We start from the raw sequence: 57671 nt of genomic DNA, 5'->3' as shown, positions 1-57671 counted from the left end.
ACTCTTCACTGGAAGACGCTAAGATGATTGGCCAACGAATTCTTAGTCGTGTTAAGTCGACAGTCTATAAGATTGAAGCAGATCTCGAAATCAATACTCATGAGGATGAGGATGTCCAATTGAGTGTCTCAATTGGTGTTGCTAATTATCCAACTAACGCTTCTGGACGTAATGAAATCATCGGAATGGCCGATAGAATGATGTATGAAGCAAAAAAGTCTGGACGTGGCAAAGTCTGTGTAGCAGACTCATAAATATGAAGTATCTAATCTTATCTGATCTCCATTTAGGCAAAGGTAGTTACCTGCAAAACGGTGAATTTAACATCTTGGAAGATTTCTTCGAAGATAATCGTTTCTATGAATTCTGTGACTACTTCTCAACGAATGAATATTATTCAAAACCAGTCACAATCATTATGAATGGAGATATTCTCAATCTCATACAAATTGATTCTGACGGTGTCTTTACTCATGTTGTTGATGAGCAAATGACAATTAAGCAGATTGAGGATATTGCAAAAGGGCACCCTCGCTTCTTTGCAGGCCTTAAGAAGTTTCTAAGGGCACCTCATAAGCGCGTTGTCTATGTCGTGGGGAATCACGATGTTGGGATGCTTTTTAAAGGTGCACAAGAGAAGTTTTCTAAAATCTGTGGAGATAATATTTTCTTTACTGAGACATTCTTAGAAAATGGACTTCATGTGGAACACGGGCACCGCTTTGAGGCGGTAAATACAGTTCCAAAGGCCAAGCAATTCATTCGTGGACCTGGAGGTAAAGATATTCTTAACTTTCCATGGGGGTCTCTGTTTTGCATCAATGTCCTACCGAAGCTTAAAAAAGAGCGTCCTTATATTGATAAAGTTAGGCCCATGTCTTCATACGTAAAGTGGTGCCTTTTTAATGATACAAGATTCTTTTGGCGACTTTTTATGACTTGCATTAACTATGTCATTAAGACTCATTCAAATTATTACACACGTCAAAATTCAAATTTTAAAACAAATTTAAAAATTCTCCAACAAATCACGATCTATCCACGCTATGAGCGTATGGCAAGACGTATCCTAGATCGCGATAGTTCAATTCATACCGTTGTTATGGGGCATACACATCTACAAGAGTGGAGGCGTTTTCCAGAGGGGCGCTATTACTTCAATACTGGGACATGGAATAATATCCCGTCCATTGATGCTGGAAAACATCAAGATACGTTAAGCCTTACTTATTGTAGTGTTATCGTACATCCAGAGAGTAACTCATTAGTTAATGCATCAATGAATCAGTGGATGGGCCAGTGGAAGCCTTATATTGAAGAAATTAGAACAAGTTAAAAGGGTATTGAAGATAATCTGAGGAGAGTTGTGGTAAAAAAAAACGACGTTCCTAAAAAGTCCTTTCCCGAAACGCCGAAGTGTCTTTAATTTTTTGTCTCTGCTTATTAATAAGTTTATTCTATTTTACAGAAACCACAAGAGAATTTTTCTTACAGTAACTCGCACTAGAGATTAACTTAGTCCATTATTCTTATGCCCCTGCTATAGGGTATTTACACACTCTATAAAATATGTTTCTCTGTTTTCTGACATCATAAAATTTTATTACTTTTGATTTAATATTATGATGACTTCGTGAAGCGAATTTTTCATGCTCAAATGCTGGCTTGTGCTGACTTGTGCTGACTTTAAAGAAAAGTTTTGGTAGAAATATGTGATATTTAATTAGGTAGAAGAAGTGAAAAAATACGAATCAATCAGAATATTTAAAAATCCTATTCTTGAGTCATTTACCCATGTCCATCCAATTGTACCCTTAGTATTGTGGGCACCATTTATAGGCTTTCTAATTTATCGTTCATATTTTGAACTTGGTTATACTCATTTTCAGATGCTTCTCTGTGCAGTGAGTGGTCTAATCATCTGGACTCTTACAGAATACCTTCTACACCGCTTTGTTTTCCATCTAAGGCCTATTGGACCTCTTACTGAGAGATTTGTCTTCTTATTTCATGGACTTCATCATGACGATCCAAATGACCCGACAAGGCTTGTGATGCCACCTGTGCCAGCAATTCTTATTATGGCCTTGATATGGTTATTCTTTTCTCTTTTTATTCCGGCTTTTTATATGTCAGGCTTCATGGCCTTCTTCACTGTTGGCTATCTTTGTTATGACTATATCCACTATGCGACTCACCATTTTAAAATGACTGGAAGAATTGGACGTTACTTAAAGAAGTTTCACCTACAACATCACTTTAGACATGAGAAAGCGAAGTACGGAGTAAGTTCACCGCTGTGGGATTATGTATTTAGAACAGTGACAGGGCCTAAAGAAGATTAAAATTGTCTAGAGCCAGTTGCGCTCTTTGTAATCCTTTGCCGTCATCTCAATTGTATCTTTTAAGTTGTAATTAGGAATATATCCAAGTGCCTTAATCTTTGAATTGCTACAAAGCCAAGCATCTTGTTCTAATTCATTAATCTTGTCGCCTGTAAGAGGTAAGTGAATCGGTAGGGTATAAATCATTCCCGCAACAATCCTAAGAAACCATATTGGTAGCGCCATAAAAATGATCTTCTTGACTCCAAGAGCACTTGAGATTTCATTGATTAATTCTTCGAAAGTCACTTCATCAATTGATGTCACAAAGTAAGTTTCTTTCTTTGCTTGATCTTGTTCTTGAGATGCACAGAGGATAATCGCATCTACTAGATCAAAAACATTTACGACGCTATATCTCTTCTTTTTAAAATTAAGTCCAGGGCCAGTGACAATTCGACCTTTAACCATTTTAAAGACATCAAGAACTGCACTGTCACGAGGGCCAATAACCATCGGGGGACGAATTATAGTCGTATTCCAACTCTCTGGTGCAAGCTCATTTACTGCATACTCTGCTGCTAGTTTTGAATGGCCATAAGCTGAAACTGGAAGGCACTCATTACTCTCGTCAATTAGTTGTGATGAAGGTCCTGCGGCAGCTTGAGAAGAGATAAGAATAAAGTGAAGATTTTCATATTTATCTTTCAAAGCTGTAATTAAAATTTCAGTTGCGAGATGATTTGTCTTTGCAAAGGTTAGAGAATGTTTTGCAGAAACAACACCGGCCGTATGTATAACACAGTCGATGTCTTGTGGAAGTTTTCTTACCCAAGACCTAATTGATTCCTCTTCAAGATTCCCTTTAATATATTCACCAGGAAGTTCTAATGACTCTGCCTTTTGAGGGTTTCTTACAAGGGCAAAGACCTCATGACCTTGTTGAGTTAATTTATCACATAGATGTGAGCCTACAAAACCTGTTGCACCAGTAACCAAAACTTTCATTATAACTCTTTTTGAAAAATTCTATATGTGCGATATGGAACCGCGTTCATGCGAATAAGTGGTTTATTCATATTGAGATTATCTTCTAAAATCCAACTCATCTCTACATTCTTATATTTTTTATACTGTTTGATATTCTCATGACATCTGTAATAAAGAATTGATTCAAGTCCATATAGGCGAAACTTCTTCTTTACTCCCATTGTAATAACACGAACACCGTCTATTAACTTTGGAGCTCGAAGAACTTGAAAAATTCCTTTTGGAAATAACTTTCCATTTGGGATTTTGTGTAAGACTTGATTGAAGTCTGGAAGACAAACAATAAAGCCTGCTTCTTCTCCATTAACTAATGCAAAAAGGATCAGCTTCTCATCAGCAACAGTCTTAAGATCAGCTGCCATGGTATAGAATTCTTCCTTAGTCATTGGAACAAAGCCCCAATTCTGCTCCCAGGCATCATTGTAAATGCTATACATTAGATCAATTTCTTGCATCCACTTCTTTTTAGAAACAGTACGATAAGTTATGTTGGCCTTCTCTTCAGCTCGATGAGCAATCTTTTTGATTACCTCTGGCATCTCAAATTCTGCCGGCATATGGTAGGCCAAAAGATCTTTTGCTTTTGTGAATCCGAGCTCACTCAAATATTGATGATAGTATTCATAGTTATACATCATCATTAGAACAGGAATCTCATTATGGCCTTTAATCAGTGTTCCACACTCATAATTTGTCGACGGATTAAATGGGCCAACAAACTTTGCTAGGCCTAGTGACTTTGTCCATTCCATTGCTGAATTAAAGAGGGCCTTAAAGACTTCAATATCTTCAATGGCCTCAAAAAAGCCCCAGTGGCCTTCTTGAGTATTATGGAATTCATTATAATTGTAATTATTGATGGCCATAATTCGGCCAACATCTTTTCCATCTTTTATTGCAATATAGAAAGCACATTGTGCTGTTTGATAGAATGGATGCTTATAAGTAAAGAGCTTATTGAGCTCCATGCGAAGCTGTGGAACCCAATATTTATCGTCTTTGTAGATATTAAATTGGACATCAATAAATCTTTTGCGGGCCTTTTTATCGTTTAAGATATCAACTTTTTCGATATAAATGGCCATAGACTTATCTCCTTAAAATTTAACTATTGTCCCATTGTTGAAGGGATATCAAACTCTTTCTTTGCTCTTGCAAATACTTCTAGAACTTTTGTTAGCTCGCTCTTGTTATGAGTGGCCATATAGCTTGTTCTAATTAATGCTTCACCTTTAGGTACTGCAGGTGGAACAACTGGAGTTGCAAAGACACCATTTTCACTTAAGAATTTAGTAACAAGCATTGATTTTACATCATCACCAATAAAGATTGGAATAATTGGAGTTTGTGAGTTGTATGTATAGAAACCAATTTCTTGGAAACCGTTTCTCATAAATTTTACATTATCCCAAAGGCGCTCATGGATTGTGTCATCTGAGTTGATAACGTCAATACATGCCGAAACTGTTGCAACTGCAGAAGGTGCCATTGAAGCAGAGAACATAAATGATCTTGCAAGGTGCTTCACATAGTTAATTGTTTCAGCATCACCTGAAAGAACACCACCAATTGATGCGAATGACTTTGAGAAAGTTCCCATATTTAAGTGAACCTTATCTGTTACCCCAAAGTGGTTCATTGTTCCTGCACCTTTATCTCCCATAACACCGATACCGTGGGCATCGTCGACGTAGATATAAGCACCATATTTTTCAGCAAGTCTAACCATTTCTGGAAGGTTTGCGATATCACCAGTCATTGAGAAGACACCATCAGCTACGATAATAACTTTTTGAAAGCGGTCGATATTTGCTTCTAGTTGTTCTTCTAGGGACTCCATGTCGTTGTGACGATACTTGAAAGTCGTTCCCATTGCTAAGCGAGAAGCATCGATGATTGATGCGTGGTTTTCAGAGTCAAAAAGCATGCAGTCTCTAGGTCCACAAACTGCCGAAAGAGCACCAAGGTTTGTTTGCATACCTGTCGAGAAGATAAGGGCCTTCTCATGTCCAAGGTAGCGCGCAAGCTTCTCTTCAAGTTCCTCGTGAATTGTTAGGTTCCCATTTAAAAAACGAGACCCAGTACAACCTGTTCCATATTTTTCAATGGCCTTAATGGCAGCTTCTTTTACATGTGGGTGATGCGTAAGCCCTAAGTAGTTATTTGAGCCGATCATGATTTGATCTTTTCCATCAATCTTGACTATTGTTCCTTCTGAATCACCAATTTGGCGGAAAAAAGGGTAAAGATCTTTTGACTTTAGCATTGCCGCTTTGTCCATTAGACGGTCAGCTGCGCTAGAGAATTTAAGTGCCATATTTCACATCTCATTCGAATTGTATTAATAATAGAGGTAGGGTTGAATTTAGCCAGTATAGATTGACAAGTCAACAAATTATGCGCACAGTGACAGCACCTATGGTACTTAAATTATTCACTTTGAAAACATGCATCATGTTCATTCTGTTAACCATTAATACTTCGTGTCAAAGCGAGGTTGATCAGAATGAAAGAACTCAAGTCGAAGTTTCTGACTGGAAACCTCCATGTGATTTGAATTCGCTCTGTGACCGAAAAGAAATTTTAAGTTCACTAAATGGACCTATTGAATATCGACAATCTCTTGTAAGTATCTTAAATCGTTCAAAAGACAACTTTAAAAAATATCAGTCTCACTATGCAGATGATATCTTCTATATATGTGGCAAGTTAATTTCGGTAGGTGGCTGCTCGTATCTTTCGCTAAAAGAAGAGGATGTGAATACGACTCAAATTGAGCTCTATCTGAGTGCCATGGCCAATTGTCATCACTATAAGTGCTATGACTACTTTCAAAATCAAAGAGGTAATTTTCTAAAATTAGCTAATGCCTCCCACTCAGATAAGGCAAAAAAGTCTTTTTATTTAATGGCCATTAAACTTCCTAGGCCATGGTTTGAAAAGTCTGGTGATTTGAGAATGTATATTCATCTACTTGAAAAGGGTGGAGAGAGTATTGCTTATAAAGACCTTGGGGCCCTAATCAGCGCAATTCCTAATCATGAAGACTTAAAGGAATTTGTTTCAAAGAACTTCTTCAAAATTGATTCACATAAGTCTGGCGTTTCGGTCTATCTCGCACGCTATCAGGAAGGATGGCATGATCGAAATTACAAACGATTTTTGAGTAAAGATGTGAAAGTACAAGATATCAATGCATTTATTCTTAGCATGCCAATTGGTTGCCCAAAGCTTGAAACGATCCTAGCTTTTAAGGATTATTTCACCAAGGGGAATGAGAGGGTCTTAAAGGATATCCTTAAGCAGGATGAGCTTAATACTTACTTTAAAGAATTGAAGCTTAAAGAGAATGAAAGCTCTAAGTGCTTTTCTTCATCGCCGCCTGCTTCCTAAGCTCTTCGCCGCGTGCCTCTGAATTAATCGAAAGAACAAGATCTTCTTCAACTTCTTTATCCATATTCATAAAGGCGATACCAATGCCCATTGGCGTCTCTTCGTTGTTTTCAATTGGCCAAGTTGCTGCAATTTTTACTTGTGGAATTTCAAATCTCTTTGAAGCGAGCCTAACTGTTGCATTGTCAAAAATTGCTTCTTTGTTGAACTTTTGTGCAAAGTCTTTAGGACAGTTAAAACTGATACCACCAGCTGAAATATCGTTACAATCAAATACATCTTCTTCGATTTTAATCTGAATAGGGATGTAAGCATTCGCATGGAGGCGATAGTTAGATCTTTGTTGACTCTTATAAACTGGACGGTCAATTTTAAGTTTATAGACCTCTTCAGCTGGAAGAAAGCTTAAGTATGAACTAGAAAATAAAATAACTGACTTAAACTTAATTTTTAGAAGAACTTCACTGTCCTTATTTTTAGATCCGGCCAGCTTAGCAATGAGGCTTGCGTCAAAGTCGAGTGTGAATTCGAGTTCACTTTCATCAAAAGATTTAATTTTGAAGCTTTCAACTTTGTCTTTTTCTTGTCCCTTGCGCCAGATTTCAATGATTAATTCATCGCTTAGGGCCCTTTTTAGAAAACTTATCTTCTCTTCAAAAGGTATTTCTGAGAAATAAAATTTCTTATTCGCATCCATCAAGTTCTCACTTTACTAATATATAAATTAATTTAAGTGTTTAATATTAAATATATTCTAATCAAAGTTTTCATTCAGTTCAAATTGTGGCAAATTCTACAAATAAATACTCAAAATTATAGGAAATAACGAGGTATATATGAAAAGCGAAACTCCTGTGGTCAAGTATTTGGCGGACTATAAAGCGCCAACTCACAAAATCGAGACTGTGGAATTAGAATTCCACTTAGACGATACAAAAACTCAAGTATATTCAAAGATGGAAGTTGTACCAGTAAATGGTCAAACTCTTGAACTTAATGGTGAAGAATTAGTTCTTAAATCAGTAAAAGTTAACGGTGAAGAATTTAAAAACTTCAATGAAGAAAAAGAGATCTTAACTCTTAGTGCACTTCCAACTGAAAAGTTTACTCTTGAGATTCACAATGAAATTAACCCTAAGGCCAACACTGCCCTTGATGGTTTATATAAATCTGGTGGAATGTTTTGTACGCAAAATGAGCCAGAAGGATTTAGAAGAATTACTTACTTTATCGATCGTCCAGATAATTTGAGTATCTTCACGACTAAGATCGTTGCCGATAAGAAAGAATATCCATTCCTTCTTTCAAACGGAAATCTAATCGAAAAAGGTGACCTTGATGATGGAAAGCATTTTGCAATTTGGAATGACCCATTTGCAAAACCTGCTTATCTTTATGCTTTAGTAGCGGGTGACCTTGCTCTAATTGAAGATACATTTACAACAAAGTCAGGACGCGATGTTAAGCTTCAGGTATTTGTTGATAAAGGAAATGAAGATAAGTCTCACCACGCAATGGAGTCTCTTAAGAAGTCAATGAAGTGGGATGAAGATAGATTTAGACTTGAGTATGATCTTGATATCTACATGATCGTTGCTGTTGATTCATTCAATATGGGGGCAATGGAGAATAAAGGTTTAAATATCTTTAACTCTGCTTACGTTCTTGCTTCGAAAGAGACGGCAGAAGATCATAACTTCTTTGGCATCGAATCTGTTGTCGGGCACGAATACTTCCACAACTGGACAGGAAACCGTGTTACTTGTCGTGACTGGTTCCAGCTTACTCTTAAAGAAGGGCTAACAGTATTTAGAGATCAGGAATTTTCTGCGGATCTAAACTCAAGATCAGTATGTCGTATTAACGATGTTATTAATCTTAGGGCCGCTCAGTTCCCAGAAGATGCAGGACCTCAATCACACCCAATTCAACCAAAGTCATATATTGAAATGAATAACTTCTATACAATGACAATTTATGAAAAAGGTTCTGAAGTCATTCGTATGTACCATACACTACTTGGAGAAGAAGGTTTTCAACGCGGTATGGATAAGTACTTTGAGCTATATGATGGTCAGGCCGTGACAACTGCAGACTTCACAAATGCTATGAGTGTTGCAAACGACAATTATGACTTCTCACAATTTAGAAGATGGTACGATCAAGCAGGAACTCCTGTTCTTGATGTAACAACTAACTATGACGAAGAAGCTAAAGAGTTTACTTTAACAGTAAATCAATCGACTCCTGCTACTCCTGGACAGCCAACAAAAGAGCCATTCCATATGCCATTTGTTATCGGACTTCTTGATAGCAAAGGTGTTGATATGAAGCTTGCTCTAAAAAATAGAGACGATCAAGCTGATCTTGGTAGAGGACTTTTACATATCAAAGCAGATACTGAAGTATTTGTATTTGAAAATATTATGGAGAGACCTGTTGCTTCATTAAATAGAAACTTTAGTGCACCAGTTGTTCTACGTTCAGACCTAACTGACAATGATTTTATTTTCTTAATGGCAAATGATAATGATGACTTTAATCGCTACGAAGCCGGTCAAGCTCTAGCACTTAAAAATATCCACGCTCTTCTTAAAGATGAGAATTTCCAAATTGACGATAAATTTGTTCAGGCTTGGGGAGCTATCCTTAAGGATCAAAGTATTGATGAAGAATTTAAGGCCGTATGTCTTGGACTTCCATCGATGACAGATGTTGCTTCAACTATTGATATTCCAAATTATCGTGCAATTGATGAAGTAAAAGAGAAGTTATATAAGCTTCTTGCAAGTACTTTTGAACAAGAGCTTGTTGCTATTTATAATGATCTAAGCACTGAAAGAGATTTTAAAGTTGATGCAAAGGCAATGGGAGAGAGAAGACTTAGAGGTTTTACTCTTAGTTGTCTTGCAAAAATTGATGGCCATCAAGAACTTGCTCGTAAGTGTTTTGAGTCTGCGACAAATATGACAGATATGATGAACTCACTTTCAGTAATCGTTCACGAAAAGCTTCCTGGTGCAGATGAATCACTAAAAGAATTCTATGCACGTTTTAAGGATCAAACTCTTGTTATGCAAAAGTGGCTAAGTGTACAAGCAAGCTCATGTGATGATTCTACTTTTGATCGTGTACAAGAACTCATGAAAGATGAAGTCTTTGATATGAATGTTCCTAATCTTGTGTCTTCACTAATTGGAACATTTGCACGCAATAAAGTCCAATTTAATCACGAAAGTGGGCGTGGGCTTAAGTTCATTGCTGAAATGATTAGAAAGGTTGATGCAATTAACCCTCAATCAGGGTCGAGGCTTGCTGGGGCATTCAATGACTACCGCAAGATGCCAGCAGATTTAAAAGAAATTGCTCGTGTCGAACTAGAAGCAATCGTTAATGACGAGAAGACTTCTAAGAACGTTTTTGAAAAACTTTCTAAAACATTAAACTCATAAAATACGGAGATAGGCGTGAGTGATAATATTTTTACAGAAGAACTTGAATTAAATTATACGGAAGTTGCTCCGGAAATTGATTTTAAGGAGTTCGAAAAAGTTGTCACTTCACGTCGTTCTGTTCGTGTCTTTGGAGACGAAGAAGTACCTGATGAAGTTGTCCAAAAAGCAATCGAACATGGGCTTTTAGCACCTAATTCTTCAAATCTTCAGCCTTGGGAATTTCATTGGGTAAAGTCTGACGATAAGAGAAGTGCTCTTGCTAAAATGTGCTTTGGCCAAAATGGTGCAAAGACAGCAAAGCACTTAATTGTTTGTGTGGCAAAGACTGGAACTTGGAAGAGGAATTGTGAGCGCATGCTTGCTTCTCTTGAAGCCGCTTCAAAGAAAGACGGTATCGAAGTTCCAAAGGCCGTAAAAGCATATTATGGAAAAATCGCGCCAATGGCCTATGGTTATATGGGGCCGTTTGGAATTCTTTCTCCTCTTAAGTGGGCCTTCTATAATACAATCGGCCTTTTTCAAGTCATCTTCCGTGAACCAATGTTTCCATCACAGCTTAAAACTTGGGCCCATAAGACAACGGCCCTTGCCTGTGAAAATATTATGCTCTCTATTCGTGCTCAGGGTTATGATACTCTTCCAATGGAAGGCTTTGATGCTAAAAGAGTTAAGAAGCTTCTAGGGCTTGGTTGTAAGGATCACGTTACAATGATTCTTGGAGTTGGGAAGAGATCAAGTAAGGGCGTGTATGGCCCGCAATTTCGTTTTCCAAAAGAAGAATTTATTATTAAGCACTAAATTCACTAAGCAATCATGTAGCGTGGAATAAACGGAAAGTAGTACAAACTTCTTCTTGTATGAAGTCGAAGACGAGAGATTGAGTATGTCTGTTCTTTATTGTGCTTAATTTGAGTTTCTTTGAGTTTCAGTGTTCCATTGTCAATATTGATCATAGATAAAACTAGAGCAACACTTAGAATTGAAAAAAATTTCATATACACATCCTTTGTATGCATTCATTCTATCGAGACCGAATCTGAACGAGGTCAGGGCCTTGTAAATTTTCTGTTATTTATTGCCTTAAATAATTGGGGTTAGATTTATTGTTACCTCCGTATCGAGACACTTATTGCCACAAATTCCATCCTCAAGTTTAAATGTTAGATTATCGCCATTAAAAATTTCTAGGGCCAGGTTCGGCGCTAGATTTGTATCAAGACTTGAGCTACAAGAGTTTATAAGATCTGTCGTTGAGTGAACTAAGTTATAAGTTAATGATATTTTATTCTTCTTCTCTGAAGCCCCCATATAACAGTAGCGAATATTATCGATATCTAGTAGTAGCCAACCTTGTCCGGCATTTCCAACTGATGCCGTGAGGATTGAGGGAATCGTATAAGTGGCCTGCTCATTCACAAGATAGCTCTCTCCAGTAATGATATTTGGTTTATAATTGATTGAAGATGTCAAAATGATCTCTGGCGGAATACTTGGAGTTGGCGGTGGCGGTGGCGGTGGTGGCGGATCTGGTGGATCTTCAGTACTAGGTGGTGTATTTGTCGACTGTGCCGTGAGGAAATCAGGAGCCAGCGTCTTCTGGTTACAAGAGGAGAAGGCAATCACTAATAGAGAAAGAATTGTCAACTTAAGCATAGTTGTATTTTAGTAGAGAAGAGTAGTCTTATGTTTATAATTAATTCTTAATTTTGTTAGTGTAAGTTTTGCTTATTTGATCATAATTTAATTGTCACATAAAATGGTGATTAAGTTACAAAAATGAAAAGGATTTTCTCATGAAGTACATACTAAGTTTACTTATCACTGCAAATCTATTTGCCATTACACCACAGGATCTTTACGGGTGTTTTGAAACAATTGAACATAATCAGCAGTCCGTTCCTCATGGACCAGATTACGAGAGAAATCTTTCAACATATGAAGACTATAGTTTTTCTCGAACTTATAAGAATGTTGATACCAATCGCATCGAGCCAATAAATGTTTTCAACTTCTTTACTGGTGTAAGAGATGATGTTTACTACTCATATTCTCCAATCATTCTTTTTCAAGACCTAGGTGAGTATAAGTGGGACGAGAATTCTCTAAGCTATGAAGTCGATGAAGATATTTATATGTATCGCTCTCAAAAAGAGATGTATGAGAAAGTTGATCACCGTCTAAAACTTTCTATTGAAAAAGTTGGGCCATATTTTGAGGGAAGCGTAGAGCTAAAGTCATACGCTCGACGTATTAATCGCGCTTTTACTTTCAAGCTTAAGAAAGTTTCTTGTCCTACATCGTACTAATATCGTAAATAGACTTAAATAAAAGGCCCACAAGAACAACATTAAATGCTGTTGTGACTGTGGCCTTATTTCCATTGATAACCTGACTTGATCCAAGATAATTTCCAAGAAGCCCTGCAGGTAGTGCTATCGCAACAATCTTCCACATAATTGCACCCTTTATTAGGAAAGTAATAAAGGCAGCAATATTACTGACATAATTCATAAAGGCCGCATGAGGTGAGGCATCAAGAATATCAAAATGAAGAAAGAACATCATTGAGATAATTAGAAATGTTCCCGTTCCTGGGCCGAAGAAGCCATCATATCCACCAATAACAAGTCCAATAAGAACAGAGCGAAAAAGAATCTGCATTTTTTCAAGTGGAGTATGGTCCATTAGCTCTCTTTTCTTCTTTAGGTGATTCATAAAGAAGATGATTGGTATGATGAGAATAAGAATATAGACCATATGCTTTGATTCAAGAATGGTACTAAGTTGAGCACCAATCAATGAAGCGCTAAATGTTGCTATCGTTGGTGGCAGTATAAATTTAAAATCGATTTTACCTCGCTTTACATAGCGAATGATCGAAAGTGACTTAGAAATGCAAGAAACACACTTATTTGTTCCAAGTAGTAGATGAGCAGGAACTCCTGTTGCAATATATGTCGGGATCGTAATTAGTCCACCTCCTCCGGCCATGGAGTCGATAAAACCTGCAAATGTAATGAGGGTGAATATAGTGACAGCTTGAACTAATGTGAAATCTTCCATGAAGAGATTATCACTCTTTTTGAAATAGAAAGATAGTAGAGGATGAAATTTATTCGCTATGGTTTTTTAAAGTGTCTCTAAGGGCCGCCTCAAGAAAATTAAATGAGTACTCAAAGCCACATGCCTTAGTTTCTTCACAAGAGACCTTTTGACTTGCTAGCATGATTTGAGACATCTCACCAAAAATTGTTTTTGCTGCAAACTCAGGTAGTGGAATAAAAGTAGGGCGGTGTAGGACTCTACCAAGTGTTTGCGTGAAATCAATATTTTCGATTGGATTTGGTGCTACACCATTGATGACTTGTTTTTCGGTATCATGTTCAATGAGAAAGCGGTAGAGATCACATAGATCTCTTATGTGAATCCAACTCATGTACTGGTGACCTGTACCAATACGTCCTGCAAGCCCAAGGTTAAAGGCCGGTAACATTTTTGCAAGTGCACCTCCTTCACTTGAGAGAACGATTCCTACACGAAGAATTTTTACATCAATTTCTAAGTTCTGAATTCTAAGGGCACTTGATTCCCAGTGCTGACATACCTCGGCCAAAAAGTCGCCACTAATACTACTGTCACATGTAAGCTCTTCATCAGAGCGATCACCGTAAATACCAATTGCAGAAGTACTGACAAATTTCTTTGGAAGAGGAAGTCCTCTTGTTCTAAGTTCTTTTAATTTATCGTGAAGTAAGTTAGTTGCATTAATGCGTGAATTATAGATTTTATCTTTTTTCTCTTCGCTCCAGCGAGCGTCTGAGATATTTTCTCCCGCGAGGTTAATAACAGCATCCACGCCCATTAGGGCGGCCATATCCATTTCGCCATTTTCCACATCCCACCTGAAGTACTTAACTTGCTCGTTGCCTTGCTTGTTAGAAGTATCGCGAGTGAGAATGCGCACTTCCTCGTGGCCGTGTTCAAGCAAAGATTGTGTTAAATTTGTTCCAATAAAGCCTGAACCACCACTAATTAATACTTTCATAGTTTAAGTATATGGATGAATTGTGAAGAATTTATTTATGAAATATGAGTAGGCACCACGAATTTTGTGATACCCACTCTTTAGAAGTCTTTAGTTAAAGATTGATCGATTTCCCATCTGATTTAAGATCGCGACAAGCTTGTGCAATACGTTCAGTCATTGCGTTCTCAGCTTTCTTCATCCATGCTCTTGGATCGTATTGCTTCTTATTTCCAACCTCTCCCTCGATCTTAAGCATTTCATCGTAGTGCTTAAACATATGATCAACAACTGGGCGAGAATAAGCATACTGAGTATCAGTATCGATATTCATTTTGATAACACCGTAGTTAAGTGTTTCATGAATTTCTGAAAGCTCACTTCCTGAACCACCGTGGAAGACTAACCAGTTTTCAGCATCTGCACCAAGCTCTGCTGTAACAGCGGCTTGACCATCCTTAAGAACTTGTGGACGTAACTTTACGTTACCTGGTTTGTAGACTCCATGTACATTTCCAAAAGTTGCAGCATACATGAATTTTCCAAGTGGACGAAGTGCTTTTGTTACCTTAACCATTTCTTCTGGAGTTGTATAAAGTTTGTCAGCTGGTGCATCTTCGTTATTAACACCATCTTCTTCACCACCAACAACACCTGTTTCAATTTCAAGAATGATTTCACTCTTAGCACATCTCTCTAAAAGTTTCTTACTCATTTCAATATTTTCTTTCGTTGGGAGAACTGAACCATCAAACATGTGAGAATGGAATAAGTTCGGCTGACCTGCAGCTCTTCTTTTTTCTGTTTCTTCAATTAGTGGAATTAAGAAGCTATCAACTTTTTCAGGGTGACAGTGATCAGTGTGCAGAGCAATTAGGACATCATATTTTGCAGCAACAAGGTGAACGTGTTGAGCAAGTGAGATGGCACCAAGAACTTCATCTTTTAGTGCTTGTCCTGAAGCAAATGAACCACCACCAGTTGAAACTTGGATAATCCCATCTGACTTCATATCAGCAAAGGCCTTAATTGCCGCATTTGCAGTTGATGTTGATGTTACATTGATTGCTGGGTAGGCATACCCACCTTTTTTAGCGCTATCTAACATATCGCAGTATTGTTCATAAGTAGCTATTGGCATCCAGTGCTCCTTTTAGTTATAGTAGACTTAAGATTCCACAACATTATAGAGGTCAAAGATGTCACTTGCAAATAAGGAAACACAAAAATTATCACCAGAAGAATTAAGGGAAGTTTTAAAGACTGCTCGCGGTGACGGTGAAATTGATTTACTTATTAAGAATGTAAAGATCCTTGATCTTGTGAATGGGGAAGTGGTTGATAGCTCAATAGCGATTTCTGGTAAAACAATTGCCGGCATAGGTAAGGAATACGACGACCAACCGGCCAAGCGTACTTACGATGCTCAGGGAGCGACTGCTGTACCGGGCTTTATTGATGGCCACCTACATGTTGAATCTTCGATGATGCATCCATTTGAGTTTGAAAGATTAACTCTACCTCTTGGAACAACGACAGCAATTTGTGACCCACACGAAATTACAAATGTAATGGGTGATCGTGGATTCTCATGGTTTCTAAGATGTAGTGAGCTTATGGATCAAAACCTCTTTGTTCAGGTGAGCTCTTGTATTCCTGCACTTCCTGGCTTTGAAACAAATGGCGGTCAATTCGATATTATCGATATGAAAAAATATAAAGAACACCCGCGTGTTCTAGGCCTTGCTGAAATGATGAATTTCCCAGGCGTTATTAATGGTGTGGAAGGTGTTCTTGAGAAAGTTGAAGAATTTGCGGAGCTTAATCTTGATGGCCACTCACCAATGCTACGTGGAAAACAACTGAATGCCTATATCGCAGCAGGAATCCAAAATTGTCATGAAACAATCTTTGCGGATGAAGCAAAGGAAAAACTTCAAAAGGGAATGGGACTTATTATTCGTGAAGGTTCAGTTGCTAAGAATTTAAAGACCCTTGCTCCTGTTGTTAATGAATTTAACTCTTGTCAGTGCCTGCTTTGTACGGATGACAGAAACCCATATGAAATATTCAATGAGGGTCATATCAATTACATGATTAGAAAAATGATCAATGAGTTAGGAACACCTGCTCATATCGCTTATAGGCTATCTAGCTTCTCGGCCGCAAAGCACTTTGGGCTAAAGAAGCTGGGACTAATCGCTCCAGGCAAGCAAGCTGATATCGTACTTGTTGGTAAACTTGAAGATGTTGATGTGAAAGAAGTTTTCAAAAAAGGGAAGCTTGTTAGTGAATTAGACTTACCTTCAAAGGTTTCTGAAAAGTTAGATAAGTCTCGGCCACCAAAAGAAAATACAATCAAAAGAAACTTCTTAGCGCCAACTGATTTTAATTATGACTTGAGCGCTGGGACATATAATGTGATGGAAATCGTAAAAGATGAAATCATCACAAATCATCTCAAAGTAAAATTTAATGGTGAAGATTTTGAACAAGACGATATTTCATATATCACTGTTATCGAAAGATACGGTCAAAATCGCAAACCAAGTTTAGGACTTGTTAAGGGAATGGGCCTTACTCGAGGAGCAATCGCTTCAAGTGTTGCACACGATTCACACAATATTGTAGTCATTGGAAAAACACCTCAAGATATTGCAACTGCTGCAAATGAGATCATTGAAAATGCTGGTGGCTTTTGTGTTGTGGACAAGGGGAGAGTGACAGCATCTTTATCTCTGCCTATAGCAGGACTTCTAAGCTTAGAGTCTGCTGAAACAATCAATGAGGGGATAATTCAGTTAAAAGCTGCTTGTAAAGAAATTGAAGTGGCCGTAAGTGAACCTTTTATTCAAATGGCATTTCTAGCTCTTCCCGTAATTCCTACTCTTAAAATTACAGATATGGGCCTAGTTGATGTCACTAAGTTTGAATTCGTAAATTTAAAGTGTGAAGAAGCTTAGTCTATTCATTGACGCTATACCAGGTTGGCTATTTCTAACAATTCTTGTTGGAGTTGTGGCCGTCTTTCTTGATCCAATTATGCTGCTTCTACAAAATAGAGTCGCTCAAGTTGAACAAGATAAGATAAGAGGCGATGCTCATACCCTATGTTTTCGTGACGATTTTCCTCGTGGACGTCAACTTCAAGCATGCCTTGACGGTAGAAAACTTGCCAATATAGACAATAAAAAACAGCTAGAGCTGAAATATTTGGAGAGGCTTTGTGCTATAGAAGATGCTTCATCTTGCTATGAGTTAAGTCAGATCAAGAAAAAATTATTGTCTCAAAATGAGTACAAAAGCCTTTTAAATCTAGCCTGCAGGCAGGGGCGCGGTGGAGATATGCTGGCCTGTGGAAAGCTTGGAGAGTTGATAAAAACTGAATCCCCTGATCTTTCAAAACAATACCAAGAATACGCTTGTGCAAATGGTCATAAAAAGTATTGTCTTTAGTTACAACAGCGCCACTATTTCTTTCCAATTCCGTTAAATTATGGTTAAATTCCGATTCACTTAAGATTTATAACTAGATGAAAATACGAGGTTGATAATGGCAACTGTTCTTAAGCCTAAGAAAAAGTACACTTGGAAAAACACAGATAAAGCAACACTTAAGCAGTGGTATGAACTACTGACTCTTGGACGTATGTTAGATGATCGTGCGCCAAACTACCTTAAGCAAGCTATTGGTTGGTCTTACCACGCTCCATACGCTGGACACGATGGTATCCAACTAGCAATCGGTCAAACTTTCGAACTTGGAAAAGACCACTTATTCCCATACTACCGTGATATGTTAACGGCATTCTCAGCGGGACTTTCTGCAGAAGAGATCCTTCTTAATGGTATCTCTAAAGCAACTGACCTTGCTTCTGGGGGACGTCACATGTCTAACCACTTTGCAAAGCCAGAGTGGAATATTCATAACGTATCTTCTTGTACTGGTAACCACACGCTACATGCTGTAGGGACTGCAAGAGCGTTTAATCGTTATAAGCACGATGGTGTTGTTTACTCTTCACAGGGTGAGTCTTCAGTTTCTGAAGGTTACTGTTATGAAGCAATTAACGGTGCTTCTCGTGAGAAGCTTCCAGTTGTATTCGTATTCCAAGATAATGGTTACGGTATTTCTGTTCCTAAATGTGATCAAACAGCTAACGAGTATGTTGCTGATAACTTCACAGGTTTCCTAAACCTTCACATCATTCACTGTGATGGAAAAGATATCTTTGATTCAATGAATGCTATGGCAACAGCTAGAGAGATTGCAGCAACTCAACAAGAGCCAGTAATCGTTCACGCTCGTTGTGTACGTATTCACTCTCACTCTAACTCTGATAAGCATGAGCTTTATCGTTCAGAAGAAGAAAGAGCAGAGGCAGCAGCACAAGACCCATTAGTAGCGTTTAGAAAAGAACTTGTTAAGAACAAGATCTTCACTGAAGCAGAGCTTGATGAAATGGATGCTGTTGCAAAAGCTGAGCTTCTAGAAGCGCACAAGAAAGCGATGAAAGCACCAAACCCAACTCCAGAGTCTATCTTTGACTTCGTACTTCCTGAGCCACATAAGCCAGAGAAGTATGTTGATGGGACTCACAACGAGTCTGGTGAAGAGATGAAATTCATCGATGCAATCAATGGACAACTTAAGAAAGAATTCAGACATAACCCAAATACTTTCATTTGGGGACAAGATATGGCCAATAAAGACAAGGGTGGTATCTTTAACGTTTCTAAAGGTATGCAACAAGAATTCGGAAAAGATCGTGTATTTAACGGTCCAATCGCTGAAGACTATATCCTTGGTACGGCAAATGGTTTCTCACGTTTCAACAAAGACATCAGAGTTGTTGTTGAAGGTGCAGAATTCGCTGATTACTTCTGGCCAGCAATGGAGCAATACGTAGAGTGTTCTCACGATTACTGGAGATCAAATGGTGCATTCGCTCCAAATATCCTAATCAGACTTGCTTCTGGTGGATATATTGGTGGAGGTCTTTACCACTCTCAAAACCTTGAAGGTAACCTTGCTGGTATCCCTGGTGTACGTATTGTATGCCCAGCTTTCGCTGACGATGCTGCTGGTCTTCTAAGAACGGCAATGAGAAGTGAAGGGCCAACTCTATACTTAGAGCCAAAATCTCTATATAACGCTAAACAAGCAATGACTGTTGTACCAGAGGACTTTGAAGTTCCATTTGGTAAGTGTCGTGTAAGACGTGAAGGGACTGATCTTTCAATTATTACTTACGGAAATACTGTTCACCACTCACTTGAAGCAGCTGAAAAGCTTGCAGCTCAAGGTTATAGTGTAGAGGTTGTTGACTTAAGATCAATTGCTCCACTAGATGAAGAAGGTGTTCTTGCTTCAATCAAGAAGACAAATAGAGCACTAGTTGTTCACGAAGATAAGGTATTTGGTGGATTTGGTGGTGAAGTAGCTGCCATGATCAACGATAAAGGATTTGAGCTTCTTGATGCTCCTGTTCAACGTGTTGGTTCAACTTTCACTCCTGTTGGTTTCAACAGAATCCTTGAAAAAGCTGTTCTTCCAAACACTGAGCGTGTTGTCGAAGCTGCTCTTAAAGTTCTTAACTACTAAATTTTCTTAAATTTATAGATGAAAGGCCTGCTTTATGCGGGCCTTTTTTGTAAGAAATACAGACCTATTGTTTCAAAAGTGAAATTTCACCATCTCAGTTTGGGATGAAATTTAAAATTCTCCATTTCTATTAGAAAAAGCCACATATCAAAAAAATTGAAAACTTTTGACATGGAGAGATATATGAAAAAGATTTTACCTCTAACTATTTATACATTACTTGCTTCTTGCGGTGGCCAAGGGGGAGCAGAAGTAGCTTCACAAGTTATAAAGGCACCTAAAAGAGTCGTAACAGAAGAAGTTAGTAATAATTATTCAGAGTCCCTAACTCAAACATCACCATTTACTTATAATAAGAAGACTAGCGAATTATTTGTTCGTCGTACAAAGATTGATGACATAACGAATGAAAAGTATATCAATATCTCTATTCGTCGCGACGCAAATGAAACAAGACTTAATCATAGAGACTTTGAAAAGGGACTTCGTCATATAAAGATTTCTGGTATTAAAATTGTCATCACCCGTGACTCTCGAATTGGAAAACTTTTACAAAATTCTTATGATCTTAAGTCTCTCGAACTGAATGCTCAAGAAATTGTTATCGATATGACTTTAAATCTACCTTCAACAAATGTCGCTATTAATGCAAAGAAGCTTAAATTCAATTATCTAAGTAAAATTATTACAACTCCTAGCTTTATGACTGATAGTGCACCTCAGTTTGGAGATGGCCTACATGGGGCCACGGCCGGCACTATTTCTCTAAATATCGAAGAGTTTGAATATGAAAAGAATTATATAGGTCCATTTGTTATGATAGGTGGAGAAGGTCAAGCCGCAGGTGTTGGGCAAGATGGTGTTGATGGCCTTAAAGTTGATGATCTTGGTGGCGGTGTGACTTATCTTGAAAGAGGTATCAATATTCCACTGATGCGATCAGGGCCTTCTCGAATTGGACCTTCAGCAATGGGTTCTGTGTACAAAAAACAAAGCTTAAGTGGAACAAAGGTGTGGCCAACTAATGGCGGTGACGCGAAAGCTGGTGGAAGACCTGGTGAAGGAGGACGAGGTGGAAATCTTATTTCTACAATTGTTATCTCTGAAGAACTTATTAATAACAGGGGAGGCCAATCTGGAAAGCCTGCTGGTGAATATAGGGGCGGTAAAGCAGGGTCTCCAAGTCCTGCATATCAGCGTTACTACGTTCATAATAAACTTCATAAAAATACGAGAAAAGATTTTATAGCAGGGAAGGATGTAAAGTCACCTGTGGCCATCAATGAATTAGGGGAAGCAGGTGAAACTCTATCAATGGAATATAAGACTTGGCTTACTGGAGAATTCTTAGAGCAATCTCTTAAGTATGGAAATGATCTTTTTATTGGAAATCATTTCAAAAAAGCTTATTCTCACTTTTCTAATCTTGAAGATCTTTGTCAGAACTCATCTGAGTTAGACTCTCTAGCTACTTTAAAATGCCTTAAAGTTAGAACTCAATTTCAAAAGTTGAGCTCAAACCTTAACTTTTTTGGTGAAAAAATTAATCAACTGCCACTTTTTTCTTTAGAAGCAAATTCAAAACTGTATCGTAAAGATATTGAAAGTTCACTTAAACTTATCTTTCTTTCAAAGATGAATTCACTGAATAAATTTAAACTTGAAGATAAATTAAATCTAATGGGTGCGACACAAGATGAGTTATATACTAAGGCATCAAATGATAACTTTTCATTATCATTACTTAATCGTGATATTTCTAAAGCAAATAAAGTCGTTGCAGAGCTAAATCACTACGAGGATGAGTTTAAAGCTGAGCTTGCTAATGTTGAGGCCCAGATTAGAAATCAAGCGAAAAGAAATATTATTGCAAAGGAGAAAAAGGCCAAGCTATTTAAAGTTCTAAGTTCAATTGCTTCTGTAGGTAGTGTTATTCCAATTGGACAACCAGCTATCGGTATCGCTACTCAATCTCTAGCATCCTTTATGCAAGTATCACATGATGGCGATTTTAAGGATACTCTTAAAGGATTTAGAAAACTTTATAAGAGTGTAAAAGAGATTGATATGGATGAATCATCGAAGAATTGGAACGAAGGGTTTTCAAAAATTAAATATAGTACTCTTAGAAGTGATCTTGAAGAGGCAAAGAATACTAAAGAAAGAGATGAGATTTATGATAGATATTTAAATGATGTCGAAGAAGTTGTCTCTCCAATTGTAAAGTCTCTTACTAAAGAAATTAATTCTTATAAGAGAATCAGTTTCCCAAGAAACGCTGTTGAAAAGGAAATTGCTCGTCTTAAAAATAGTGATGATATGTTTAAGACACTAACGACGAAGTTATCTGCGCTTGTAAGTAAGAGAAAAGAAGCAGTTGATGCGCTCTCAACAGTACAAACGAGTATCCTTAGCACTGTTCTTGGAATTCAAGATAGTTTCGATCAGATTGCAAGAATATCTTATGCTAAACAAAATCTTCTCTTGAATGAAAAGTATATTCTAACAACTGACTTCGATTCTATTATTGATAATGCTGTGAACCGACTGTTGTCATATAATTATGATCTTTATAACTCTATTCAGTATACTTATTTAGGAGAGGCAAATGAATATAGCTTTTATGAGTCACTAGATCAGATCTTAAATAGAATGGATATTGATCTTAGACTAAGAGATGAGAATGATTTAGATAATGATATTTCAAACTATATTACAATGTTTGAAGATAATTTTAGGCATGTTGCATATCGTATTGTTGAAAGGCTTGAAAAGAATAACTTAAAATATGAAAAAGATTTTATTCTACATCTCAATAAAGAAGAGATTGATCGATTAAATAACGGAAATGACATCTACATTGATATGTTTAAGTATCAAGATATCTTAAATAATGAAGAAGGGTTAAAAGTAAAGAATATCAAAGTTGTTGCTGATTATGATGCCTCTGTTTATAGAAGTGGAATTAATATGATTGAAGTTCTTGTAACTCATGGAGAGTCACACTTTATTAGATCTAATGAAAACCTATTTGAATTAACTTCATCAGTAGAGCATAAGTGGGGAACTTCAATTGATATTATAAGTGGAAGACAAACAGAGATTGCCCCTTCTAAGGTCAATTTTAGTTCGTTTGGTGCAATTGCTGATATCGATGTAAAGGGACTTGATGTATTTAATAGGGCCTCGTTATTAGGGCAGTATAAAGTTGAATTTATTAATAAAACTGAAGAAGATGTGAAGTTAACGAATCTTTCTCTCGTTGTTGAATATGAATATCAGTAGTTTCGATTCAATAAAAAAGGCCTGCATCATTGCAGGCCTTTTTGTTTTTACTTACTTGTTAATGTATAAACACCATCCCATTCTGGTGGCGGTGGAACGATCTTGTAGTCTTCACAGCGTTTAATATAAATTTCAGAAGGGTTTGTTTTTACACCCTTTAAATCAGGAAAACGCATATACTCAAGCTCAAGTGTTACTTTGAATAATTCGATGGCCTCATCCCATTTTTGATTCTTGTATAAGAGAATGGCCTTCGAAAACTTATCTGAGAGTTCTTTTAAGTAATCTGGAGCTGTTGCCTTTAGTCCAAGAAGGTCATAACTTGTTACGGGAATTGATTTTCCAACAACACGAATTGTATCAAGCTCACGCCATAAGAATTCATCTCCTGCAAGCTCAACTGTCTCTTTTGCAACTTGTGTAAAGATTCCATATTGTTTGGCCGACTCTTCGAGACGAGCTGCAAGGTTTACAGAATCACCCATCATTGTGTAATTCATACGAGATGCAGAACCCATATTCCCCGTTACGATGTCTCCCGAGTTGATTCCAATTCTCATTCTCATGTCATGAACGATCGTAGGCCATTTATCTCCTTCAGAAACCCATTTCTTACGAAGCTTTAAAAGAGATTCCTGCATCTTATGAGCAACCATACAAGCACGTTTGGCATGGTCTGGAAGCTCCATTGGTGCACCAAAGAAGGCGATGATAGCATCACCCTCGTACTTATCGAGAGTCCCTTTTTCTTCTAAGAGAATATCTGTCATCGCTGTTAGATATTCATTTAGAAGTTCAACAAGTTGTGTTGCTGAAAGCTTTTCTGAGAAGCTTGAGAATCCTTGGATATCTGTAAAATATGCGGTTCTAATCCCTGAAGTCCCACCTAGAGTTGGTGCAGATCCTGCTTCATACATTTCATCAATAAGCTCAGGAGAGATGTAACTACCAAAAGCATTCTTTAGGAAGGCCTTGTCTTGATTGGCCATATAGAAGTTTACGATTGTATTCCATGAGTAGCAGAGGACTAAGGCAAAGAAACACCAAAATAGCTTTGTCTCAAAACCCTGTGGAATAAAATAGTATGTATCAGTGTAGTAAAGACTAGAAACTAATAGAACAAGTGTGAAAAGGTCAAAAATAGGGTTTTCTTTTAATTGTATTAAGAGAAGTAAAATTACAGAACCAACAAGTAGTGCCCAAGATAGTTTTGCTGAATCAATAAACTTTTTAAAGAAGTGCCCATCGATTAACATTTGCACAAAGTTCATGTGAAAGAGAACCCCTGGTAACATCGAATCAATTGGAGTATTTCTTAGATCGTGAGCTCCAAAGGCCGTTGCACCAACAAAGACAAGAGATCCCTCAAATAATTTTTTAAACTCAGGATCATTTTGATCTTTCTCGATAATCTGATAGATAGGAATTCGAGTGTAGGCATCAGCTCCACCAATCCAGCGTACCTTCGTTTCTCCTCGTAAGTTTAGTTCAACATCACCTTTCTTTGTCTTAAGGATTGGAACACCTCCTTGAGTACTTAGGTCGAGCTCCGTTTTAAATATATTCTTATTTTCGCCTTCTTCATTTTCATCAAATTCACCAATCCAATGCATATAAGAAGATAGCCCATATGAAGGAACATGAATTTCACGATATGGAAATGCAAGTGCTTTGTAGTGTCTAATAACTCCATCATTATCAGCACTGGCCTCAATGAATCCCAGTGATGCCTCAGCATCAATGATACCTTGTAGGGGATAGACTGAATTGGAAATTATCGTTGGCTCCATATCGTAATTTACTCCACCTGCTTTCGTGTTGAGGGCAAAAAGATATAAATCTTCGGGTAAAGTAGGGTAATGGTCTGTCCCATATACTTCGAGGTTATATGGCATGATAATTCGGTTATTTGGTATTTCTTGAAAATATTCAATAGCTGAAATTAATTCATTATCAGGATTGACCCCATTACAAGTCATGGACTCCTCTGAAAAGAAAACGTCAAAGGCCACGACTTTTGCTCCATAACCACGAAGCTTTCTAATCATTGTTCCCCAGTGGGAGCGAGTGATTGGCCATGAACCTAATCTTTTAATTGAGTCATCATCAATATCGGCAAGGATTAGTTTTGAATTTGGGGTGTTTTGATCCATTGTTTGCATCATTCTAAAGTCATAGAAACGATTTTCAAAAAATGAAGCATAAGAAGTGAGGTTTCTAAAACCTACGTCATAGGTTCTCGAATAAAGAGAGAAGAACACACTGGCGCATGAAAATAAAATGATAAAAAACAGTCCCGTGTATTTAATAATATTTTTCATAGCAATCCGTCGTTCTTAGTAATAATAAGAGAAATCAATGGCCGTTTGGTGGGCCGTATAATTACTCGTCTCTTCATCAGAGCTATTATTTGTATAAATATACTCAAATCCAAATGAAAAGTTACGATTGATAACTCGTGTAAGCTTCGCATTGAGTGATGTCGTCATTTCAAGACCACGTGTTGCATCTGTTGCTGCGTCTTCATAACTTATAAAATTTGTCGAAAGACCTGCATTGAAACTTGTGTTTGGAAAAAGGCCTGGAACAATATAGTCAACACGCAATAGGTGAGATGTTGTGTTTAAGTTTGGAGAGTTTGCATAATCACTACTATCAAATTGGTAGAGTAGGACAAAGATACCGTATGTCTTTTTCAAAACTTGATCTGCAGAAAAAACTATTGAACTACGGTCTAGGCTATCAACATAGTACGAATAAGTCTGATACTTAAAAGTTAAAGTTGTGTTACCTATTTCAAAGAAAGGCATTTCACTACCAAGTTCAAACTGCTGAGAGCGGTAGTTAAATTGCTTACTCTTTTGTGCATTTACATCCTTTGCCTGGTAGTCATAAACTAGGTTTGTAAATAAGCGAGCAGGTTTTTTGTTAAGGCGATAAGCAAAATCGATATCCAACTCAGGTGTGATATTATAACTATCATTTGAATAGATTTCCGAATCAACACGATCTGTATAGATTGTATTCTTAAGCTCTAGAGAAGGAGTAATAGTGTATCTTCTCTTAAAGTTATAGGCTTTTTCAATATTAAGACGAGTTTGTGAAAAGAATGAATCCTTATTCGTTCCTGTTGAACTAGGAAGGTCATCTGATAAGGTAACGTTATTATCATATGTTATCTTTTCTTCAACATTTAGGCTTAGTCTTTCACTAGGTAAGGGATCGCCATTAATTAGTTTATCTTCTTCTAGGAAAAATTCTTTTTTTATTTCTTTTATTCGATTATCGATATCATCTGCAGTTGAGCTATTAGGGTCAATATCAATGGCCTTGTAATAATCAGGCAGTATATACTTTTCAACAATCTCTCTGGTACGACTAGTTTCTCTTGCAATTTCCAAATTCATATTTGCAATTTGAAAGTAGGCGATCTGCTTCATCTCTTTAGAAGTCTTTTTGTCCTTTAAGAGCTTTCTAAAATAAGTCTTCGCACTCTTCGGTTCTTCCTTAAGTTGATAAATATAGGCGATATAGTAATTTGACTGCTCGATTTTGTACTTCAATTTTACTGACTTCTTAAAACTGTCAATGGCAGCATCTAAGTTGTTAATTGCAAAGTTGGCCTGTCCTAATTCGTAGTGGATCTCGCTGGCCTTGTTTCCTTTTTTAATGGCCGAATGAAAGGCATCAATCGCCTTATTATATTCTTGAATACGAGAGTATGAAATACCAAGAAGATAATCTCTTACCCCCGGCGATTTCGTACTTTTAAAGTTTTTATAATTCGGCGAGTTAAGTAACTCAATAACCTTATCATAGTCAGAGCTCTCAAATGCGCGGTAAACAGGAGTCATGCTCTGGGCAAGTCCTATTGAAGTGATACTAGCGAATGCCAGTGCGATAAAAATCTTTTTCAAAGTCAGTCCTTTAACTTTTTATTAAAATCTAGGTATTTATAAATAATTTTACTGATAAATCGGACAATTGAATAGGGGGAATTTGGCCACAGAGCTTTTAAGCTGTGGCCATATTTGAATATTAAACTCGGTTATTTACTGACGATCGAGAATGACTTTTACACGTGCTCGATTTGTTGAAGTCGTATTTGTTTGATCAAGCATTTGGTCACGGTCATCCATTGTTGTTTCCATGATATCTGGGCCACCAAGTGGCTTTATATCGTCATCATTGATAGGTGGAAGCATTGGGTCCCCAAGTGGTTCTTCTCCATCTTGATTGAAGACGTTGATTGGTTCAGTCGGTACTAGCTCTGGTTGAGTTCCATCTGAAGCCGGTATACGATTTACAGTGATTATTGGATCTTTTGGAATCATATCTCCATTTTCATTTACCACGTAGAAGTCATTTTTATACTCACCAGTATCCTTATCAAAACTTCCCATTTGAACTGGTACAATTACTTCATTAGTCATTGGGTCAACTGGAGCGTTCTTTGGCGGTGGAATATAGAGAGCATTATTCGTATCAACAAAGCCTCCTTCGGCCATTGTACCCTTTGCTTGTACTCTTGTTGACGCAAATGTTGTAGCTGCTTGTGTTGTAGTAGGTACTTTAATACTAGAATCGGCCTTTGCCATTTGCCCCATAATTTCTTGTCCTCCAGCGCCACTAAATTTCGAGCTATCCATTCCTGGAGGGATAATATTTCGACTCATTTGTTTCTTTTCTGATTTATTCTTATCATCATTTGATGATGTCTTTGAGCCATCATTTGCTTCAAGGGCCTTTAACTGCTGCTTATTGATTTTAACTGGAACCATTGGTTTTGAATCAACCTTCGGCATAACTCCTGAAAGTTGTCCTTGGCGAACCATAACTGAAGTAGGTGATGAAACGACTTTTTCTAGTCGGTCTTGTAGAAAGCGACTCTTTTTAAAGTTAGAAAGCGAGCCCATGGCAACGGCACCTTCAAATGTAATCAGTGTCGTATTATTATTTGCCGGGTTAAAGTTTACTTGGAAGTCTGTCCCGCGAACACCCATGGCCGCAGTCTTTGTCTTAATGAAGAGTTTCGATTTCTTCTTATCAATCTGTAGGTAGTTCTTAGATACCTTTGAGCGAAGCTGACCATTAATAAGATTGATGATTCCAGCTTTCTTTTTCGGGAATTGCTCAACTTCAACTTCTGAATTTGCACCGAGTGTTAGATTTGATTTATCGATAAAGAGAAGTTTCACAAAACTTCTGGCCTTTGTTGTGATCTTGGCCCCTTCTGGAACCCAATCTCCTTTGGCCAATGGTTTCTTTGTTTGGGAGTAAAAGACTTTTCCTCTTACTTTCATAACCTTGGCAACACCTTTTTCGGAATTTGCATTCAAGGCCGAAATATTCGCTAAAATTGCTACAGATAAAATAATAAGTCTTAGTACCTTCATAATGAGTCCCCACAAAATCAATCTCATTTATACTTATCGTAGATCAAAGTAATTTCTTAAGCTGAAACTTGTGTAAATGTCTAAAAACAAAGGGAGTTTGAATTGGGGTAACTTTCTGATATGACAAGAACTTGTGGCAGGGAGAACTGCCACAATACGTAATTATGGCTAGTTAGAGAATTGTGTCGAAATTCTCAGTTGGCCTACCAATGGCAGCTTTTTTATCGTCATTAACGAGAATTGGACGTTCTAAAAGCTTTGGATTCTCATGAACGATCTTGGCCCACTCAATATTTGATAACTCTTTTCCTGCAAGACCTAGATCTTTAAATAGGGCCTCTTTCGTACGAATTAAGCCTTCAAGTGGCGCAAGTCCCGTATACTTTACGAGATCGATAAATTCTTTTTCTTCAATGCCATCTTTCAGATATTCCTTAACTCTAAAGCCAATACCTTCTTGAACACCTTTTTGTTCTAAATATTCTAGACCTTGGCGGCTCTTAGAGCATCTTGGATTGTGATAATAAAGCATTTATTCTACTCCTGATAATTATCATATCAGTTCTTTTCTGATATATTGGGTTTTTAAAAAATAACTAACTAGGATTTTAGCCATGTCTTACGATATTGAAAATATCAAATCAGAATTTGCCGAACATGTTAAAACTTTACAGAATCAGATTAGTGACGAACTTAAGAGAATAGATACTAAAATTAACTTGAATGAAGATATATGGGAAAGAAAAGATCACGCCGGAAATCCTGGTGGTGGCGGGATCACACGTGCCTTTGAAGGCGAGATCTTTGAGAACGCTGGTGTTAATACATCACTTGTATTTGGAGAAGTTGATCCAAAATTTGCGGCCAATATTGGTGGTGATAATAACCAGATGTGGGCAACAGGAATTTCTCTTATCATTCACCCGACAAATCCAAAAGTTCCAACAACTCATGCAAATTTTCGCATGATTCAGGCCGGATCAAAGATTTGGTTTGGAGGTGGCGCCGACCTAACTCCTTACTTTCCACATGAAGAAGATTTTGAGTACTTTCACAGGGTTTGGAAAGATGCTTGTGAACCATATGGATATTGGGACGACTGGAAAAATCGTTGTGATAAGTACTTTGTAAATAAACACCGTGCAGATGAAATGCGTGGAGTAGGTGGCTTCTTCTACGACCACTTCTTCTCAGGTGATCCAGTAAAAGACCTGGCCATGTTTAAAGAGATTTCTTCGAGTTTTATCAAGTCTTACTTCCCACTAGTTGAGAAGAGAATGAATGAAGCCTTTGATGATGAAGATGTGGACTTCCAACTACATCGCCGCGGGCGCTACGTCGAATTTAATCTTCTTCACGATAGAGGAACTCACTTTGGACTTAAGTCTAATGGCCGTACCGATTCAATATTAATTTCACTTCCAAAGAGAGTGAAGTTTACTTATCGTTATGAGCCGACAAAGCCAGAACACAAGAAGATGATGGAATATTACTATCCAAAGGACTGGGCCTAGCTATTAGCTGGCCTGTGCCTTAATTAGATCCTCTAGGATCTCATTGGCATCAATTTCAACTCCATGGGACTGGGCCACTGCTTGAATCTCTTCAAGTTTTTTCTCTAGTTTCGTGATTTCACAAAGTAGACGGTAGCAGTTGTTAATCATCATAAATTACCCCTTTGTTAGAGTTGTTAAATATAAGTTTGGCACATCAAACTATCGGTGTCTATAAGAAAATACTTAATGGTCATAGTTTTATTTGATTTGATCAACACAATTTATTTTAATTTTACACAGTTTAGGAATTTATGTAATGTGCGAGAATCCTGATTCGGATGCATTGCAAGAATAGTATGAGGTAGAAAATGTCTAAGAGACTACAAGAATTATTAGAAGAAATGAAAGAGTACTCACCAAAACAAATGAGAACTCTAAGAAATAACCTTAATAATAGATTACAAAGTTTTAAGAACGACTTTAAAGAGCCAAAAGATCTTCAGCCTTCACATAAGTTATATGGCCTAGAAGAAGGTGAGTGTCGTGAGCTTCTTGGTGTTGTAAAAAAAGAATTAATCAAAATGAAATTTTCTGATTTATAGAACTTGCTCGACAATATATTGTAGCTTTGTAATATAAATGTAAAATCTTGGGCCTTGGCTTTAATTGAACGCTTATGGGAGGTATGCTTCCTATATGCAAAAAGCCAAGCAAAAGCCTATTCTTAGGGGTTGGTCTCATCAGGCCATGTTTTTCATTTCTCTAGGGGCCTGTTCATTTCTGATTGCCAAAAGTATTAATACCACTCAGTATATTTCGACCATAGTCTATTCTCTTGGCCTTTTAATGATGCTTGGGGTGAGTGCTTTTTATCATTGTATACACTGGGAGCCTAGGGCCCGAGACCTCTTAGGGAGACTTGATCATAGTGCTATCTATGTGATGATTGCAGGAACTTGTACACCGATAACTCTACTTGTTTTAAATGGAGAGTCTGGTTCAACCTTACTAATTAGCATTTGGACAGTTGCCGCAATAGGTATCTTAAAATCAATTTTCTTTCCAAATCTCCCGGAAAAGCTAAGTGCTGTTATTTATCTCATTCCTGGTTATATGGTACTTCCTTATGTTTCAGAACTTATTCCAAAGCTTGGGATGACAAATATAACGCTCTTAATTACTGGAGGTGTTCTTTACACTATTGGGGCCGTCTTTTATGGCCTAAAGAAGCCTGGACGATATGCTAAGTGGTTTGGTTATCACGAGTTATTTCATCTATTCGTTTGTGTGGCAGCGACGTTGCACTTTTTGATTATTTATTCGATTGTGGGGTAGGTTATTTATTATTGCTGATAGGGTGGTATTTTATCGAACCGCGAGGGCTTGAACCCTCGCTCTCGACTTCTATGTCATTTCAAAAGACGGTTTGCGCGAAGCGACCAATGGCCCGCCTTAGGGCGGCCAATGTCGCATGCGCTACCAATCAGGGGCAATATAAACATCTATCGCTGGATTGTACTCTGCTCTTAGAGTTGACTTGATGGCCTCAAGTGTTCCTGTCGTTGATGATGGGCAAGTTCCACATGCTCCTTGATAGCGAACGAGTAGGATATTGTCCTCGTAAGAAACAGTTTGGATATCTCCACCATCTGCCTGAAGGTATTGTCTAACAGTGCGATCAAGTACGGCCTCAATATCTTTTAGCTCTTGAGGAAGGTTTTCACGACGCTCTTTTTCTGGATCGAATTCTTCGTATTCTGGATTATGATTTGGCAGATCATGCTTGATTGTTTCAAGGATTTTTGGCTCAATATCATCCCAGTCTTCATAGTTGAATTTTGTTACCGTAATAACATTTTCAAAAAAGTGTAGTTGGTCAATTCCACGAATAGTAAAAAGGTTTACGCCTAGGTTTACCTCTCCACATTCCATTGGTGTTCTAAAAGTAGAAGAACCAGATGCTTTTACATTTTGATTTAAAATGAATTTTAAAGCATTTGGATTTGGTGTTGGTTGAATGTCGATTGTTACTTCACTCATATACTTTACCTTTGTTGCCCTAGCTTCCTATAGGAAGTTAATGGCCTTATGTAGTGCTTTTATAAAATTATCAATTTCTTCTTTTGTATTATACAACGAGAATGAGGCCCTTGCAGTAGCTGTGATTTCGAACCTTTTCATTAAAGGTTGAGTACAGTGGTGACCCGTTCTAATTGCAACACCTTGGCGATCTAAAAGTGTTCCAAGGTCATGAGGGTGAGCGCCTTCAACAACAAATGATAATACTGAAGCCTTCTCTTTTGCCGTACCTATTAGGCGAACCTTTTCAACTTCAAGAATTTGTTGTGTTGCATAGTCGAGAAGTTCTTTTTCATAGTTTTTAATAACATCAAGATCACAATTTACAATGAAGTCAATTGCCGGCTTAAGCCCGATACCTCCTGCGATATGAGGAGTACCTGCTTCAAACTTATGTGGAAGATCGTTATATGTTGTCTTTTCAATTGTTACAATATCGATCATATCTCCACCACCTTGATAAGGAGGCATTGATTCAAGAAGCTTCTCTTTTCCATAAAGAGCACCGATCCCTGTTGGGCCAAACATCTTGTGAGAAGAGAAGGCAAGGAAGTCACAGTTTAGGTCTTGAACATCAATTTTCTCATGAGCAATTGATTGGGCAGCATCAACGCAGAAGTAAGCTCCATTGTCGTGTGCTAACTTAATATACTTTTTGATATTGTTAACTGTTCCAAGGCTATTTGAAATATGGGCCATGGAAACAAGTTTTACATTACCTTCTTCGAGAAGCTTAATATAGGCTTCTTCATTGATGTCACCTTCATCCGTAATAGGGATCTCTCTTACTTTTGCACCAATCTTTTCGGCCTGAATTTGCCAAGGAACAATATTTGAGTGATGCTCCATTGTTGAGATAAGGATGACATCATCCTTTTTCAAGTAGTAAGGAATAAAAGAGCTTGCAACTAAGTTTAAGCTGTCTGTTGTTCCTTTTGTAAAGATGATCTCACATCTCGAGTTTGCGTTAATCAGAGACTGTATTGCATCGCGAGTTTCTTCATACTTAATTGTTCCAAATTCGCTTAGGTAGTGAACACCTCTGTGAATATTGGCAACATCATGTGTGTAGTGCTCATTTATAGCATTGATCACATTGATATGCTTAAGAGTTGAAGCAGCATTATCTAAGTAGATAAGCGGCTTATCATGTACTCTTCTTTCTAATTGTGGAAATTGCGCTCTAATAGCGTTAATTTCAAAGGCCATTAAGATTCCTTTTCCATTTCATCAAAAGCATTTTTTTCAAATGATTCAAATAGAATATCACTTAAGAATTTTTCAATTTTCTCATCTTCAATCTTTGTGATTGCATCTGAACAGAATGCGTGAATAAGTAGCTTTTGCACGCGCTCTTTTGATAGGCCACGTGATTGAAGGTAGAAAGCTTCTTCGTCACTCATTTGTCCTACGGTTGCACCGTGGGCACATTTTACATCGTCAGCATAAACTTCAAGCTGTGGACGAGTGTCAACGTGTGCACCTTTAGATAGAAGGAGGTTCTTATTTAACTGCTCCGAGTTTACAAGTTGAGCGTCACGACAAACAAGAACTTTACCAGTAAAAACACCACGGGCCTTGTTGTCTAGAACACCCTTGAAAAGCTGAGAGCTATCAGTTCTTTCTTTAATATGTGAAATTAGAGAGAAGTTGTCAGTGTGCTGGTCACCTCTAAGAGCGTATAGGCCATCAACACTTGCTGTCGCTCCGATTCCATTTAGTCGAACTCTCATCTCGTTACGTGATTTCTTTGCACCTGTTGTGAAAGTAAACGATTTAAAATGTGCATCTTTTGCAATGTCAGCATTTACACTACTTACGTGAAATGCATTTACACCATCAGTTTGTACTTTAACGTGGCCAACATTTGCACCTTCTGCAATTTTGAAATTAGAGACAGCATTGATATTATATGCCTTATCGCTTCCAGTGAAAATTTCAACAAAGCTTACTTTAGAGAATTGATCAACGTTTACATGAATACGTGGTAGAGCAAATTCACCGTCGAAGTCCGAGATGTGAACAATTGAAATCACATCATCAACACTTATATTCTTAGGTACATTGATTTCAATAATGTTTTCAACTGCTGAAGCATTAAGCATGGCAAAAATATCTGTTTGATCACAATTTGCTTCATTTGCGACAAGTGCCTTTTGGTCTACTGTTACTTCTTCTGGAAAGAATGAATCAGCCTTCGAGTATTGCCCATTAAGCAGAACAATCTGGTACTTACCAGCTACCTTAACATTCTTAAGCATTGCTTTTTCTGTCGTTACAGTAAACTTTTCAGGTAATACATCTGTAAGCTTAGTATAGATCCAGTCTTCCATTTTTGTATGTGGAAGTCCGCGGGCCTTAAAATTTCCTAAGGCTTCTTTATTTGAATCTGACTTTGCGTATCCCGCTAGGTCATTTAAATATTGGTCTGTTAATTCTTGGATATTCATTATTAATCCTAGTCCTTATTTTGTTAACCAGTCGTAACCTTTTTCTTCAAGTTCAAGAGCTAACTCTTTTCCACCTGACTTGATAATTTTCCCGCCACTTAGTACGTGAACATAATCAGGAACGATATAGTCTAGTAGTCTTTGGTAGTGAGTTACAAGAACGATACCATTGTACTTTGACTTGATAGCATTAACACCTTTTGCAACAATTTTAAGAGCGTCGATATCTAGACCAGAGTCTGTCTCATCAAGAAGAGCAATCTTTGGATTTAGAACGGCCATTTGAAGAATTTCATTCTTCTTCTTTTCACCACCAGAAAAACCAGTGTTAACAGGACGGTCTAGGAATTCTTCTCTCATTTCAAGAAGCTCTAGCTTTGGTTTTAGAAATTCTCTGAATTCTTCTTTTTTCATTTCGGCAGCACCTTGAGATTTTGATACTTCGTTAAATGACTCAAGAAGAAAATCAATATTTGATACACCTGGAACTTCAATAGGGTATTGAAAACCTAGAAAGATACCATTCTTCGCTCTTTCATCTGGTTCAAGTTCTAGTAGGTTTGTTTGTTTCCCATTGATATTGTAATCAATTGATCCGCTTGTTACTTCAAATGATGGGTGACCAGCGATTACTTTTGATAGAGTACTCTTTCCTGAACCATTAGGTCCCATGATTGCGTGAACTTCACCTGGTTTAACTTCAATAGAAATTCCCTTTAGGATTTCTTTTTCTTCAACTCTTGCGTGAACATCTTTAACTGTAAGTAAGCTCATTTTTTTCCCTTTATATATAAATCTAAATTTTATCCGATTGAATTTTCTAATTTCATCTCAATTAACTTTACTGCTTCAACAGAGAACTCTAGTGGAAGCTCTTTAAAAACTTCACTACAGAATCCATTTACGATCATTGAGATACATTTTTCCATATCCATTCCACGTTGCTGTAAGTAGAAAAGCTGATCTTCAGAAATCTTTGAAGTCGAAGCCTCGTGCTCCACAGTTGCCGTATTATTCTTTACGTCAATATATGGGAATGTATTTGCAGAACACTTAGAACCAACAAGCATTGAGTCACATTGAGAGTAGTTCTTTGCACCAATTGCTGAAGGCATAACCTTAACGAGTCCACGGTAATTATTCTCAGAAGCTTCTGCTGAGATACCTTTTGAAATAATTGTCGATTTTGTGTTCTTACCGATGTGAATCATCTTTGTTCCAGTATCGGCCTGCATTTTGTTATTAGTTAGTGCAACTGAGTAGAAAGCACCCTGTGAGTTATCACCAATTAAGTTACAAGAAGGATACTTCCAAGTGATCGCTGATCCTGCCTCAACTTGTGTCCAAGAGATCTTAGAGTTCTTTCCAAGGCAATTACCACGCTTCGTTACGAAATTATAAATACCACCTTTACCTTGCTCATCTCCGGCATACCAGTTTTGAACAGTTGAGTACTTAATTTCTGCATCATCAAGAGCGATTAGCTCAACGATGGCCGCGTGAAGTTGGTTTTCATCTCTTTGAGGAGCTGTACAGCCTTCAAGGTAATTTACGTAACTTCCTTTATCGGCAACAACAAGAGTTCTTTCGAATTGTCCTGTCTCTTTTGCATTAATTCTAAAGTATGTTGAAAGATCCATTGGACAAGTTACACCCTCTGGAATGTAAACGAATGATCCATCTGAGAATACTGCTGCATTTAGTGCTGCATAGAAATTATCTGCAGGCGGAACAACAGTTCCTAGATACTTCTTAACTAGTTCTGGGTGCTCTTGTACTGCTTCTGAAATTGAGCAGAAGATAACGCCAACTTTTTCTAGTTCTTCTTTATATGTTGTTCCAACTGAAACAGAGTCAAAAACTGCATCTACGGCAACACCTGAAATTCTTTTTTGTTCTGATAGAGGAATTCCTAGCTTTTCAAAAGTCGCTAAAAGCTCTGGGTCAAGATCATCAAGACTCTTAGGAGCACTTTCTGTCGACTTTGGGGCCGCATAATAATACAGGTCTTCAAAATCAATCTCTGGGATTTCTAGTTTTGCCCAATTTGGCATTGGCATCTGTTTCCAAAGACGAAATGCCTTCAGACGATATTCAAGTAACCATTCTGGCTCATTCTTCTTTGCCGAAATCATCCTTACGATGTCTTCATTTAAACCCTTCGGGAACTCTTGAGTTTCAATGTCTGTAAAGAAGCCATACTTATATTCTGACTTTGTTAATTGTGTATCACTCATGTGTGAATCCTGCCTTATTTATTAATAACTCTTCAAGCGACAAGTTAATCAGCTGGTGATTAACGTGAGAGTTAAGCTTTTCTATTGGTGTAATTAATTCGCAATTTAAGTATTTCGTACATTTGCCCTTAAGAGCATCACAATCAGAATCAGTAATCTTTCCTTCGATTGAGTTACTTACTTCAAAGAGATTGATTTCAGATAGGGGACGGCTAAGATAGTAGCCTCCTTTTATACCTTTGATTGATGAGAGTACTCCGTATCCATTTAGCTTTTGCATAACTTTAGATACTGGGTCAAAAGGCATCTTGTGTATGTCACAGATTTCTCTGGCCGAAGTGAGATTTGCGGCGCATGTGTGTCCATGCTCTTGCATATGCTTTAGAGCTGTCAGGGCATATTCTGTTTTTTTACTAACTTTAAACATGCTTAACACACCTATATTGTGACGAGTTAAATACCTTAGGTATCGCCTTTTATTAATAATTTACGTTATGTCTTTTAAATAACGTAAAATAAGTCAAAAAACAACTTATTTAACTCTATCTTAGCAAATATATAGGTCGAATCACACCTCAATTCCATAATATTTATGTAAGATCGACTTTTATCAAGCTTTGTAGGAAAATGGTCTTATGAGTGAACATGATTCGGAAATTAACTTAAAACGCCTCAAGTATATTGGTTCTTTACGTGATGAGTCGATCGTTGCCCAAATTGAAGCACAACTAATTCGTCAAGGTATCCATATTACAAAAGAATATGAGAACGACTTCTATCATTTATTTGTAGTGGACCTAAATCAATTACAAGAGGCCCGTGATGTTTACCGCGTCTACATTGGAGGGGTCAAACCAACAAAGGTAGATAAAAACTGGCAATATGTTCAATCATTAAGTATGGGACCTACGACAATTATAATCTTGGCCTTATGTGTAATCGTTTTCATCTTTGGTTGGATTCTAAAAAATGAAAACCTCTATTATCTCTTTCTCTTTTCGACTTCTAAAGTTGATGCCTTTGCGGATATTAATAAAGGTGAGTACTGGAGACTTCTTTCTCCTGCCTTTATCCACTTTGGCTACATCCATATCTTCTTCAATATGTTGTGGTGGAAAGAATTGGGTAAGCTCATTGAAGTAACAAAGGGGAGTGTGTTTTTATTTATACTTTTACTGTTTACTGCAATTTCTTCAAATATCCTACAGGCCGTAATGTCGCCTGGAATGTTTGGAGGGTTATCTGGTGTGGTTTACGGCCTACTGGGTTTCCTATGGCCATACTCAAGATTGAATCCAGATTTTAAGTTTAAGCTTCCAACATCTGATATTGTTCTCATGGTGGGATGGCTCTTTTTAGGTTTTTTTGATGTTTTTAACTTTAAGATGGCCAATTGGGCCCACGGTGGCGGACTTGTGAGTGGTGCTATTTTAGGTGTTATTTTTGCTTTGATGGATCGAAATCAGAATACTCACCAACCTTAAGATCGCCTAATTTCACGTCACCTATAGCGATTCGAATTAACCTAAGGGTAGGGAAGTTAACCGCCGCACACATTCTACGAATCTGACGATTTCGTCCTTCAGAAATACGTACTTCAATCCAAGATGTTGGAATCGTCTTGCGTACACGCACTGGTGGGACACGATCTTCAATTTGAAAGTCTATTAACTTTTTAACTTTTGCTGGCTTAGTTTTGTAATTACCTTTAATCACAACACCATGCTTTAGCTCTTTAATTGCTTCTGGCGTGATATCGCCGTCAACTTGAACAATATAAGTTTTTTCAACCTTACTATCAGCATTGGCCATTTGGTTCTTATACTTCCCATCATTAGTGAGAATTAATAAACCTTCACTGTCTTTGTCTAAGCGGCCAACAGGGTAAACTTCCTTTGGTAGCTTGTAGTCAATAAGACTTAGCTGGTCTCTGTGGTCTTTGCCAAATTGACAGAGGACATCGTATGGTTTGTTAAAGATAATATATTGGTGTTCACCACTATTTACTGCTTCTTTGAAGCTATGGAGGTCAAACGAAGGAGTGATTTCTAAGTTGATTTCTTTTTGCAAAAACTTATCATGGAAGCTGAGTTTATAAGCACAGAGTCTTTGTCCACTTTGGTCTTTCGAGTTTGAATATATTGGGTCGCCGTAAATTGGATGTCCAATTTCTTTTGCATGGGCCCTAATTTGATGTTTTCGACCAGTTAGAATCGTAAACTCGACTAATGAGTACTGCTTATCAGTTTCGATAACTTTATAGTCTGTAATGGCCTTTTTTCCACCAGAGTTAACGACAACCATCTTCTCGATTCGACCTACTCGGTTTGCTTTTAGGAAATTTTCAATTCTTCCTTCTGGCCTTTTAAAGACCCCGCTACAGATAGCTAAGTAACTCTTTCTTATCCTTTGCGGATCATGAGAGCTAAAGAGTTCTTGAAGATATTTATTGGCCTCTTTATTTTTGGCAAATAAAAGAATCCCAGACGTTTCGACATCAAGTCGATGAGCTAGAACGAGGTACTGATCATTTCCATCACTTCGGTTCTTTAAAAAACTAGCTAGTGCGTCTGTGCAATTATCTCGAAAACGATCGAGAGTTTTATGTACAGGCCAGCCCGCCTTTTTATTTAAGGCAATATAGTTATCATCTTCAAAGACGATATCATTGGCAGATAGACGGATTTTTATTCTTTTTTTCACTGAAAGTATTGTATCATGTTTACTATGAACGATTTACCAAATTCTGAAGCATGTGAAAGAAATAAAGGCCCTATTCTTGAGGTTATTACACCTTATTTAAGCAGTAGCGATAAAGGAGAGTTTCTTGAGATTGGATCTCTGACTTGTCAGCATAGTGTACACTTTGCTAAAGCATTCCCACAAATTGATTTTATTACATCTGAAATTAGAGACAATCAAAATATTTTAAAGACATGTTTATCTCATTACCAAAAGAGTTTACCAAACCTTAAAGGCCCTCTTGTTTATGAAGCTGGTTTTAATAAGCTGGAGACGGGAAAGAAATTCTATTACACAGCTAATACACTCCATATCATGCCTTGGAAGGCCGCAAAGACCTTTATTAAGGATTTGGCCACAGCAATGGATGAGAATAGCACTTTGTTTGTTTACGGGCCATTCAAGTATCACGGAAGTTTTACAAGTCCGTCTAATGAACAATTTGATGCTTTTTTAAAAGAGCGAGATGCTCAAAGTGGAATTCGTAATTTTGAAGATATTTGCAATAACTTCTTAAAGAAAGGTGTCTTTCTAAAAGAAGATATTGCAATGCCAGCTAATAATCAGCTTTTAATATTTACTAAATGATGGATTACATTCTTTCCGGTACTTGAATTCCTAGAATCCCAAGACCTGTTTTAATTATTTCACTTGTTGCATAAGCAAGTTCAAGGCGAGCTTTCTTAAGTGAATCTTCACTTGAAGCAATCGGGCAAGCTGCATAGAAACTATTAAATAATTTACCAAGCTCAAATAGGTAAGTTGTCAGTAGACTTGTTTTATTTTGCTCATGAGACTTAATTGCAACATCATTAAATAGTGATAGCTTTTGCATTAGTTCAAATTCTTTTGTTTCAACAAGTGAACTTGCATTTGAAAGCTCAAGAGTTTCGGATTTATCAAAGCCCTGTTTCTTAAGTAGTGAATTAATACGTGCATAGACATATTGAAGGTATGGCCCAGTATCTCCATCAAGCTTTAACCATTCATTCATATCAAAAACGATCTTACGATTATTATCAATCTTGATCATTCCATACTTAATTGCACCATTGGCAATCTTTGTTGCTGTTTCATTGATCTCTGACTGATCCCATTCTCCAGCATACTTATTAAGGTAATCTTCCTTAATTTTATTTTCCATATTATTGATAAGATCAGTAAGGGCAACAATATTTCCTTTACGTGAGCTCATGGCACCATCTGTCAGCTCAACCATTTCATATGGTAGGTGATAGCAGTCTTTGGCCTGTTCAAAACCAATATGCTCAAGAACTTTAAAGACTTGTTTAAAGTGGAAGGCCTGACGTGAGTCAACGATGTAGATATTATTCTTAACACCATATTCTTCAAATTTCTTAATTGCTAAAGCAACGTCCTTCGTTGAATAAAGGCCCGTTCCATCTGATTTGATCAGAATACAGAAGCCAAGCTTGTCGTCACTAAGGTCCATTCCAATAGCACCATCATCTTTGATAAATATACCTTTCTCATAGTATTCATTACAGATTTTTAGTGATGGAGCATCCATTTCTGATTCAAAGAACCAACGATCAAATTCAACATCTGCCCAAGCATATGTTTTCTTCATGAGATCAATTGACCACTGACGAGTCTCTTGCCATAGATCAAAGAATTCTCCCTCTTCTGCGTGAAGTTGCTTTAGGATCTCTGTAAGCTTAGTGCGGTTATCATCTTCTTTATCGCTTCCAAGCTCATTTTCAAGTTTGGTATTAGCTAGAGTGTAAATTCGTCCAAGCCATTCACCCTTATTCGTTTCAGGGATTGTGTCTTGATTATGATATTTTAAATACCAAAGACATTTTGCTACGTGAGTTCCAGAGTCTCCTGGATACGTCACTGGGTGAACATCAACGCTACAGTATTGTTTAATTCGAACAAGAGCATTACCAAGACATAGATTTCTCATATGCCCCACGTGAAGTTCCTTATGAGTATTCGGTTGCGAGTACTCAATCATTGTTTTCCCTTCACCCTTTGTTAGTTCTTTCTTAAAGAATTCACCTGTGCGAATTTCTCCGATTAGACTTTCAAAGTACGCATCTGCTGTAAGGGTAAAGTTAAGATATGGGCCTTGTGCTTTAAGATCTTTTATAATTGAAGAGTTTGTTTCTAGGTCTACTTTTTCTAGAATTGCAGCTGCTATCTGAGGTGGGCCTTGTCTAAGGGCCTTGGCAAAACGAAATACAGGAAAAGCATAGTGGGCCATTTCAATATTTGGGGCCTGTCCAATTGATGAGTAAATCTCTTCTCTCTTGAACTCTGCATCTGGATAAGCAGATGAGAATGCATTTTCTAGGATATCTGTAAGTCTTGCTAAAATCGTATTCGTTTCCATTAAATAATCACCGTATTTTGCTGCGCTGCAGTCTAGTCTATGTATGTTATCATCATATTATAATAAATAATTTACTAATTGTTTAGGAAAAGTAATTTCATATGTTCATTTCTACTAGACTTCTAATGATTATATTTAGCTCAATATATTTTGCTATAGGCACAGGTCTGCCTGTGTTGGCGGATGATGCTATGACACCGATTGAAGAGTTTCAAAAAAAGCAGCTAAGAGAGCAAAAAGAAGCGGAGGAATATCGAAAGTACAATACTGAATCAAGTATTGGTAATGGCCTTTTTAAGGGCCCAAACCTTATCTACTTATGTGGTAAAAGACGAAAGCACTTTGCCTGTGTTAATGATCTTTCCTTGAGAAATTGCGATATTCGAGAAGATATGAATTGTATGGTGATTCAAAAGTATAGTGGTCAAAAAGAATGCTTTAAAGGCCAGACTAAGTTAATGCATAAGTCGAGGATTGATTCGTATTGTAAGGATTAATTGATTTCACGAGACATTAAGATATGACGTCCAATTCCTTCAATATCAAACTCATCTCCAAATACTTCAAAACCAAGCTTTTCATAAAATGGCCTAGCTTCAATGCGGGCATTACACCATACTAAATTACAAAAGTTTTGCTTAATGATAGGGAAGGCAACATTTAGTAGCTCCCTTGAAAAACCTTGTTTACGGTGATTCTCAAGAGTTGCCATACCTTGTAGTTGATACTGATTATCAATATTAAAGTTTGGGTTTGGGTTAAAGAAAAAAGAAGCAACTGATACAAGGTTATTGTCGACAAATGCACCTAAGTGAAATGTATCTGATTCATTATCTCCAGTGAAATTATAGCTGGACTCGTTGCCTTCAATGCCTAACACTGCGCGACGAATTTTAAATGTATCTTTCAAATGGATTCTTTTTACGATCATAGAGGGACTTTATACCAAACAAATGAATTTTTGTCACAATAAAGAAGCTTACCCCGTATTACCTGATCGTCTAAGTTTAGATTTTAGTTTTTTTTACTCTTTCAATAATAATAGTTGTGGGAAAATGATCAGCTAACTCTATAATAGAAATATGAAATTTAGTATTATAAAGATTCAAAAGGCCGTGGCCGAAGCTTTTCACTTTTTAAATCAAGAACTCACTGGTGTTATAGCAACTATCGATAACTTTATTCTTGCTTGGCCCATGCGCTCATTCTTTTTATTTCTTGCCGTTATTATTGTCGTTCGTATAATTTTCTTTCTGATAAGAACTATTATGTTAAGAGGTGGAGAGAATAAAGTTGATGCACGAAAATATGTTTTCAGATTTTTTGACTTCAATTTGTATTACTTATTTGCTTTTAGTGCTTTAGATATTTTTAATCTCTACTTACTAAAATTCGAAAGAGAAGACTTTCAACTCTTCTTGCATGTTTTTAGAAATATCTTGGCCCTTTATGTTCTCTATATAAATATTGGCTACTTTCATAGCTTCCTTCGTTATAACTTTCAGGTCTACTTTAAAAAAGTGAATAAGGACTTCATTAAGGATAGCAAGAAGCTTCGCTACATTATCACGATTACAACTTTTTTCTTTATCTTACTCTATAATCTATTTTCAGGATTTCTTGGACACAATATTATAACAATTATTTTCTTTGTTATTTATACAATCATCTTACTTCGGTATGACAACTACGCAGAGTTAATCCTCCCAAAGATTGTTCCACCATCAATGCTGTTAACAAAGAAGCATATTTCTAAACATGTTATTCGCTACCTTCTCCCAGTATTTCTTTATCTCTATACTTTACTCTACTCATTCTACCTAATGTTCTTTCTTGCCAATAATGACAAGGAATGGGCAAAGAATCTGCTGTCTGGAATTTTAGAGCAACATCTGGAAAGTCTTAGAGATGAAGTTTTTACTGATTATGAAGTCCCAAGTGACTATATTGAAATTTTTAAAAGAGAAAATGGTACGGAGATAACAAGAAAGCCTGATCCTGCTGTTTTGGCCTATGAGCGTATCGATAGTTGGCTTAATGGTACAAGTAGTTCCTATCATCTCGCGTTTTCTGGTGAGTCGGGAAGTGGTAAGAATCACGTTCTTGATAAGATCTTAAAACGCTACTCTTCTGTAACATCTTTTAAACTAGATATAAGTGAAAAAATTGTTGAAGAGTCAGTCCTTTTAAAAAGGTTAGAAAATTTTGTCGACAAAGGCAGTGAAGAAGAGAAGAAATTTGTTATTGTTAAAAATGCGCACAACCTCTTCTTATCAAAGTTTCATGGTTTTAAGGCCTTCGACGCTTTTTTTAAAGTTATCAATAGCTCATCAAAGAATGTGTTTTGGTTTACGGTTTGGAATAGTAATTCTTTAAATCTTATTAAGCATATTTATAATAAGTATGAGCTGTCTTCGGATACGATCTATATCAGGCCATGGAATAAAGAAGAACTAAAAGAACTTATTCTTAAGAGGCATGAGCCAACTGGTTTAGGTATTCGCTTTAACGAAGAGCTGTTTGAAATTATGTCCCACTTTGGTGCCGAAAGATCTCTTGAAAATGCTCAGGATATTTATTTTAGAATCTTAGCAAAGCAAACAGGTGGGAATCCTCAGGCCGCTGTGAATACATGGCTTAAGTCAATTTCTCATGTAAATGATAAAACAATTGAGCTACATCTTCCACAACGTAGGTCAATACACGAGGTTGAAGCCTTAACAGACGAATCACTCTTTGTTTATTCAAGTATCTTATCTCATGAGCATCTAAGTTTTACTGAAATTATGGCCACTACCGACCTAAGTGAAAAAATTGTAAATTACGCACTTAAAACCGGTCTTGGTAAAGGAATCCTTAGTCGTGATGGAGAGTTTTATCATATTAGAAAAGATTGGCTAGTGGATATTAAGACAATTTTATTAAAGAGGAATTTTATCTATGAATGATGCAGTGACTGATACAATTGCAAAGACGCAGAAGATGGCAAGTATCTTTGACTCTTTAAACCCTGAAATGATTTTAAGCTTATTAGTGGGCTTTTTAACTCTCTTTATCATTGTTAGAATTGTCTCTTGGTCTTTACAGTATCTTGCAATCAAAATCCCATTCTATCGCTTATCGATACTTCAAGTTAATACAATCATAACCCATATGATTTATATCTTTGGTACCTTTTGGTTATTATATGTGACTCTAAACCCTAGTCAGGAGATGATCTATGCATTTCTTGGTTCAGGTGCAGTGGCCATTGGCTTTTCTCTTAAGGATCTTATTTCATCAATCATTGCAGGTATCATCTTAATTTTTGATAAGCCATTCCAAGTAGGGGATCGCATTCTATTTAGAGATAACTATGGTGACATTATCCAAATTGGTCTTCGCTCTGTCCGAATACAAACACTAGAAGATTCGACTGTAACAATCCCTAATAATCTGTTCCTGAGTGAGAATGTTGCTTCAGCAAACTCCGGGCAACGAGATATGATGGTTTGTAGCTATTTTTACTTCAAGAATAACTGCGATATTGCTCGCATGATTTCATTACTAGAGGAAGTTACTTCAACTTCTCGCTATGCTTACTTGAAAAAACCTTTGAAAGTTGTGGTTTCAACAGAAAAATTTGAACATGGTATAGGTATAAAGGCGACAGTTAAAGCATATGTTCTTGAAACAATTTACGAGAAGGCCTTTGTGACGGATATTACGAAGAGATTCTATGAAGCTTTAAAAGAAGAGGAACTTGCCGATCAACTACTTTCTGAGTCATAATTTCTTATTCTTAAGAAAAGTAAGGAGTTGATATGGAAATGGAAATCTTTTTTCGCTATTGCGGTGTACTTGGACTGCTTTATGTAATTGTTACGTTAAACGTTATTCGCAACCGTTGGAAACATCGTGTAGGCCTTGGACACGGGAAAGTGGCCGATATGAATAAGGCCATTAGAATTCATGGGAATTTCTCTGAGTATGTTCCATTCATTCTTTTGTTAACTTATTTTGCAATTGAAAAAGAGGCGATCTCTCTAGTTGGGATTCATATTCTTTTATCAGCATTAATTATATCGAGAGTATCTCACTTTATTGGACTTACAAAGAGTGCTGGTACTTCATTCTATCGATTCTTCGGTACCAGCATTATTCTTTTATCTTTAATTGGAATCAGTATTACTTTATTACGTTAATACAAATATCGAGATCGCCTAGGCTGTTTCTTACATCCTGGGCAGTCATTGAGAAAAAAAGATCTTTTAGTCTCTTATGGATAGCTCCACTTGTTTCAAATCTCTCATCATCAGTTGAATCAAACTTAAAGGCTTCTTTAAACGATTGCCAAAACTTCTCTTCAACACATGCCATAACAACAAATTCATGATCTTTAGTCTGATAAATATTGTAGCAAGGGTATAGTCCGTTATGGAGAAACTTGTGATCTGTCTCTCTAATAGATTTAGGCCAGAAAGCATCAAAAACTTCTTGAGTTGATTCGTATAAGTAAGACTCAATGATTTGTACATCCTTAGTCTCTTGTGCCTTAAACATTGCACCTAGGAGATCAAAGGCCATTTTTTGTCCAAAGTTAATACCTGCAAGAGGCAAAAACGGAGGAGCGACATCTTCAATTGAGTTGATATTTCTTAGATGAAGACTTAGAAGACCTGTCATTGCTAGGGCATTTAAGTCATGCATATGGCTCATATGCTCTTTTGATGCCTTCGGAATAACGATTCCGTAACTGTGTTTTACTGTTTCTTCAATTGTTTTAACAGAGATCCCAAGCTTGTCTTGAATCTTACCTGGAATTCCCATAATGATTCCATCTGCTTCAAAAACAAGTTTTTGAATCTCTTTAATATCTTCTTCACTTTTAAAATCGAAGCGCTTTACTGTTTTACATTCATTTAACTCTTCGTACCATTTTGGAAATGAGTTATCCATTTCAGCAAAGAGGCCATAGATAAAAGGATCTTTAAATTTTGCATCTTCGATCTTAATGACATTTGCGCCAAGGCCTGCAAGAAGTTTTCCTGCAAGAGGCCCTGGTAGGCGATGTGAAAAATCAATGATTGTTTTGCCTGTAAGTGGACTTCCCTGAGTATTACTCATTCGCTTGGCCCTGTGCCTGATTTGGCTTTAGAGTTTCAATAAAGCTGTCTAAGCCTTCTCCAGTCATCTCACATTCATTTGTTCCACAAATTTCCCATCTCTGTCCCTTGTCTTCATGGAAGTCAAAAACAAATCTTGGTAGGAAGTAGCAAATAAATCCTGCGAACTCTTGGTTTTGAAGCCATTCTTTAGGACACTTAATTACCTTGTATGCATTTGCTGGATAGCTAAGTGCTCTAAGGCCTTCACCAGAACCTGCTGGGTTTTTCAGAACATCTTGAGTCGTATTTTCCATTAGTGGCTTAATCTCTTCAAGCATATCGATATCACTAAATAGAACACTAGCTCGTCTAATCAGTTTTATAAGAGTAGAGACTGGAGACTTAAATGACTGATCAAAACTTGTAAAATTTTGATTTGGATATAGCTCCATATCATTATCTCTTAGAGCACGTGTTTTAAGACGGCCATCTACTAAGAACTCTTTTAAGATAAACCCTAGTGTGTCTTTTAGGTTTGCCTTAAAGACTGGGTTACCACTAAGTTCATAAATTCTAAGTTGGGCCTCAGCAAAGAGAACATAATCTTCTAATAGAGAAGCACCAACTGGACGAGTTGTCGTGTGACGTAGACGCATTCCGTTTGGAGTTGTTTCTAAGAATTTCTTATAAGTACCTTCCACAACACGGTTAAATAACATACTTGCCGCATTTCTAATGGCCGGAACTTGAGTGTATTGCATAACATCTGATAGTGCTGTGATCATATGGAAGTTCCAACTAGCAATTCCTTTATTATCAGTCATTGGAGGAATTCGAAGCTTTCTTTCATTAAGAAGTGCTTTCTTTGCATTTCTAATTAGATCCCATGACTCGCTTGTGAAGATCTCTTGTGCTTTTTCATGATTAATTGTTAATACATTGAGTCCTGAATCAAAATTACCTTTTTGAGTAACTCCAAACCAATCTTTAAGTTTATCAAGATTCTTTGTTAGTGACTCATCTTCTGTATCAAATCTTCCTAAAGCATCTTCAAACTCTTGTTCTGTGTAAGTGAAGTAAAGTCCTTCAACACCTTCACTGTCAGCATCCTGTGCAGAGAAGAAGAAGTTTTCTTCTTCATTAAGCATTTCAGTTTTTAGATACTCAAGTGTGTTAAAGATTCCATCGAACACAAGTGGTGAAGGGTAGAGCATGCTTGCTTTTGCAAGAAGCTTTAGAAGACCAGCTTGATCATAAAGCATCTTTTCAAAATGTGGAACAGTCCACTTATTGTCAGTACTGTAGCGATGTAGACCACCACGTACTTGATCGTAAACACCACCCATTAACATTCTTTCTAATGATTTTACAATGTGCTCACCATGCTCTTTCTTTACAACGCCTTCAAGCATTTGCTCTATGGCCCACTCATAGAAAGCAAGTTGAGGAAACTTTGGAGCTTCACCAAAACCACCATTCTCCTCATCTTTAAATTTTTCAAGAACATCGAGAACTGAGTTTGGATGTGGAAAGTGACCTTGGAAGTCAACATTCTCTGGTGAGATAAAGCCTTTTTCAATTGCATCAAATGCTTTATTAGCATTCTCTGTAACTGTAGCGTTATCATCTTTATATGCTCTAATTAGCTCAGATAAAACTTCCATAAATGGAGTTGCTTTCCCCTTGGCCTCTTTTGGAAAATATGTTCCAACAAAGAAAGGTCTAAGGTTTGGAAGTAGGAAGGCACTTAGAGGCCAGCCGCCACCATTTGTAAATAATTGGCACGCTTGCTGATAGTAGTTATCAATATCTGGGTGTTCTTCTCTATCAACTTTAATATTGATAAAGTTCTCATTTAGATATTTTGCAGTTTCTTCATCGCAGAAAGACTCTTCTGCCATTACGTGGCACCAGTGACAAGAGCTGTATCCAATTGAAAGGAAGATAGGTTTATTTTCCTCTGTTGCACGAGAAAGGGCCTCTGGTCCCCAAGGATACCAGTGAACTGGATTGTCTTTGTGTTGCTTTAGGTATGTTGATGATTCATCTTTTAATCGGTTAAATCCAATATCTGTCATTCTTACTCCTCAAATTTATATATCTATTATGCGTGAAATATTTAAAAATTAAAGGATAACCTCCCAAAATCCTGTAATTAAATGAATGTTTTTGAAATTATTTCCGGTGCCTCGCATTATAATTTTCTTTTAACTAGACGAGCAGGTTCAATAGCGGTAAAAGACCATCATATGAAAGCACCGAGTGAGCGATATAGCTCACATCTTGAACATTTCAGTACTTTTTGTACGAATGCAAAATCATTGCTCACGTTAGGACTTTGTGCCTTTGCGGCTGTGCTTTCTTTTGATTTCTTTTGGACTCCTACAAGCACAAACTTCCGTGACCTAGGTATCCTTTCATCAATAAATTCAAATAATCACGTTTATACACCTTACAATAGTTATAATTTCAAAGAGACTAATCCCTTCTTCAAAAGCCTACACCTTGGATTCCTTTCGTCGATTGATAAAAAGACTCTTGAGGACACATTAATTGCTCACATGGAGCATCCTATTAATGTTAGGGCCAAGAAATACATTTCTTCACTTCTACACTTTGCAGAAGAAAGGCAACTTGATCCGCTATGGGTTATTTCAATTGCTTGGACAGAGAGTCATTTTAATCCAACTGCCCAGAGTTACGTAAAGGCCCAGGGGCTAATGCAAATTATGCCAAAGACAGGTGTCTTCCTTCATAAACTTCTAAAAAGATCACTTAATAAAGATGATATTATTGAGATTCTTCGTGTTCCCCACGTAAATATGGAACTTGGTGTATATTATCTTAGTCGTCTCTATAAGAGGTTTGGTCTTTATCGCTACGCAACAGTTGCTTATAATATGGGACCGGGGTTTGTGAGGCAGAGTCTACGTTTTAATCGTCCTGTTGGAATCAAAAACGTTTACTACGACAAAGTTAAGAAGAACTATAAGAAGCTGCTGGCTGCAGTTGAAACATTAAATAAACGATCACGCTCACTGGGTGTCGAGTCAATCCTTCACAAAAATAATCACGAATTTGATCTTAATTATTACCTCGGAATGGATATCGTTCCAAATCTTGACGAAAAAATTGCTAAGAAAGGGCCTTCTAAGTCACGCTTTGCAAAAAACTCGTAATTCAGCGAGTCATCTTTTCAACTTCAAATAGCTTTTAAAAATTGCTATATTCATTCCTTATAAATTACACGAATAAGGAAGTTGTATGACATATTCATCAGTTATTGCAATTGATGGCCCAAGTGGGAGCGGAAAATCAACTGTCGCTAAGTTGTTGGCCAAGGAACTAGGTATCCTTTATATCGACACTGGCGCTATGTTTCGCGCCTTAGCCTTTGCTGCAAATGAGAAGGGAATTGACCTTCAAAACCACGAGGCAGTAGAATCATTTTTAAAAGAGATTAAACTCGAATACGGACTAGCTGACGCACTCGTTAAAGTAGATGGTGTGGACCTATCTCAAAAGATTAGAGAACACCACGTTTCTAAGCTTGCTTCGATAATTTCGCAAATACCTATTGTGAGAACAATGCTTTTAGATTTTCAAAGGTCAATCGCAGATGAAAAAGTTTGCGTGATGGAAGGTCGTGATATTGGAACGATTGTTTTTCCTAATGCTTTTACAAAGTTCTTTGTGACTGCATCAATCGATATTCGTGCACAAAGAAGACATGATCAGCTAATCGAAAAAGGTCAACATGATATCGACCTTGATCAATTAAAGCGTGATGTAAAAAAGCGTGATGATAAAGATATGGGCCGTGAAGTGGCCCCTCTTGTGAAAGCCGATGATGCAACTCTTGTTGATACTAGTGAAATGGATATCGACAAGGTGATTTCGACACTAAAAGAAAATGTGAAAATTCGTGCAAAAGAGGTTGGAATAGAGTTGTGAAATACTTAATCAGTCGCACAGACGCCATTGGCCAGAATATTCTTACAATGCCAATGGCCCAGGCCATAAAAGAAATGGATCCAAATGCGACTGTAGCAATTATCACATCGCCGACTTCAGTTATACTCTATAAAGATCATCCCTATATCGATAAAGTATATGTTCTGGATAAGAAGCGGTCTTATCCATTTAAGGTAAAGCGTGCGCTTCAGGTCTTCAATGACTTTAAGCCTGATGTTTATCTCTACGCAGGTGGATCACAAACTCCAAATTTTGTTGCTTGGCTTAAAAAAGTTCCCTTTCGTGGAGGACATCTTGCGAAATGGCAGGCCAATTTCACCCTAAATCGCGGAGTTCGACAAATACGCTCAGAAGTTGAAGGACATGAAACCTTCTATAATATTGAGCTACTTCGTGATCTCGATAATTTTATTACAATTGAAGATAAAGAGTATATTCCTGAGTTTAACTTCAATGTAAACGAGAATGATTTCAATTCTTTTAAAGAACTAATAAAGGGAGAGGGCCTTGATCCTGAAAAGGAGATGGTCTTTGTTCACCCTGGTGTATCAAATAATAACCTGCCATGGCCGGCCAAAAATATTGCAACGTTTATTAAGCGTATTAATGGTATTTATCCTAATCGTTTTAATTTCATCATTTCTCATATCCCTTCAGATTTACGCTACGTTAATCCTGTTAGAGATGAGCTTAGAGATTATAATGATCAGAATATCTACTACTTCAATGGTAAAAAACGAGGCATTGTTAACTTTCTAAATATTTTAAAACACGCTACACTTTTTATCGGTCCAAACTCTGGTGCCACACACATGGCCGCAGCCTTGGGAGTTGCTTTAATTGGGATTTACTCGCCGATTAAAAGTCATTCTTCTTTAAGGTGGAAGCCAAAAGGGGAGACTGAGATTAAAACAGTTACACCGAATGTTGTTTGTGGAGAGTCTGATAAGTGTGCAGGAATGGATTGCCCTTATTATGACTGTATGGCCAAAATTGAAGAAGACAGAGTTATTGAAATAGCAAAATCAATTTTAAATAAATAATGGAAATACTATGACAAAATTAATTTCATCTGAACGTTTTAATACAATCATTGCCAACCTCGCCAGCATTAAGCCAATTCTTGTTGTTGGAGATGTTGGGATTGATAAATATACATCTGGTGTTGTTAACCGCATTTCTCCAGAGGCTCCAGTACCTCTTGTTGAAGTTCAAAAAGAATGGCACAAACTTGGACTTTCGGCCAACGTATCTGAAAACCTAAAAACTCTAGGAGTTAACTCAACTCTATGTGGTGTCATGGGTGATGATGCAAACGCAAATGTCTTAGAAGACCTTTTAGAAGAAGCAGGGCTTTCAACTTGGGGAGTTGTCCGTTGTGATGAAAGACCTACTGTTTTCAAAGAAAGAATCGTCACAGATCATCAACAAATTTGTCGTATCGATTATGAATCAAAGAAGCCTATTAATGCAGATGTTGAAAAAAGACTTATTGCTCGTATTAATGAACTTAAAGAAAACCACGGTGCACTTATTTTAGAAGACTACTCAAAAGGTGTTTTAACAGAATCTCTAATCTCTCGTCTTGTTAGTGAATTTAAGGAGACTAAAAGTCTTGTGGCCGTAGATCCAAGTCGCACAACTCCTCCTCTATATTATAAAGGAGTCTCACTTCTTAAGCCCAACCACCTCGAGGCGAAACTAATGGCAAATCTCTTAGGCTATGCTCAGGAGCTTCAGGTTGAAGAGATCGCAGAGATTCTTGTTGATAAGCTAGAGCTTGAAAAAATCATTATCACGCTTGGTGCGCGAGGAATGGCAATGCTTGATACTTTAGGTGATGGAAAGCTTCATATGATCCCAACTGTTGCCAACGAAGTCTACGATGTCTCAGGAGCGGGGGATACAACAATCTCTCTTCTCGTTGCATGCTTAGAGGCGGGAGCGAGTCTAGAAGAAGCCGCTTGGATTGCAAACTGTGGCGCAGGTGTTGTTGTTGGTAAGGTTGGAACAGCAACTGTTAATATCGAAGAGCTAAGTAACTACTACAATGTTTTAAAAGAGAAAATGAAGTAGAGTGAGTGATTTAAGAAATGCCACTCAGGCACTAGTTTTCTTTAGCGTTCTCTATCAAGAGGACAAAATTGGCCCAGGTGAAATCGTTAATCTACTTGGGCCAAGGTACTCTGATCCTATTATTTTCACCCATGACTTCTTTCCAATGAAGGATTATTACAGCAAAGAAATGGGGAGTCTCCTCAAACGCTGCTTTTTTTTCTATCCTGAATCTCTTGAACGAACTGAATTAGTAGATATCAAGAAGGAGTGTGATGCTCTAGAGAAGGCACATCTCAATGAGCTTGGTAGGACTTTCAATATTGATCCAGGTCTAATTTGCTTGGATCAAGTATTACTCTCAAGTGGAAAGCCATACTCTCACCGCATCTATTTAGGAGATGGAGTTTTTGCTGAATTAACTTATCAATTTCAAGGAAAGTCTTATGAGACCCTATCGTGGACATACCCTGACTATAAGCACCCTGAGATCATTTCTAAGTTCAATTGGATGCGCTCATTTTTATTGGTCTAATTAGCTAATTACTGACCCTCCAAGTCTTGCTTTTTCGCACACCGCATGAAAAACTCCCAAGGTTATTATTGAATGTTTATAAATCGTCGAATAGGTGGGATTATGATTGATAAGCTAAATGAAGCTTATGGAAAGTTTCAAACAGAACTTGAAACATTAAATGCGCAACCGGAAGTGCTTTCACTTAAGTCTAGCTACTTAGGAAAGAAGGGGGCAGTATCTGAAATTTTAAAGTCGCTTAAGGATGCTACTCCTGAGCAAAGAAAAGAAATCGGGCCAGTTGCTAATGAAATTAAGCAAAATATTGAAAAGCTTGTTGCTAAGAAGCTTTCTGAAATCGAGCTAGCTCAGATTAATGAAAAGCTAAGTAAGAATAAAATCGATATTACTTTTACTGATGCTGTTAAATCTAAGAACAATAATCATGGAGGACTTCACCCAAGAACTCTTGTGCAACAAGAAGTTGAAGATATTTTCTTATCTATGGGATTTGAAGTATTAGATGGCCCACATATTGAAACTGAGTTTTATAACTTTGAGGCCTTAAATATCCCAGGTGATCACCCTGCACGTGATATGCAAGATACTTTTTGGTTTAAAGATGAAAAGTCGCCAGAAGGCAATAAGCACTTACTACGTACGCACACTTCAACGATTCAAGTACGTGGGATGCAATCTCGTAAGCCTCCTTTCCGCTTTATTGCTCCTGGGACAGTTTTCCGTTGTGAGAGAACAGACGCTTCTCACGAGATGGTATTTCAACAATTAGAAGGAATGATGGTTGGTAAGGATATTTCTGTATCTAACTTGATTTACTTCATGAAAGAAATCTTAACTGAGATCTTTAAGAAGGACGTGGAAGTTAGACTCCGTCCAGGTTACTTCCCATTTGTTGAGCCAGGCTTTGAGCTTGATATCAAATGTCAGGTTTGTAATGCAAAGGGATGCTCTGTTTGTAAGCAAGTTGGTTGGGTAGAGCTTCTTCCATGTGGAATGGTTCATCCAAATGTTCTTAGAGCAGGTGGAATTGATCCTGAAGAGTACAATGGCTTTGCTTTTGGTCTAGGGCTAGATCGTCTGGTTATGATGAAGTACGGAATTGATGATATCCGCCACCTTCAATCTGGTGATCTGAGATTTAACTCACAATTTAAAGAATATTAGAAAATAGTTTTAAGGAATTTATATGTTAATTAGTATTGATTGGATTAAAGATTTCGTTAAGGTTCCAGACTTAGACGCAAATGAAATCGGTTCAAAGTTCACACTAGCAACAGCTGAAGTTGAAGATGTTTTATCTGTAGGAGATCATCTCGAGGCCATTACTGTTGTTGAAGTTCTAGAAAAAGAAAAGCACCCTGAAGCAGATAAGTTAAATCTTGTGACTTTCACAAATGGTAAGGATCAGTTTCAAGTTGTTTGTGGTGCTGCTAATGTTCGCATTGGTATGCGTACTGCTTATGCTCCACTTGGAATTACTCTTCCTAATGGCCTGACTCTTGAGCCTAAGAAGATCCGTGGCGTTCTTTCTGAAGGAATGCTTTGTTCTGAGGAAGAGCTTGGTTTTGCTGAAGAATCACCAGGTATTATCGAACTCGATAAGATGTTTGATAACCCTGAGCTTGGGACAAATATGCTTACGCTATTTGGGCAAACAAAGGACGTATTATTAGACGTTGATAATAAGTCGTTAACTCATAGACCTGATTTATGGGGGCACTTTGGTATCGCTCGAGAGTTTGCAACAATTTTTGATAATGAATTGCAAAATCCATTCACTGATTCGTGGGCAGCTGATTTAAAAGCAAAGCTTTCAAGTGATGCAGCTCCAATCAAAATTAAAGTTGAAGAAGGCACAAGCTGTCTTGGTTATTTTGGTCTTAGTTTAGATAACGTAAAAGTAGGTGAGTCTCCTGCATGGATGAAAAGACGCCTACAAGCAGTTGGGCTACGTCCTATTAATAATATCGTTGATATTTCAAATTACGTGATGCTTGAGCTTGGAATTCCTCTTCACATCTTTGATCGTGAAAAGATTAGTGGTGATACAGTTGTGATTAGTTCACTTAAAACTGAAACTGAATTTACAACTCTTGATGAGGAAAAGAGAAAACTAGTTATAGGTGACACGGTTATTGGTGACTCCGAAAAGCCATTGGTTCTAGCCGGAATCATGGGGGGACTTAATAGTGGTGTTGATGAGAGTACAACTAAAATTTTTATCGAAGTTGCAAACTGGAAAGCTGCTGAAGTTAGAAAAACTTCAACTCGCTTAGGGCTACGTACAGACTCTTCTTCAAGATATGAAAAGACTCTTGATTCGCTAATGCTCGAAAGAACACTTTTAAGAACTCTTGAGTATGTATTAAAAGAAAACCCAGAAGCTAAAGTCGTTGGTGATATTCAATACGATGGCCCTAATCTTTTAGAGATTAAGCCGGTATCAATTCCATCAAGTGCTGCTAAAATTAATAAGGCACTTGGTAAAGAAATTTCTTTTGATGAAATGAAAAGAATTTTTAATGCTCTTGATTTTAACATTGAGGGAACGCAAGAAAGTTTTGTCGCTCATATTCCAAGTTATCGTGCGACTAAAGATATTGAAACAGGTTCATGTCTAGTTGAAGAGATCGGTCGTATTATTGGTTTCGATAATATTGATCCTGTATCGCCTAAGCTTGATATTTCACCTGTTAAGTTGAGCCCTGCACAGAAGCTTCACCGTCGTATGAAAAACTTTATGGTTAATCATGCAAGTGCATTTGAAGTTATGACTTACCCGATGATTGGGCCATCACTTCTTAAGAAGGCAATGTACGAACATAAGGGTGGGCTTGAACTTATTAATGCTTTATCAAAAGATGCATCTCTTATGCGTGAATCACTAGCACCTTCTTTTCTAGAAGCTGCTGCTCAGAACGCAAAGAACTCTTCTTCTTTCAAGTTCTTTGAAATCGGCCGTACATACCACGCAAATGATAAAGACTTCGTAAAAGAAGAAAGTGTATTTGGTGCTCTGTACTTTGATAAAGAAGCAACGCCATTCATGGATCTTCTTAACGATACAACTCGCTTACTTGATAGTGCTAATATTAACTATCAGCTAAACGAACGTAATCCTAAGTTTAAGAGTAATGCAATAAATGAAGAGTGGGCGGGTATTCATCCTTTCGAATTCTACAACTTAAGAATTCAAGGAAAGATGGATGGTGTGATTTTTTCTGTACACCCGCTTGTACTTAAGCAATTTAAGATTAAAGGAAATGTTTCAATCGCTCTCGTTAATATGAGTGCATTTGAATCACGTGAACAAAAAGATAAAACAAAGTATAGTCCACTAGCAAAATTTCCTGGATCAACTTTTGATTGTACTGTTGAAGTAGACAATAGTGTTGCTGTTGGATCTATCTTAAATAGTCTTTCTAAACTTAAGATTAAAGAACTTGTTTCTACTTCTATTGCGGATATCTTTGTTCAAGAAGATAAGAAGTCTGTAACAGTAAGAAGTGAATTCTTAGATCCTAATAATACTTTATCAGGTGAGTTTATTACTGAAGCATCTAATAAGATTATAGAGACGTTAGAAAAAAACGGATTTCCTCTGAAAAAGTAGTTAAATTTTTTACATAGTTACCGATGATAGAAGGCCACTCAGAGAGTGGCCTTTTTTATTTTTATAACGCTTCGAGATTTCAGTAGTTTATAGAACTGGTAGAAGTTCAACCTACTGTTGAAATTAAGTATCATTAATAATCTGTAAGTATTTAATATTGTTATTAAAGTTTATGAAAAAAAAGTTAAAAAAAAGTAAAAAAACTATTGACGAAGTTATTGGGGTTTCATAATATGCCCCTCGTTCCAAACAACAAACGAAACAAAAACAACGTTGCTAAAACGACATTGAATTTTTTTCCTTAATTGTTAAAAAAAGACTTTACATGTTGAACATGAACATATAGTCTCGGACAGCTCTTTAGACATTCAAATAAAGTAATAAAGATTTGCTATTAGGTAGCAAACAAGATGAGAAGAAATCCAAAATAAGTTTTAAACGGTTTTTGAAAGATCTGACGTAACTGAATCATTGAAGTTACTTCAATCAGTCAGATGCCATTTAAGCTTAA

The 57671-nt window shown here is 37.2% G+C and carries 52 protein-coding genes (1 of these 52 only partly in view); 27 read left to right on the top strand and 25 right to left on the bottom strand.

What is annotated here, in order from left to right; genetic code table 11:
* The 3 genes from ACRXC1_RS09570 to ACRXC1_RS09560 form a co-directional block, all read left to right on the top strand.
* Positions 1-254, top strand: the 3' end of a protein-coding gene (locus tag ACRXC1_RS09570; protein ID WP_433658324.1) for a GGDEF domain-containing protein. Its footprint begins 709 nt before the window's first position; 254 of the gene's 963 nt are visible here — the last part of the coding sequence; its start codon lies beyond the left edge, outside the window; its stop codon occupies positions 252-254.
* A 2-nt stretch (positions 255-256) separates the two neighbouring features.
* The gene (locus ACRXC1_RS09565) at positions 257-1336 is read left to right on the top strand and encodes a metallophosphoesterase (protein WP_392912524.1); all 1080 of its coding nucleotides are present in this window, start codon (positions 257-259) and stop codon (positions 1334-1336) included.
* A 400-nt stretch (positions 1337-1736) separates the two neighbouring features.
* Complete coding sequence (locus tag ACRXC1_RS09560) at positions 1737-2345, top strand: sterol desaturase family protein (protein WP_433658322.1); 609 nt, start codon at positions 1737-1739, stop codon at positions 2343-2345.
* A 6-nt stretch (positions 2346-2351) separates the two neighbouring features.
* Here ACRXC1_RS09560 and ACRXC1_RS09555 read toward each other — a convergent pair whose 3' ends face one another.
* From ACRXC1_RS09555 to spt, 3 genes are read right to left on the bottom strand one after another with little or no spacing between them, the layout of a single operon-like run.
* Complete coding sequence (locus ACRXC1_RS09555) at positions 2352-3332, bottom strand: NAD-dependent epimerase/dehydratase family protein (RefSeq protein WP_392912530.1); 981 nt, start codon at positions 3330-3332, stop codon at positions 2352-2354.
* Positions 3332-4459 (bottom strand): N-acetyltransferase, encoded by a 1128-nt coding sequence (locus tag ACRXC1_RS09550; RefSeq protein ID WP_392912532.1) that lies wholly within the window; start codon positions 4457-4459, stop codon positions 3332-3334. Before ACRXC1_RS09550 ends, ACRXC1_RS09555 begins: the two co-directional genes overlap by 1 nt.
* A 23-nt stretch (positions 4460-4482) precedes the next feature.
* Positions 4483-5691 carry a serine palmitoyltransferase gene (gene spt / locus ACRXC1_RS09545; RefSeq protein ID WP_392912534.1) on the bottom strand — a complete coding sequence of 403 codons (1209 nt, stop codon included), beginning with the start codon at positions 5689-5691 and terminating at the stop codon, positions 4483-4485.
* A 122-nt stretch (positions 5692-5813) separates the two neighbouring features.
* On the opposite strand from spt, the gene ACRXC1_RS09540 reads away from it, so the two are divergent.
* Positions 5814-6767 (top strand): hypothetical protein, encoded by a 954-nt coding sequence (locus ACRXC1_RS09540; protein ID WP_433658319.1) that lies wholly within the window; start codon positions 5814-5816, stop codon positions 6765-6767.
* On the opposite strand, the gene ACRXC1_RS09535 is transcribed toward ACRXC1_RS09540, so the two are convergent.
* On the bottom strand, positions 6733-7464 hold the full coding sequence (locus ACRXC1_RS09535; protein ID WP_433659911.1) for a PilZ domain-containing protein: 732 nt from the start codon (positions 7462-7464) through the stop codon (positions 6733-6735). The two genes, ACRXC1_RS09540 and ACRXC1_RS09535, sit on opposite strands and share 35 nt — an antisense overlap.
* Positions 7465-7603: 139 nt before the next feature.
* Between ACRXC1_RS09535 and pepN the strand changes: the two genes are divergently transcribed.
* Together pepN and ACRXC1_RS09525 are read left to right on the top strand one after the other, a co-directional pair.
* A complete protein-coding gene (gene pepN / locus ACRXC1_RS09530) occupies positions 7604-10219 on the top strand; it encodes an aminopeptidase N (protein WP_433658317.1) in 2616 nt (871 codons plus the stop codon).
* Between the two features lie 15 nt (positions 10220-10234).
* Positions 10235-11020: a nitroreductase family protein gene (locus tag ACRXC1_RS09525; RefSeq protein ID WP_433658315.1), complete on the top strand. Its 786-nt coding sequence runs from the start codon at positions 10235-10237 to the stop codon at positions 11018-11020.
* Positions 11021-11025: 5 nt separating this feature from the next.
* Here ACRXC1_RS09525 and ACRXC1_RS09520 read toward each other — a convergent pair whose 3' ends face one another.
* Complete coding sequence (locus ACRXC1_RS09520; protein WP_433658313.1) at positions 11026-11217, bottom strand: hypothetical protein; 192 nt, start codon at positions 11215-11217, stop codon at positions 11026-11028.
* 85 nt (positions 11218-11302) lie between these two features.
* On the bottom strand, positions 11303-11875 hold the full coding sequence (locus tag ACRXC1_RS09515; RefSeq protein WP_433658311.1) for a hypothetical protein: 573 nt from the start codon (positions 11873-11875) through the stop codon (positions 11303-11305).
* 140 nt (positions 11876-12015) lie between these two features.
* Between ACRXC1_RS09515 and ACRXC1_RS09510 the strand changes: the two genes are divergently transcribed.
* Positions 12016-12528 (top strand): hypothetical protein, encoded by a 513-nt coding sequence (locus tag ACRXC1_RS09510; RefSeq protein ID WP_392912545.1) that lies wholly within the window; start codon positions 12016-12018, stop codon positions 12526-12528.
* Here the strand turns inward: ACRXC1_RS09510 and ACRXC1_RS09505 are convergent.
* The 3 genes from ACRXC1_RS09505 to fbaA form a co-directional block, all read right to left on the bottom strand.
* The gene (locus tag ACRXC1_RS09505; protein ID WP_392912547.1) at positions 12515-13285 is read right to left on the bottom strand and encodes a sulfite exporter TauE/SafE family protein; all 771 of its coding nucleotides are present in this window, start codon (positions 13283-13285) and stop codon (positions 12515-12517) included. The genes ACRXC1_RS09510 and ACRXC1_RS09505 overlap by 14 nt on opposite strands.
* A 49-nt stretch (positions 13286-13334) precedes the next feature.
* On the bottom strand, positions 13335-14267 hold the full coding sequence (locus ACRXC1_RS09500; RefSeq protein WP_392912549.1) for a TIGR01777 family oxidoreductase: 933 nt from the start codon (positions 14265-14267) through the stop codon (positions 13335-13337).
* A gap of 94 nt (positions 14268-14361) precedes the next feature.
* The gene (fbaA, locus tag ACRXC1_RS09495) at positions 14362-15387 is read right to left on the bottom strand and encodes a class II fructose-bisphosphate aldolase (RefSeq protein WP_433658308.1); all 1026 of its coding nucleotides are present in this window, start codon (positions 15385-15387) and stop codon (positions 14362-14364) included.
* A gap of 58 nt (positions 15388-15445) precedes the next feature.
* Here fbaA and adeD point away from each other — a divergent pair, with 58 nt between their 5' ends.
* The 4 genes from adeD (at position 15446) to ACRXC1_RS09475 (ending at position 23136) form a co-directional block, all read left to right on the top strand.
* Positions 15446-17209 carry an adenine deaminase gene (gene adeD, locus ACRXC1_RS09490; protein ID WP_433658306.1) on the top strand — a complete coding sequence of 588 codons (1764 nt, stop codon included), beginning with the start codon at positions 15446-15448 and terminating at the stop codon, positions 17207-17209.
* Complete coding sequence (locus ACRXC1_RS09485) at positions 17196-17702, top strand: hypothetical protein (protein WP_433658304.1); 507 nt, start codon at positions 17196-17198, stop codon at positions 17700-17702. The genes adeD and ACRXC1_RS09485 overlap by 14 nt, the downstream gene beginning before the upstream one ends.
* Positions 17703-17799: 97 nt before the next feature.
* Positions 17800-19851: an alpha-ketoacid dehydrogenase subunit alpha/beta gene (locus ACRXC1_RS09480; RefSeq protein ID WP_392912557.1), complete on the top strand. Its 2052-nt coding sequence runs from the start codon at positions 17800-17802 to the stop codon at positions 19849-19851.
* 183 nt (positions 19852-20034) lie between these two features.
* Positions 20035-23136 (top strand): hypothetical protein, encoded by a 3102-nt coding sequence (locus tag ACRXC1_RS09475; protein ID WP_433658302.1) that lies wholly within the window; start codon positions 20035-20037, stop codon positions 23134-23136.
* Between the two features lie 47 nt (positions 23137-23183).
* Here ACRXC1_RS09475 and ACRXC1_RS09470 read toward each other — a convergent pair whose 3' ends face one another.
* The 4 genes from ACRXC1_RS09470 to ACRXC1_RS09455 all read right to left on the bottom strand — a co-directional run bounded on the left by ACRXC1_RS09470 (position 23184) and on the right by ACRXC1_RS09455 (position 29064).
* Positions 23184-25457 carry a CHASE2 domain-containing protein gene (locus ACRXC1_RS09470; protein WP_392912560.1) on the bottom strand — a complete coding sequence of 758 codons (2274 nt, stop codon included), beginning with the start codon at positions 25455-25457 and terminating at the stop codon, positions 23184-23186.
* 15 nt (positions 25458-25472) lie between these two features.
* On the bottom strand, positions 25473-27053 hold the full coding sequence (locus tag ACRXC1_RS09465; RefSeq protein ID WP_433658299.1) for a hypothetical protein: 1581 nt from the start codon (positions 27051-27053) through the stop codon (positions 25473-25475).
* A 135-nt stretch (positions 27054-27188) separates the two neighbouring features.
* Positions 27189-28532, bottom strand: coding sequence for a FecR family protein (locus ACRXC1_RS09460; RefSeq protein ID WP_433658297.1), 1344 nt, complete (start codon positions 28530-28532; stop codon positions 27189-27191).
* Between the two features lie 172 nt (positions 28533-28704).
* Complete coding sequence (locus tag ACRXC1_RS09455; RefSeq protein WP_392912566.1) at positions 28705-29064, bottom strand: ArsC/Spx/MgsR family protein; 360 nt, start codon at positions 29062-29064, stop codon at positions 28705-28707.
* A gap of 82 nt (positions 29065-29146) precedes the next feature.
* Here ACRXC1_RS09455 and hemF point away from each other — a divergent pair, with 82 nt between their 5' ends.
* Positions 29147-30046 carry an oxygen-dependent coproporphyrinogen oxidase gene (gene hemF, locus ACRXC1_RS09450; RefSeq protein ID WP_392912569.1) on the top strand — a complete coding sequence of 300 codons (900 nt, stop codon included), beginning with the start codon at positions 29147-29149 and terminating at the stop codon, positions 30044-30046.
* A 3-nt stretch (positions 30047-30049) separates the two neighbouring features.
* Here hemF and ACRXC1_RS09445 read toward each other — a convergent pair whose 3' ends face one another.
* On the bottom strand, positions 30050-30199 hold the full coding sequence (locus tag ACRXC1_RS09445; RefSeq protein WP_158246941.1) for a hypothetical protein: 150 nt from the start codon (positions 30197-30199) through the stop codon (positions 30050-30052).
* A gap of 197 nt (positions 30200-30396) precedes the next feature.
* Between ACRXC1_RS09445 and ACRXC1_RS09440 the strand changes: the two genes are divergently transcribed.
* On the top strand, positions 30397-30630 hold the full coding sequence (locus tag ACRXC1_RS09440; RefSeq protein WP_392912571.1) for a hypothetical protein: 234 nt from the start codon (positions 30397-30399) through the stop codon (positions 30628-30630).
* A 94-nt stretch (positions 30631-30724) separates the two neighbouring features.
* Positions 30725-31363 (top strand): PAQR family membrane homeostasis protein TrhA, encoded by a 639-nt coding sequence (gene trhA / locus ACRXC1_RS09435; protein WP_433658294.1) that lies wholly within the window; start codon positions 30725-30727, stop codon positions 31361-31363.
* A 141-nt stretch (positions 31364-31504) separates the two neighbouring features.
* Here the strand turns inward: trhA and ACRXC1_RS09430 are convergent, their stop codons facing one another.
* Genes ACRXC1_RS09430 through ACRXC1_RS09405 form a run of 6 tightly spaced genes read right to left on the bottom strand, consistent with a single transcriptional unit; the run spans position 31505 to position 37221 of the window.
* Positions 31505-32068 (bottom strand): NifU family protein, encoded by a 564-nt coding sequence (locus ACRXC1_RS09430; protein ID WP_103219034.1) that lies wholly within the window; start codon positions 32066-32068, stop codon positions 31505-31507.
* Positions 32069-32095: 27 nt separating this feature from the next.
* Positions 32096-33316, bottom strand: a complete 1221-nt coding sequence (locus ACRXC1_RS09425; protein WP_433658291.1) for an aminotransferase class V-fold PLP-dependent enzyme — start codon at positions 33314-33316, stop codon at positions 32096-32098.
* Positions 33316-34557 carry a Fe-S cluster assembly protein SufD gene (sufD, locus tag ACRXC1_RS09420; protein WP_433658289.1) on the bottom strand — a complete coding sequence of 414 codons (1242 nt, stop codon included), beginning with the start codon at positions 34555-34557 and terminating at the stop codon, positions 33316-33318. The genes ACRXC1_RS09425 and sufD overlap by 1 nt, the downstream gene beginning before the upstream one ends.
* 15 nt (positions 34558-34572) lie before the next feature.
* The gene (sufC, locus tag ACRXC1_RS09415; RefSeq protein WP_392912579.1) at positions 34573-35331 is read right to left on the bottom strand and encodes a Fe-S cluster assembly ATPase SufC; all 759 of its coding nucleotides are present in this window, start codon (positions 35329-35331) and stop codon (positions 34573-34575) included.
* 29 nt (positions 35332-35360) lie between these two features.
* On the bottom strand, positions 35361-36794 hold the full coding sequence (gene sufB / locus ACRXC1_RS09410; protein WP_392912581.1) for a Fe-S cluster assembly protein SufB: 1434 nt from the start codon (positions 36792-36794) through the stop codon (positions 35361-35363).
* Positions 36787-37221 (bottom strand): RrF2 family transcriptional regulator, encoded by a 435-nt coding sequence (locus ACRXC1_RS09405; protein ID WP_392912584.1) that lies wholly within the window; start codon positions 37219-37221, stop codon positions 36787-36789. Before ACRXC1_RS09405 ends, sufB begins: the two co-directional genes overlap by 8 nt.
* Before the next feature lie 208 nt (positions 37222-37429).
* On the opposite strand from ACRXC1_RS09405, the gene ACRXC1_RS09400 reads away from it, so the two are divergent.
* Entirely contained in the window at positions 37430-38278 is an 849-nt protein-coding gene (locus tag ACRXC1_RS09400; protein WP_433658286.1) for a rhomboid family intramembrane serine protease, read from the top strand.
* Here the strand turns inward: ACRXC1_RS09400 and ACRXC1_RS09395 are convergent.
* Positions 38232-39497 carry a pseudouridine synthase gene (locus ACRXC1_RS09395; protein ID WP_433658284.1) on the bottom strand — a complete coding sequence of 422 codons (1266 nt, stop codon included), beginning with the start codon at positions 39495-39497 and terminating at the stop codon, positions 38232-38234. The genes ACRXC1_RS09400 and ACRXC1_RS09395 overlap by 47 nt on opposite strands.
* Positions 39498-39521: 24 nt before the next feature.
* Between ACRXC1_RS09395 and ACRXC1_RS09390 the strand changes: the two genes are divergently transcribed.
* Positions 39522-40124, top strand: coding sequence for a DUF938 domain-containing protein (locus ACRXC1_RS09390; protein ID WP_433658282.1), 603 nt, complete (start codon positions 39522-39524; stop codon positions 40122-40124).
* A 4-nt stretch (positions 40125-40128) separates the two neighbouring features.
* On the opposite strand, the gene argS is transcribed toward ACRXC1_RS09390, so the two are convergent.
* Positions 40129-41895: an arginine--tRNA ligase gene (gene argS, locus ACRXC1_RS09385; protein WP_433658280.1), complete on the bottom strand. Its 1767-nt coding sequence runs from the start codon at positions 41893-41895 to the stop codon at positions 40129-40131.
* A gap of 191 nt (positions 41896-42086) precedes the next feature.
* Between argS and ACRXC1_RS09380 the strand changes: the two genes are divergently transcribed.
* The gene (locus tag ACRXC1_RS09380; RefSeq protein ID WP_392912594.1) at positions 42087-42392 is read left to right on the top strand and encodes a hypothetical protein; all 306 of its coding nucleotides are present in this window, start codon (positions 42087-42089) and stop codon (positions 42390-42392) included.
* Here ACRXC1_RS09380 and ACRXC1_RS09375 read toward each other — a convergent pair.
* Positions 42389-42826 (bottom strand): GNAT family N-acetyltransferase, encoded by a 438-nt coding sequence (locus tag ACRXC1_RS09375; RefSeq protein WP_433658277.1) that lies wholly within the window; start codon positions 42824-42826, stop codon positions 42389-42391. The genes ACRXC1_RS09380 and ACRXC1_RS09375 overlap by 4 nt on opposite strands.
* Before the next feature lie 151 nt (positions 42827-42977).
* Between ACRXC1_RS09375 and ACRXC1_RS09370 the strand changes: the two genes are divergently transcribed.
* The 3 genes from ACRXC1_RS09370 to ACRXC1_RS09360 are packed head-to-tail and all read left to right on the top strand — an operon-like array spanning position 42978 to position 46079.
* A complete protein-coding gene (locus ACRXC1_RS09370) occupies positions 42978-44843 on the top strand; it encodes a hypothetical protein (protein ID WP_433658275.1) in 1866 nt (621 codons plus the stop codon).
* Positions 44836-45666, top strand: coding sequence for a mechanosensitive ion channel family protein (locus ACRXC1_RS09365; RefSeq protein ID WP_433658273.1), 831 nt, complete (start codon positions 44836-44838; stop codon positions 45664-45666). The genes ACRXC1_RS09370 and ACRXC1_RS09365 overlap by 8 nt, the downstream gene beginning before the upstream one ends.
* 32 nt (positions 45667-45698) lie before the next feature.
* Positions 45699-46079: an MAPEG family protein gene (locus tag ACRXC1_RS09360; protein WP_392912602.1), complete on the top strand. Its 381-nt coding sequence runs from the start codon at positions 45699-45701 to the stop codon at positions 46077-46079.
* Here the strand turns inward: ACRXC1_RS09360 and ACRXC1_RS09355 are convergent.
* Positions 46063-47001, bottom strand: coding sequence for a CoA transferase (locus ACRXC1_RS09355; protein ID WP_433658270.1), 939 nt, complete (start codon positions 46999-47001; stop codon positions 46063-46065). The genes ACRXC1_RS09360 and ACRXC1_RS09355 overlap by 17 nt on opposite strands.
* The gene (locus ACRXC1_RS09350) at positions 46994-49060 is read right to left on the bottom strand and encodes a thioredoxin domain-containing protein (RefSeq protein WP_392912606.1); all 2067 of its coding nucleotides are present in this window, start codon (positions 49058-49060) and stop codon (positions 46994-46996) included. Before ACRXC1_RS09350 ends, ACRXC1_RS09355 begins: the two co-directional genes overlap by 8 nt.
* 171 nt (positions 49061-49231) lie before the next feature.
* Here ACRXC1_RS09350 and ACRXC1_RS09345 point away from each other — a divergent pair, with 171 nt between their 5' ends.
* The 7 genes from ACRXC1_RS09345 to pheT all read left to right on the top strand — a co-directional run bounded on the left by ACRXC1_RS09345 (position 49232) and on the right by pheT (position 57160).
* A complete protein-coding gene (locus tag ACRXC1_RS09345; RefSeq protein ID WP_433658268.1) occupies positions 49232-50161 on the top strand; it encodes a lytic transglycosylase domain-containing protein in 930 nt (309 codons plus the stop codon).
* Between the two features lie 85 nt (positions 50162-50246).
* Complete coding sequence (cmk, locus tag ACRXC1_RS09340) at positions 50247-50936, top strand: (d)CMP kinase (RefSeq protein ID WP_433658266.1); 690 nt, start codon at positions 50247-50249, stop codon at positions 50934-50936.
* Positions 50933-52000 (top strand): glycosyltransferase family 9 protein, encoded by a 1068-nt coding sequence (locus ACRXC1_RS09335; protein ID WP_392912611.1) that lies wholly within the window; start codon positions 50933-50935, stop codon positions 51998-52000. Before cmk ends, ACRXC1_RS09335 begins: the two co-directional genes overlap by 4 nt.
* Before the next feature lie 10 nt (positions 52001-52010).
* Complete coding sequence (locus tag ACRXC1_RS09330; RefSeq protein WP_392912613.1) at positions 52011-53033, top strand: bifunctional heptose 7-phosphate kinase/heptose 1-phosphate adenyltransferase; 1023 nt, start codon at positions 52011-52013, stop codon at positions 53031-53033.
* Position 53034: 1 nt separating this feature from the next.
* Complete coding sequence (locus ACRXC1_RS09325; RefSeq protein ID WP_433658261.1) at positions 53035-53547, top strand: DUF4416 family protein; 513 nt, start codon at positions 53035-53037, stop codon at positions 53545-53547.
* 102 nt (positions 53548-53649) lie between these two features.
* Positions 53650-54711 carry a phenylalanine--tRNA ligase subunit alpha gene (pheS, locus tag ACRXC1_RS09320; RefSeq protein WP_392912617.1) on the top strand — a complete coding sequence of 354 codons (1062 nt, stop codon included), beginning with the start codon at positions 53650-53652 and terminating at the stop codon, positions 54709-54711.
* Positions 54712-54733: 22 nt separating this feature from the next.
* Complete coding sequence (pheT, locus tag ACRXC1_RS09315) at positions 54734-57160, top strand: phenylalanine--tRNA ligase subunit beta (RefSeq protein WP_433658259.1); 2427 nt, start codon at positions 54734-54736, stop codon at positions 57158-57160.
* Positions 57161-57671: the final 511 nt, after the last annotated feature.

The sequence above is a fragment of the Halobacteriovorax sp. GFR8 genome, assembly GCF_050955245.1.
GTDB lineage: Bacteria > Bdellovibrionota > Bacteriovoracia > Bacteriovoracales > Bacteriovoracaceae > Halobacteriovorax_A.
The sequence above is the reverse complement of the archived record's forward strand: the minus strand, read 5'-3'. Positions and strand labels throughout refer to the sequence as shown.

Excerpts from the sequence above, each read along its gene's own strand:
- ACRXC1_RS09405 (WP_392912584.1), bottom strand. The coding sequence starts at position 37,221 with ATGTTTAAAGTTAGTAAAAAAACAGAATATGCCCTGACAGCTCTAAAG.
- ACRXC1_RS09425 (WP_433658291.1), bottom strand. The coding sequence starts at position 33,316 with ATGGCCTTTGAAATTAACGCTATTAGAGCGCAATTTCCACAATTAGAA.
- ACRXC1_RS09475 (WP_433658302.1), top strand. The coding sequence starts at position 20,035 with ATGAAAAAGATTTTACCTCTAACTATTTATACATTACTTGCTTCTTGC.
- ACRXC1_RS09380 (WP_392912594.1), top strand. The coding sequence starts at position 42,087 with ATGACACCGATTGAAGAGTTTCAAAAAAAGCAGCTAAGAGAGCAAAAA.
- ACRXC1_RS09455 (WP_392912566.1), bottom strand. The coding sequence starts at position 29,064 with ATGCTTTATTATCACAATCCAAGATGCTCTAAGAGCCGCCAAGGTCTA.
- ACRXC1_RS09555 (WP_392912530.1), bottom strand. The coding sequence starts at position 3,332 with ATGAAAGTTTTGGTTACTGGTGCAACAGGTTTTGTAGGCTCACATCTA.
- adeD (WP_433658306.1), top strand. The coding sequence starts at position 15,446 with ATGTCACTTGCAAATAAGGAAACACAAAAATTATCACCAGAAGAATTA.
- ACRXC1_RS09375 (WP_433658277.1), bottom strand. The coding sequence starts at position 42,826 with ATGATCGTAAAAAGAATCCATTTGAAAGATACATTTAAAATTCGTCGC.
- pepN (WP_433658317.1), top strand. The coding sequence starts at position 7,604 with ATGAAAAGCGAAACTCCTGTGGTCAAGTATTTGGCGGACTATAAAGCG.
- ACRXC1_RS09345 (WP_433658268.1), top strand. The coding sequence starts at position 49,232 with ATGAAAGCACCGAGTGAGCGATATAGCTCACATCTTGAACATTTCAGT.
- ACRXC1_RS09445 (WP_158246941.1), bottom strand. The coding sequence starts at position 30,199 with ATGATGATTAACAACTGCTACCGTCTACTTTGTGAAATCACGAAACTA.
- ACRXC1_RS09390 (WP_433658282.1), top strand. The coding sequence starts at position 39,522 with ATGAACGATTTACCAAATTCTGAAGCATGTGAAAGAAATAAAGGCCCT.
- ACRXC1_RS09480 (WP_392912557.1), top strand. The coding sequence starts at position 17,800 with ATGGCAACTGTTCTTAAGCCTAAGAAAAAGTACACTTGGAAAAACACA.
- ACRXC1_RS09520 (WP_433658313.1), bottom strand. The coding sequence starts at position 11,217 with ATGAAATTTTTTTCAATTCTAAGTGTTGCTCTAGTTTTATCTATGATC.
- fbaA (WP_433658308.1), bottom strand. The coding sequence starts at position 15,387 with ATGCCAATAGCTACTTATGAACAATACTGCGATATGTTAGATAGCGCT.
- ACRXC1_RS09470 (WP_392912560.1), bottom strand. The coding sequence starts at position 25,457 with ATGAAAAATATTATTAAATACACGGGACTGTTTTTTATCATTTTATTT.
- ACRXC1_RS09510 (WP_392912545.1), top strand. The coding sequence starts at position 12,016 with ATGAAGTACATACTAAGTTTACTTATCACTGCAAATCTATTTGCCATT.
- ACRXC1_RS09505 (WP_392912547.1), bottom strand. The coding sequence starts at position 13,285 with ATGGAAGATTTCACATTAGTTCAAGCTGTCACTATATTCACCCTCATT.
- hemF (WP_392912569.1), top strand. The coding sequence starts at position 29,147 with ATGTCTTACGATATTGAAAATATCAAATCAGAATTTGCCGAACATGTT.
- ACRXC1_RS09515 (WP_433658311.1), bottom strand. The coding sequence starts at position 11,875 with ATGCTTAAGTTGACAATTCTTTCTCTATTAGTGATTGCCTTCTCCTCT.
- ACRXC1_RS09360 (WP_392912602.1), top strand. The coding sequence starts at position 45,699 with ATGGAAATGGAAATCTTTTTTCGCTATTGCGGTGTACTTGGACTGCTT.
- ACRXC1_RS09400 (WP_433658286.1), top strand. The coding sequence starts at position 37,430 with ATGAGTGAACATGATTCGGAAATTAACTTAAAACGCCTCAAGTATATT.
- ACRXC1_RS09370 (WP_433658275.1), top strand. The coding sequence starts at position 42,978 with ATGAAATTTAGTATTATAAAGATTCAAAAGGCCGTGGCCGAAGCTTTT.
- argS (WP_433658280.1), bottom strand. The coding sequence starts at position 41,895 with ATGGAAACGAATACGATTTTAGCAAGACTTACAGATATCCTAGAAAAT.
- sufD (WP_433658289.1), bottom strand. The coding sequence starts at position 34,557 with ATGAATATCCAAGAATTAACAGACCAATATTTAAATGACCTAGCGGGA.
- spt (WP_392912534.1), bottom strand. The coding sequence starts at position 5,691 with ATGGCACTTAAATTCTCTAGCGCAGCTGACCGTCTAATGGACAAAGCG.
- ACRXC1_RS09365 (WP_433658273.1), top strand. The coding sequence starts at position 44,836 with ATGAATGATGCAGTGACTGATACAATTGCAAAGACGCAGAAGATGGCA.
- ACRXC1_RS09460 (WP_433658297.1), bottom strand. The coding sequence starts at position 28,532 with ATGAAGGTACTAAGACTTATTATTTTATCTGTAGCAATTTTAGCGAAT.
- pheT (WP_433658259.1), top strand. The coding sequence starts at position 54,734 with ATGTTAATTAGTATTGATTGGATTAAAGATTTCGTTAAGGTTCCAGAC.
- ACRXC1_RS09565 (WP_392912524.1), top strand. The coding sequence starts at position 257 with ATGAAGTATCTAATCTTATCTGATCTCCATTTAGGCAAAGGTAGTTAC.
- ACRXC1_RS09430 (WP_103219034.1), bottom strand. The coding sequence starts at position 32,068 with ATGAGTGAAGTAACAATCGACATTCAACCAACACCAAATCCAAATGCT.
- sufB (WP_392912581.1), bottom strand. The coding sequence starts at position 36,794 with ATGAGTGATACACAATTAACAAAGTCAGAATATAAGTATGGCTTCTTT.
- ACRXC1_RS09440 (WP_392912571.1), top strand. The coding sequence starts at position 30,397 with ATGTCTAAGAGACTACAAGAATTATTAGAAGAAATGAAAGAGTACTCA.
- pheS (WP_392912617.1), top strand. The coding sequence starts at position 53,650 with ATGATTGATAAGCTAAATGAAGCTTATGGAAAGTTTCAAACAGAACTT.
- ACRXC1_RS09330 (WP_392912613.1), top strand. The coding sequence starts at position 52,011 with ATGACAAAATTAATTTCATCTGAACGTTTTAATACAATCATTGCCAAC.
- ACRXC1_RS09355 (WP_433658270.1), bottom strand. The coding sequence starts at position 47,001 with ATGAGTAATACTCAGGGAAGTCCACTTACAGGCAAAACAATCATTGAT.
- ACRXC1_RS09550 (WP_392912532.1), bottom strand. The coding sequence starts at position 4,459 with ATGGCCATTTATATCGAAAAAGTTGATATCTTAAACGATAAAAAGGCC.
- sufC (WP_392912579.1), bottom strand. The coding sequence starts at position 35,331 with ATGAGCTTACTTACAGTTAAAGATGTTCACGCAAGAGTTGAAGAAAAA.
- cmk (WP_433658266.1), top strand. The coding sequence starts at position 50,247 with ATGACATATTCATCAGTTATTGCAATTGATGGCCCAAGTGGGAGCGGA.
- ACRXC1_RS09535 (WP_433659911.1), bottom strand. The coding sequence starts at position 7,464 with ATGGATGCGAATAAGAAATTTTATTTCTCAGAAATACCTTTTGAAGAG.
- ACRXC1_RS09350 (WP_392912606.1), bottom strand. The coding sequence starts at position 49,060 with ATGACAGATATTGGATTTAACCGATTAAAAGATGAATCATCAACATAC.
- trhA (WP_433658294.1), top strand. The coding sequence starts at position 30,725 with ATGCAAAAAGCCAAGCAAAAGCCTATTCTTAGGGGTTGGTCTCATCAG.
- ACRXC1_RS09500 (WP_392912549.1), bottom strand. The coding sequence starts at position 14,267 with ATGAAAGTATTAATTAGTGGTGGTTCAGGCTTTATTGGAACAAATTTA.